Origin of the sequence: Streptomyces sp. NPDC059002, from assembly GCF_042740435.1 — a bacterium.
In the GTDB taxonomy this organism is placed as follows: Bacteria; Actinomycetota; Actinomycetes; order Streptomycetales; family Streptomycetaceae; genus Streptomyces.
On record NZ_JBHYJI010000011.1, the window covers coordinates 43,986 to 90,210 of the forward strand.

51 protein-coding genes and 1 pseudogene are annotated in these 46,225 nt (G+C 69.8%); 31 read left to right on the top strand and 21 right to left on the bottom strand.

Annotation, left to right across the window (positions count from 1 at the left end):
• The coding region (locus ACFWZ2_RS12830; protein ID WP_384545098.1) for a helix-turn-helix domain-containing protein at nucleotides 1–937 on the bottom strand (937 nt) is incomplete at its 3' end.
• A gap of 76 nt (nucleotides 938–1,013) precedes the next feature.
• Between ACFWZ2_RS12830 and ACFWZ2_RS12835 the strand changes: the two genes are divergently transcribed.
• Entirely contained in the window at nucleotides 1,014–1,886 is an 873-nt protein-coding gene (locus tag ACFWZ2_RS12835; protein ID WP_384545099.1) for an alpha/beta fold hydrolase, read from the top strand.
• An 11-nt stretch (nucleotides 1,887–1,897) separates the two neighbouring features.
• On the opposite strand, the gene ACFWZ2_RS12840 is transcribed toward ACFWZ2_RS12835, so the two are convergent.
• Nucleotides 1,898–2,476 (bottom strand): TetR/AcrR family transcriptional regulator, encoded by a 579-nt coding sequence (locus ACFWZ2_RS12840; RefSeq protein ID WP_384545100.1) that lies wholly within the window; start codon nucleotides 2,474–2,476, stop codon nucleotides 1,898–1,900.
• A gap of 91 nt (nucleotides 2,477–2,567) precedes the next feature.
• On the opposite strand from ACFWZ2_RS12840, the gene ACFWZ2_RS12845 reads away from it, so the two are divergent.
• Together ACFWZ2_RS12845 and ACFWZ2_RS12850 are read left to right on the top strand one after the other, a co-directional pair.
• Nucleotides 2,568–3,014 (top strand): anthrone oxygenase family protein, encoded by a 447-nt coding sequence (locus tag ACFWZ2_RS12845; RefSeq protein WP_384545101.1) that lies wholly within the window; start codon nucleotides 2,568–2,570, stop codon nucleotides 3,012–3,014.
• Nucleotides 3,015–3,077: 63 nt separating this feature from the next.
• On the top strand, nucleotides 3,078–3,629 hold the full coding sequence (locus ACFWZ2_RS12850) for a hypothetical protein (RefSeq protein WP_384545102.1): 552 nt from the start codon (nucleotides 3,078–3,080) through the stop codon (nucleotides 3,627–3,629).
• Here the strand turns inward: ACFWZ2_RS12850 and ACFWZ2_RS12855 are convergent.
• Nucleotides 3,617–3,982, bottom strand: coding sequence for a MerR family transcriptional regulator (locus ACFWZ2_RS12855; RefSeq protein ID WP_384545103.1), 366 nt, complete (start codon nucleotides 3,980–3,982; stop codon nucleotides 3,617–3,619). The two genes, ACFWZ2_RS12850 and ACFWZ2_RS12855, sit on opposite strands and share 13 nt — an antisense overlap.
• Nucleotides 3,983–4,104: 122 nt before the next feature.
• Here ACFWZ2_RS12855 and ACFWZ2_RS12860 point away from each other — a divergent pair, with 122 nt between their 5' ends.
• Nucleotides 4,105–5,010 carry an NADP-dependent oxidoreductase gene (locus tag ACFWZ2_RS12860; RefSeq protein ID WP_384545104.1) on the top strand — a complete coding sequence of 302 codons (906 nt, stop codon included), beginning with the start codon at nucleotides 4,105–4,107 and terminating at the stop codon, nucleotides 5,008–5,010.
• 53 nt (nucleotides 5,011–5,063) lie between these two features.
• Here the strand turns inward: ACFWZ2_RS12860 and ACFWZ2_RS12865 are convergent, their stop codons facing one another.
• Together ACFWZ2_RS12865 and ACFWZ2_RS12870 are read right to left on the bottom strand one after the other, a co-directional pair.
• Nucleotides 5,064–5,627 (bottom strand): hypothetical protein, encoded by a 564-nt coding sequence (locus ACFWZ2_RS12865; RefSeq protein WP_384545105.1) that lies wholly within the window; start codon nucleotides 5,625–5,627, stop codon nucleotides 5,064–5,066.
• 22 nt (nucleotides 5,628–5,649) lie between these two features.
• Nucleotides 5,650–6,006 carry a winged helix-turn-helix transcriptional regulator gene (locus ACFWZ2_RS12870; protein ID WP_384545106.1) on the bottom strand — a complete coding sequence of 119 codons (357 nt, stop codon included), beginning with the start codon at nucleotides 6,004–6,006 and terminating at the stop codon, nucleotides 5,650–5,652.
• Between the two features lie 159 nt (nucleotides 6,007–6,165).
• Here ACFWZ2_RS12870 and ACFWZ2_RS12875 point away from each other — a divergent pair, with 159 nt between their 5' ends.
• Together ACFWZ2_RS12875 and ACFWZ2_RS12880 are read left to right on the top strand one after the other, a co-directional pair.
• Entirely contained in the window at nucleotides 6,166–6,459 is a 294-nt protein-coding gene (locus ACFWZ2_RS12875) for a DUF1330 domain-containing protein (protein ID WP_384545107.1), read from the top strand.
• Between the two features lie 74 nt (nucleotides 6,460–6,533).
• Nucleotides 6,534–6,971 (top strand): annotated as a pseudogene (locus ACFWZ2_RS12880) (NUDIX domain-containing protein); the annotation flags it as partial.
• A gap of 45 nt (nucleotides 6,972–7,016) precedes the next feature.
• Here ACFWZ2_RS12880 and rph read toward each other — a convergent pair.
• A complete protein-coding gene (gene rph, locus ACFWZ2_RS12885; protein WP_384545246.1) occupies nucleotides 7,017–9,623 on the bottom strand; it encodes a rifamycin-inactivating phosphotransferase in 2,607 nt (868 codons plus the stop codon).
• A gap of 458 nt (nucleotides 9,624–10,081) precedes the next feature.
• On the opposite strand from rph, the gene ACFWZ2_RS12890 reads away from it, so the two are divergent.
• The 5 genes from ACFWZ2_RS12890 (at nucleotide 10,082) to ACFWZ2_RS12910 (ending at nucleotide 14,489) form a co-directional block, all read left to right on the top strand.
• Nucleotides 10,082–11,500, top strand: coding sequence for an FAD-dependent monooxygenase (locus ACFWZ2_RS12890; protein WP_384545108.1), 1,419 nt, complete (start codon nucleotides 10,082–10,084; stop codon nucleotides 11,498–11,500).
• A 171-nt stretch (nucleotides 11,501–11,671) separates the two neighbouring features.
• Nucleotides 11,672–12,319, top strand: a complete 648-nt coding sequence (locus ACFWZ2_RS12895) for a DUF6629 family protein (protein ID WP_384545109.1) — start codon at nucleotides 11,672–11,674, stop codon at nucleotides 12,317–12,319.
• A gap of 74 nt (nucleotides 12,320–12,393) precedes the next feature.
• The gene (locus ACFWZ2_RS12900; RefSeq protein ID WP_384545110.1) at nucleotides 12,394–13,089 is read left to right on the top strand and encodes a hypothetical protein; all 696 of its coding nucleotides are present in this window, start codon (nucleotides 12,394–12,396) and stop codon (nucleotides 13,087–13,089) included.
• Between the two features lie 236 nt (nucleotides 13,090–13,325).
• A complete protein-coding gene (locus tag ACFWZ2_RS12905; RefSeq protein WP_384545111.1) occupies nucleotides 13,326–13,841 on the top strand; it encodes a GNAT family N-acetyltransferase in 516 nt (171 codons plus the stop codon).
• Between the two features lie 177 nt (nucleotides 13,842–14,018).
• Nucleotides 14,019–14,489: a GNAT family N-acetyltransferase gene (locus ACFWZ2_RS12910; RefSeq protein ID WP_384545112.1), complete on the top strand. Its 471-nt coding sequence runs from the start codon at nucleotides 14,019–14,021 to the stop codon at nucleotides 14,487–14,489.
• A gap of 98 nt (nucleotides 14,490–14,587) precedes the next feature.
• Here the strand turns inward: ACFWZ2_RS12910 and ACFWZ2_RS12915 are convergent, their stop codons facing one another.
• Together ACFWZ2_RS12915 and ACFWZ2_RS12920 are read right to left on the bottom strand one after the other, a co-directional pair.
• Nucleotides 14,588–15,178 carry a dihydrofolate reductase family protein gene (locus ACFWZ2_RS12915; RefSeq protein WP_384545113.1) on the bottom strand — a complete coding sequence of 197 codons (591 nt, stop codon included), beginning with the start codon at nucleotides 15,176–15,178 and terminating at the stop codon, nucleotides 14,588–14,590.
• A 115-nt stretch (nucleotides 15,179–15,293) separates the two neighbouring features.
• The gene (locus ACFWZ2_RS12920) at nucleotides 15,294–15,779 is read right to left on the bottom strand and encodes an SRPBCC family protein (RefSeq protein ID WP_384545114.1); all 486 of its coding nucleotides are present in this window, start codon (nucleotides 15,777–15,779) and stop codon (nucleotides 15,294–15,296) included.
• A gap of 278 nt (nucleotides 15,780–16,057) precedes the next feature.
• On the opposite strand from ACFWZ2_RS12920, the gene ACFWZ2_RS12925 reads away from it, so the two are divergent.
• Nucleotides 16,058–17,107: an NAD(P)/FAD-dependent oxidoreductase gene (locus tag ACFWZ2_RS12925; protein WP_384545115.1), complete on the top strand. Its 1,050-nt coding sequence runs from the start codon at nucleotides 16,058–16,060 to the stop codon at nucleotides 17,105–17,107.
• On the opposite strand, the gene ACFWZ2_RS12930 is transcribed toward ACFWZ2_RS12925, so the two are convergent.
• Entirely contained in the window at nucleotides 17,108–18,064 is a 957-nt protein-coding gene (locus ACFWZ2_RS12930) for an NADP-dependent oxidoreductase (protein ID WP_384545116.1), read from the bottom strand.
• Nucleotides 18,065–18,143: 79 nt separating this feature from the next.
• Nucleotides 18,144–21,740 (bottom strand): DNA polymerase III subunit alpha, encoded by a 3,597-nt coding sequence (gene dnaE, locus ACFWZ2_RS12935; protein ID WP_384545117.1) that lies wholly within the window; start codon nucleotides 21,738–21,740, stop codon nucleotides 18,144–18,146.
• An 89-nt stretch (nucleotides 21,741–21,829) separates the two neighbouring features.
• On the opposite strand from dnaE, the gene ACFWZ2_RS12940 reads away from it, so the two are divergent.
• The gene (locus tag ACFWZ2_RS12940; protein WP_384545118.1) at nucleotides 21,830–22,750 is read left to right on the top strand and encodes a LysR family transcriptional regulator; all 921 of its coding nucleotides are present in this window, start codon (nucleotides 21,830–21,832) and stop codon (nucleotides 22,748–22,750) included.
• Between the two features lie 87 nt (nucleotides 22,751–22,837).
• Here ACFWZ2_RS12940 and ACFWZ2_RS12945 read toward each other — a convergent pair whose 3' ends face one another.
• The gene (locus ACFWZ2_RS12945; RefSeq protein ID WP_384545119.1) at nucleotides 22,838–23,587 is read right to left on the bottom strand and encodes an SDR family oxidoreductase; all 750 of its coding nucleotides are present in this window, start codon (nucleotides 23,585–23,587) and stop codon (nucleotides 22,838–22,840) included.
• Nucleotides 23,588–23,704: 117 nt separating this feature from the next.
• On the opposite strand from ACFWZ2_RS12945, the gene ACFWZ2_RS12950 reads away from it, so the two are divergent.
• Nucleotides 23,705–24,289, top strand: a complete 585-nt coding sequence (locus tag ACFWZ2_RS12950; protein WP_384545120.1) for a TetR/AcrR family transcriptional regulator — start codon at nucleotides 23,705–23,707, stop codon at nucleotides 24,287–24,289.
• A gap of 25 nt (nucleotides 24,290–24,314) precedes the next feature.
• Here the strand turns inward: ACFWZ2_RS12950 and ACFWZ2_RS12955 are convergent, their stop codons facing one another.
• Together ACFWZ2_RS12955 and ACFWZ2_RS12960 are read right to left on the bottom strand one after the other, a co-directional pair.
• Entirely contained in the window at nucleotides 24,315–24,902 is a 588-nt protein-coding gene (locus tag ACFWZ2_RS12955; RefSeq protein WP_384545121.1) for a dihydrofolate reductase family protein, read from the bottom strand.
• Nucleotides 24,903–25,212: 310 nt separating this feature from the next.
• Complete coding sequence (locus ACFWZ2_RS12960; protein ID WP_384545122.1) at nucleotides 25,213–25,584, bottom strand: winged helix-turn-helix transcriptional regulator; 372 nt, start codon at nucleotides 25,582–25,584, stop codon at nucleotides 25,213–25,215.
• Nucleotides 25,585–25,717: 133 nt separating this feature from the next.
• On the opposite strand from ACFWZ2_RS12960, the gene ACFWZ2_RS12965 reads away from it, so the two are divergent.
• Nucleotides 25,718–26,557 carry an SDR family oxidoreductase gene (locus ACFWZ2_RS12965; protein WP_384545123.1) on the top strand — a complete coding sequence of 280 codons (840 nt, stop codon included), beginning with the start codon at nucleotides 25,718–25,720 and terminating at the stop codon, nucleotides 26,555–26,557.
• A gap of 67 nt (nucleotides 26,558–26,624) precedes the next feature.
• Complete coding sequence (locus ACFWZ2_RS12970) at nucleotides 26,625–27,701, top strand: pentapeptide repeat-containing protein (RefSeq protein WP_384545124.1); 1,077 nt, start codon at nucleotides 26,625–26,627, stop codon at nucleotides 27,699–27,701.
• Nucleotides 27,702–27,995: 294 nt separating this feature from the next.
• On the opposite strand, the gene ACFWZ2_RS12975 is transcribed toward ACFWZ2_RS12970, so the two are convergent.
• The gene (locus tag ACFWZ2_RS12975) at nucleotides 27,996–28,310 is read right to left on the bottom strand and encodes an AzlD domain-containing protein (protein ID WP_384545125.1); all 315 of its coding nucleotides are present in this window, start codon (nucleotides 28,308–28,310) and stop codon (nucleotides 27,996–27,998) included.
• On the bottom strand, nucleotides 28,307–29,143 hold the full coding sequence (locus tag ACFWZ2_RS12980; protein WP_384545126.1) for an AzlC family ABC transporter permease: 837 nt from the start codon (nucleotides 29,141–29,143) through the stop codon (nucleotides 28,307–28,309). Before ACFWZ2_RS12980 ends, ACFWZ2_RS12975 begins: the two co-directional genes overlap by 4 nt.
• A gap of 69 nt (nucleotides 29,144–29,212) precedes the next feature.
• On the opposite strand from ACFWZ2_RS12980, the gene ACFWZ2_RS12985 reads away from it, so the two are divergent.
• Complete coding sequence (locus tag ACFWZ2_RS12985) at nucleotides 29,213–29,857, top strand: CGNR zinc finger domain-containing protein (RefSeq protein ID WP_384545127.1); 645 nt, start codon at nucleotides 29,213–29,215, stop codon at nucleotides 29,855–29,857.
• A gap of 92 nt (nucleotides 29,858–29,949) precedes the next feature.
• On the opposite strand, the gene ACFWZ2_RS12990 is transcribed toward ACFWZ2_RS12985, so the two are convergent.
• Nucleotides 29,950–30,492 carry a GNAT family N-acetyltransferase gene (locus ACFWZ2_RS12990; RefSeq protein ID WP_384545128.1) on the bottom strand — a complete coding sequence of 181 codons (543 nt, stop codon included), beginning with the start codon at nucleotides 30,490–30,492 and terminating at the stop codon, nucleotides 29,950–29,952.
• Between the two features lie 77 nt (nucleotides 30,493–30,569).
• On the opposite strand from ACFWZ2_RS12990, the gene ACFWZ2_RS12995 reads away from it, so the two are divergent.
• The 9 genes from ACFWZ2_RS12995 (at nucleotide 30,570) to ACFWZ2_RS13035 (ending at nucleotide 39,323) form a co-directional block, all read left to right on the top strand.
• Nucleotides 30,570–31,028, top strand: coding sequence for a hypothetical protein (locus ACFWZ2_RS12995; RefSeq protein ID WP_384545129.1), 459 nt, complete (start codon nucleotides 30,570–30,572; stop codon nucleotides 31,026–31,028).
• Nucleotides 31,025–34,102, top strand: coding sequence for a trypsin-like peptidase domain-containing protein (locus tag ACFWZ2_RS13000; protein WP_384545130.1), 3,078 nt, complete (start codon nucleotides 31,025–31,027; stop codon nucleotides 34,100–34,102). Before ACFWZ2_RS12995 ends, ACFWZ2_RS13000 begins: the two co-directional genes overlap by 4 nt.
• A gap of 119 nt (nucleotides 34,103–34,221) precedes the next feature.
• Complete coding sequence (locus ACFWZ2_RS13005; protein WP_384545131.1) at nucleotides 34,222–35,142, top strand: phosphotransferase; 921 nt, start codon at nucleotides 34,222–34,224, stop codon at nucleotides 35,140–35,142.
• A gap of 35 nt (nucleotides 35,143–35,177) precedes the next feature.
• Nucleotides 35,178–35,549: a VOC family protein gene (locus ACFWZ2_RS13010; protein ID WP_384545132.1), complete on the top strand. Its 372-nt coding sequence runs from the start codon at nucleotides 35,178–35,180 to the stop codon at nucleotides 35,547–35,549.
• Between the two features lie 508 nt (nucleotides 35,550–36,057).
• Nucleotides 36,058–36,519 (top strand): hypothetical protein, encoded by a 462-nt coding sequence (locus ACFWZ2_RS13015; RefSeq protein WP_384545133.1) that lies wholly within the window; start codon nucleotides 36,058–36,060, stop codon nucleotides 36,517–36,519.
• Nucleotides 36,520–36,609: 90 nt separating this feature from the next.
• Nucleotides 36,610–37,074 carry a hypothetical protein gene (locus ACFWZ2_RS13020; protein WP_384545134.1) on the top strand — a complete coding sequence of 155 codons (465 nt, stop codon included), beginning with the start codon at nucleotides 36,610–36,612 and terminating at the stop codon, nucleotides 37,072–37,074.
• Nucleotides 37,075–37,178: 104 nt separating this feature from the next.
• On the top strand, nucleotides 37,179–37,496 hold the full coding sequence (locus tag ACFWZ2_RS13025; RefSeq protein WP_384545135.1) for a hypothetical protein: 318 nt from the start codon (nucleotides 37,179–37,181) through the stop codon (nucleotides 37,494–37,496).
• Nucleotides 37,497–37,557: 61 nt separating this feature from the next.
• On the top strand, nucleotides 37,558–38,457 hold the full coding sequence (locus tag ACFWZ2_RS13030; RefSeq protein WP_384545136.1) for an ABC transporter ATP-binding protein: 900 nt from the start codon (nucleotides 37,558–37,560) through the stop codon (nucleotides 38,455–38,457).
• The gene (locus ACFWZ2_RS13035) at nucleotides 38,454–39,323 is read left to right on the top strand and encodes a hypothetical protein (RefSeq protein ID WP_384545137.1); all 870 of its coding nucleotides are present in this window, start codon (nucleotides 38,454–38,456) and stop codon (nucleotides 39,321–39,323) included. The genes ACFWZ2_RS13030 and ACFWZ2_RS13035 overlap by 4 nt, the downstream gene beginning before the upstream one ends.
• 165 nt (nucleotides 39,324–39,488) lie before the next feature.
• On the opposite strand, the gene ACFWZ2_RS13040 is transcribed toward ACFWZ2_RS13035, so the two are convergent.
• Entirely contained in the window at nucleotides 39,489–39,884 is a 396-nt protein-coding gene (locus ACFWZ2_RS13040) for a PPOX class F420-dependent oxidoreductase (RefSeq protein ID WP_384545138.1), read from the bottom strand.
• A 184-nt stretch (nucleotides 39,885–40,068) separates the two neighbouring features.
• On the opposite strand from ACFWZ2_RS13040, the gene ACFWZ2_RS13045 reads away from it, so the two are divergent.
• On the top strand, nucleotides 40,069–40,512 hold the full coding sequence (locus tag ACFWZ2_RS13045; RefSeq protein WP_384545139.1) for a nuclear transport factor 2 family protein: 444 nt from the start codon (nucleotides 40,069–40,071) through the stop codon (nucleotides 40,510–40,512).
• A 42-nt stretch (nucleotides 40,513–40,554) separates the two neighbouring features.
• Here the strand turns inward: ACFWZ2_RS13045 and ACFWZ2_RS13050 are convergent, their stop codons facing one another.
• From ACFWZ2_RS13050 to ACFWZ2_RS13060, 3 genes are read right to left on the bottom strand one after another with little or no spacing between them, the layout of a single operon-like run.
• Nucleotides 40,555–40,911: a TNT domain-containing protein gene (locus tag ACFWZ2_RS13050; protein WP_384545140.1), complete on the bottom strand. Its 357-nt coding sequence runs from the start codon at nucleotides 40,909–40,911 to the stop codon at nucleotides 40,555–40,557.
• A complete protein-coding gene (locus ACFWZ2_RS13055) occupies nucleotides 40,908–41,351 on the bottom strand; it encodes an Imm63 family immunity protein (RefSeq protein WP_384545141.1) in 444 nt (147 codons plus the stop codon). Before ACFWZ2_RS13055 ends, ACFWZ2_RS13050 begins: the two co-directional genes overlap by 4 nt.
• A 48-nt stretch (nucleotides 41,352–41,399) precedes the next feature.
• Nucleotides 41,400–42,338, bottom strand: a complete 939-nt coding sequence (locus ACFWZ2_RS13060; RefSeq protein ID WP_384545142.1) for a hypothetical protein — start codon at nucleotides 42,336–42,338, stop codon at nucleotides 41,400–41,402.
• Between the two features lie 297 nt (nucleotides 42,339–42,635).
• Here ACFWZ2_RS13060 and ACFWZ2_RS13065 point away from each other — a divergent pair, with 297 nt between their 5' ends.
• Both ACFWZ2_RS13065 and ACFWZ2_RS13070 read left to right on the top strand, forming a co-directional pair.
• Complete coding sequence (locus ACFWZ2_RS13065) at nucleotides 42,636–43,424, top strand: hypothetical protein (RefSeq protein ID WP_384545143.1); 789 nt, start codon at nucleotides 42,636–42,638, stop codon at nucleotides 43,422–43,424.
• Nucleotides 43,424–43,606, top strand: coding sequence for a hypothetical protein (locus tag ACFWZ2_RS13070; protein WP_384545144.1), 183 nt, complete (start codon nucleotides 43,424–43,426; stop codon nucleotides 43,604–43,606). Before ACFWZ2_RS13065 ends, ACFWZ2_RS13070 begins: the two co-directional genes overlap by 1 nt.
• Nucleotides 43,607–43,653: 47 nt before the next feature.
• On the opposite strand, the gene ACFWZ2_RS13075 is transcribed toward ACFWZ2_RS13070, so the two are convergent.
• Complete coding sequence (locus ACFWZ2_RS13075) at nucleotides 43,654–44,331, bottom strand: TetR/AcrR family transcriptional regulator (RefSeq protein WP_384545145.1); 678 nt, start codon at nucleotides 44,329–44,331, stop codon at nucleotides 43,654–43,656.
• 117 nt (nucleotides 44,332–44,448) lie between these two features.
• Between ACFWZ2_RS13075 and ACFWZ2_RS13080 the strand changes: the two genes are divergently transcribed.
• A complete protein-coding gene (locus tag ACFWZ2_RS13080) occupies nucleotides 44,449–45,294 on the top strand; it encodes an alpha/beta hydrolase (RefSeq protein ID WP_384545146.1) in 846 nt (281 codons plus the stop codon).
• Nucleotides 45,291–45,992, top strand: coding sequence for a VOC family protein (locus tag ACFWZ2_RS13085; protein ID WP_384545147.1), 702 nt, complete (start codon nucleotides 45,291–45,293; stop codon nucleotides 45,990–45,992). Before ACFWZ2_RS13080 ends, ACFWZ2_RS13085 begins: the two co-directional genes overlap by 4 nt.
• The last annotated feature ends 233 nt before the right edge of the window (nucleotides 45,993–46,225 follow it).

The following is a 46,225-nucleotide window of genomic DNA, read 5'->3' on the forward strand; positions in this document are numbered from 1 at the left end:
GCTCCGGGAATCGCTCCGGGAATCGCTCCGGGAATCGCTCCGGGAATCGCTCCGGGAATCGCTCCGGCGGAGCGCCGCCCTCCGTCGGCCACGCCCGGACGTCCACGGTCAGAAAGGGCTCGCTGACCACGGCCGAGGGCGTCGCCCCGGTGAACGCCAGGACGTCCCGGTGCAGATGGGACTGGTCGAAGTAGCCGCCGTCCGCGGCGACTTGTGCCACGCCGTCGCCCGCGACCAGACGATGCACCGCATGGTCGAAACGGATCAGCTTCGCTGCCTGTTTGGGCGGCATGCCGGTCTGCGCGCGGAACCGGGACCACAGGCGCTTGCGGCTCCAGCCGAGTTCGAGCGCCAGCCGGTCGATCCGGGCCCGGCCACGGCTCGCCATGATCTGGTCCCACGCCCAGGCCACTTCGGGATCCACCGGCGACCGCGCCTGACGTCGGCCCGCGAGCAGCGCGCCGGCCAGTGCGAAACGCCCCTGCCACGAAGGGACTTCACCGAGCCGCTCGCACATCCGCGCCGCCTCCCGGCCCCACAGATCGTCAAGGGGCACGGCGGAGCCGGTCAGTTCGGCGGGAGAGACGCCCAGGACCGCCCGCGCGATCAGCGGCGACAGGCGCACCTGCACGCACTCGACCTGGTCCGCCGACGCCCGGACCGTGCCGCCGAAACCGAACCCGGGCCCCGCGACGACACTTCCGCGGTGCCGCCGACCGGCACCGTCGTCCACGACGGACCGGCTCGTCCCGAACTCCAGGACCAGCATCACGGCCGGGTGCGGAACCACCCGCAGGTCACCCGCCCTTGGGCCGGTGACGCGGAACCCGGCCATGTCGACACCAGTCATGTCGGCGCCGGGCCGCTGGATGTGCCTCGGCGGGCGGGCGACATCCCACGCGGCGGATTCGTCCCGCTGATACGGGGTGGAGCGCATGGCCCCATGCTACGCAGCCCTCGAAGCGAAACATTCGTCCAATCCGCGGGCGCGAACCGGCGGCGATCGTAGGCGCATGACTCCTTCCGACGAGCAACCGCAGGCGAACGGCGATGCCGACACCACCCAGGAATCGATGCTGTCGCTGGACAACGGCGTCCTGCACGTGTGCCAGGACGGCCCTCGCGACGCCCCCGCCCTTCTGCTCATCCACGGCAGTGCCTCCTCGTCCCGGACATGGGCCCCGCTGACGCCGCTGCTGACCGACTCCCGCCACGTCATCCGGATCGACCTGCCCGGACACGGCAGTTCGTCCGAACCGACCGACCAGGTCTACGACACCTCCGCACAGGCCCGCGCGGTCGCCACGGCGATGGACCGGATCGGCATCGACCACGCCGTCGCCGTCGGCCACTCCAGCGGCGGCTACACCGCCACCGCCCTCGCCGGGCAACGCCCCGATCTGGTGACCGCTCTCGTACTCATCAACTCCGGTCCCGGCATGGACGCCTACATCGCACCGGAGCCCGCGATCGACCCCACGCAATGGCCGCCGACCGACGAGCAGCTCCGCCAGTTCGCGAGCACCGGCTTCCGCGAGGGCTACCAAGTGCCCCAGGAACTGGTCGACGAACTGCGCGGCATGTCGTTCCGTGCCCTCAGTGCGGCCATGCAGGCATCCCGCGCATACCTGCACCAGCAAGCTCTGCCGGACCGGCTCAAGCCCCTCGGCAAGCCGCTTCAGGTGATCTTCGGCGCGCAGGACCGCCGTTGGCGCCCGTCATCCGCCAACGACTACCGCGTCGTTCCCGGCGTACAGATCGACTTCCTGCCCGAGGCGGGCCACTCGCCCCTTCTCGAAGACCCGCCGGGCACCGCGGCCCTGCTGCTGGCCTTCATCGCGCACCACGCGGCGCGGGCACCGAAACCCATCCCTGCCGCGGACTAGGTGACGGTGTGTCAGACAACGGCGAGCCGGTCCACCAGTAGCTCCACCCTGTGCTCGGCGTCCTCCGGGGGCAGCCGTCCCGCCCGGGTGAGGGTGGCGAGGCCGTGCAGGGACGCCCAGAACACCTCGGTGAACAGTTCAGGGACGACGCCGTCCCCGGCGACCTCGCCGAGGCTCTCAAGGAGGGCGGCGAAGGCGTCCTTGAGCTGCCCCGGGGTGTCCTCGTGCGCGAACGCCAGGCCGCCGTCGAGCTGGAAGATGGCGTCGTAGACCGCGGGGTTGCGCGCGGCGAAGTCCAGATAGGCGTGGGCGAGGGCGGTGACGCGGGCGCGCGGTCCTTTCGCCGCACCGGTCGCGGCCCGCACCGCCGCGGCCAACTCGGTGGACCCTTCGAGGGCGACGGCGCCGATGATCTCGCGCTTGCCGCGGAAGTGGCTGTAGAGGACGGGCTGGCTGTACTCGATGCGCTCGGCGAGCCGGCGGGTGGTGACCGCGTCCCAGCCCTGCTGCTCGGCGAGTTCGCGGGCCGTCGCCACGATGAGGCGCTCGCGGCTGGCCCGTTCGCGCTGCTTGCGTTCCTGAACCGACATGATCCGATCCTAGCACTGCTAGACAAGCGAGCGGCAGTAGCGCTAGCGTTGCTTTATCAGCTAGCGACGCTAGATTCCAGGAGGGGGCATCATGCTCAACGCACTCGAGGTCGTGACCACCGTGGTCGTCGGCGTGATGGTGGGGGTGGAGTTCTCCGTCCCCTTCTTCATCAACCCGATCCTCAACGCACTCCCCGGCGACAACGCCCTGCGCGGCCGCACCCACGGGGCCCGGGTGGGTGGCGCCGTGATGCCGTTCTGGTACATCACCTCGCTCGTCCTCGTCGCCGTCTGGGCCGTCGCGGGACGGGACGAACAGGGCACCGGCCTCATCGTCACCGCCGGTGCGCTGCTGATCGTCAGCGTGCTCATGTCGGTTCTGGTGCTCGTCCCGATCAACAACCGGGTCAAGACGTGGGCCGCCGACAACCGGCCGGCCGACTGGAAGGAGCAGCTGCGGCGCTGGGACCGCTGGCACTACGCCCGCGTCGCCGTCATCATCGCCGCCTTCACCCTGCTGGTCGCCGCCCTCGCCTGAGTCCGCGGACCAGGGGAAGATGTCCGCGATGTGGAGTCCGACCCCGCGAGAAGAGACGAAGCGATGACATTGCGTTCCGATACGGCCGAGTTGCTCGCGGGGGCGGGCATTCTCGACGTGGACGTCGACGATGCCGTCGCGGACGAGCACGTGCGGTCGTCCGCGTACCAACGCGTCGTCTCGGTGACCGCTGCCTCGCAGAGCCGCGACCGGGACCGCGCGATCGTGGCCACGATCCTGCGGGACCCCATCGAGATCGTGTCCAAGACGGCGGTGGTCGACCTCGTGGACAGGATCGCGATGAAGGCGACCGGTCCTGTCGAGTTCCAGCAGTGGTCGGCCGGACTGCTGCCGGAGACCGACCGGCTCGAGGCGGAAGGGAACCGCGCGTTCATCCGCCGCCGCATCCACGACTGGCTGTTCTACCTGTCCGTCAAGGACGGCCACGTGCCGACATCCGCCGAGTTGGCGAAGGCCACGGACTGGATGCAGCGCGTCCTCGCCGAGGAGTCGACGTCACCTGCGGTACTCGACCTGCTCGGCGAGTCGGCCCGCACGAAGAAGACACGAAACATCGCGAAGACCCGAGCAGGAAGCCGTCGTCACCGCATGTGAGAGCAGTCGGCATCGGGATCCCGGGTCACGGCGATCACGTCGTCGAGACGGTCGCGCACAGCGTGCAGGTCGGTGATCCGCTGGTCGATGCGGGCACGCTCGGCTTCCAGCTGGTCCAGGAGCGCCGGATGCGGTTCACCCGAGTCCACGCACGGCAGCACCTGGCGGACCACTCGGCTCGGGAGGCCCGCGGCGTACAGCTGTTGGATGAGCTGGACCCGGCGGACGGCCGTGTCGGGGTAGTGCCGCTGGCCGCCGGGGCTGCGGCGCGCCGGGAGCAGATCCTGTTCCTCGTAGTAGCGCAGCGCACGGACGCTGACTCCCGCCTTGTCCGCGACCTCACCGATGCGCACGAGTCCTCCTCCGTCCGGGCGGCCCGCCCGACTTGCACCTGACGCCGACGTCAGCTTTTAGCGTAGTGGGCGTCGGCACTCGCCGACCATGCACCCCACTGATCCCACGAAGGCAGAACGTCATGCGCGCAGTCAGATTTCACGAGTACGGCGGTGTGGAGACCCTCGTGGTCGAGCAGGCGCCGGACCCGCACCCCGGGCCCGGCGAGATCCGCATCCGCGTCGCGGCGGCGGGCGTCAACCCCGTTGACTGGAAGGTGCGTTCAGGGGCGGTGCGTGAGGTGCTCCCCGTGGACCTGCCCGCGATTCCTGGACGTGACGCCGTCGGCGTGGTCGACGAGACCGGTGCGGGCGTGCAGGGAGTGAGCATCGGCGACCGTGTCTTCGGCCTCGGCGGCGTCACCGGCGCGACGGCGGAGCTGGCCGTGCTCTCGGCCTGGGCCCACGCGCCCGCCACGTGGACCGACGAGGAGGCCGCCGGTGCCGGTCTGGCATCCGTGACCGCGCTGGGCGGGCTGGAGGCGCTCGGTCCGCTGCGGGGGCGCACCCTGCTCATCGAAGGCGCCGCCGGAGGCGTGGGCAGTGCCGCGGTCGAGATCGCGGAGGCTCGGGGCGCCACCGTGATCGGGACGGCAAGCGAGCGCAACCACGCCTTCCTCACCTCCCTCGGAGCCGTTCCCACCACCTACGGCCCCGGCCTCGCGGAGCGCGTCGCCGCCCTGGCTCCGGACGGTGTCGGCATCGCGCTCGACACCGCGGCCTCGGGGTCCCTCGCCGACCTCATCGCGATCGTGGGCGACCCTGCTCGCGTGGCGACGATCGCCGACCACGCCAACGCGCAGCGCCTGGGCGTACATCTGGCCAACGCGGAGAACGACTCCGCACTCCTCGCCGAAGCGGGCGAACTCGGCCGCCAAGGCCGCTACACACCACGCGTCGAGCGGACCTACCCGCTCGAACAGATCGCGGAAGCACACGCGGACGCCGAGCGCGGACACACGCGGGGAAAGATCGTGGTCACCCTCTGAACCTGTCCCGCCGTTCGGGGCCCCGCGGCTTCGGCCGCGGGAAGCCCGTCCGGTCAGCCGCGGCGCCGCCGGTGTCCCAGCAGGGCCGCCTGCTCCTGCTTGAGCCCGTCGAATCCCTCGCGGACGTACCGCCGTATCTCCGTCATGGGGAAGGGCTGCGGGGGCTGTTCGAGGGTGAGGTCGCCCTGTTCCCACCTGGTCACGACGATCTCGTGCCAGGAGGCGTGCGCGTACACCTCCAGCAGGATCGGCGGCATCTGCGACTCCGACAGCAGGTCTGCCTTGTTGACCAGGATGTCCCGCATGGCACGGTGGTTGGGCAGGAACACCTTGGTGATCCACAGCCGCCACTCCGCCAGTTCCTCCTCGGTCAGCGGCATCTCCTCCGGACCATGCTGGAGGGGCGATCTGCCGTCCGGGCGGGGATGCCGCTCGGAGAAGGCGTGATACACCCGGCTGTTGATCTCGGTCAGCGCGAGGAGGGGACCGTAGAACTCGCTCAACTGCCGGTTCACCCGCGCCAGTTGCTCCTGCCGCTGCGTCAGCCGGAGATTGTTCAGATAGGTCACGAGATACCCGGCGAACGCCAGACCGACGGTGATGATCGCTGCATTCATGAGCCGTCAGCCTAAGGCTCGATCATTCCGGCCCTGCTGCCGTCGCGGGCCCCATTTCCTCGGCCCAGCGTCGACTCCAGGCAGCCAGCGGGCTCAGGGACTCGACAAGATCCTGGCCGAGCTGGGTGAGGCGGTAGCCGTCGCCGTCCAGGGCGAGCAGGCGGGCGTCGGACAGCTCCTCGATCCGGGTGCTGAGCACGCTGGAGGACATGCGCTCGCATCGGCGCTGCAATTCACGGAAGCCGACCGGAGCTTGACTCAGTTCCCACAGGATCCGCATCGTCCATCGCCGTCCGAGCAGGTCGAGTGCGGCCATCACTGGACGGCCCGATTCGGACCCCCGCACCGGCACACCGGGACGGGGCGCTCTGGCTTCCATGCTCACTCCTTGCGCTTCGGTTCTCGAAGCATCATAGTGATTCGGAAATCGAAGCGGGAGGTGCCGAGATGCCACGCATCGAACTCGCTCTCGCCCGCCGACGCTCGTCCGAAACCAACCCGTAAGTCAGTTGCACTCATCCCGAACACTGGAGGTTCCATGCCCAAGGGCTACTGGGTCAGCGCCTACCGCACCATTTCAGACCCTGAGAAGCTGGCTGCGTACAACGAGCTGGCCCGCCTGGCCGTCGAACCCGGGGGCGGTCGGACCTTCGTCCTTGGCGGTCGGGTCGTGGCGCGTGACGCCGGAATCGCCGAGCGCACCGTCCTGGTCGAGTTCGACAGCTTCGAGCAGGCCGTCGCGACGTACGAGAGCGCGGCCTACCAGGAGGCGCTGGCCGCCCTCTCCGACGGCGTCGAGCGCGACTTCCGCATCGTCGAAGGCATCGACTGACCGAGGTCCAGTCGGATTCTCACCGAGGATCCACCCTCTTGGTGCCCTGAGCCCCGAGGCCGGACAATGCCCGGATGACCCGACCCAGAATCCGCGTCGCCGCCTACGTGATCCGGCACGGCGCCGTCCCCGAGCTGCTGGTGTTCGACCACGTCGGCATGCCGGGAGCCGGTACCCAAGTCCCCGCCGGGGGAGTCGAGTCGGGCGAAGGGCTGGAAGGAGCGGTTCTACGAGAGGTCGCCGAGGAGACCGGTCTGGTGACCGCGGAGCTGGTCCGGCACGTCGCTGCGGAGGACAAGCCGCACCCCGACACGGGACAGCCTCGACGGACCAGCTTCTTCCACCTCCGCGTACCGGCAGACACCCCCGACGCGTGGGAGCACCACGTCCACGGCTCGGGGGCGGACGTCGGCCTCACCTTCGCCTGCCGTTTCCTTCAACTGCCCCTGACACGACCACTGGCCGACGACCAGGACGCATGGCTGGGCCGCGTCGACCCGCGCTGGACCACCCGCAGCACGGCCGATCACGACCAGCCCTCGGACCGCTGTGGCCGGTCAGGGCAGGATCTCGACGTACCCGTCGGTTCCGTGCACGCGGATCCGCTGTCCGTCCCGGATCAGCCGGGTGGCCTGCTCCACGCCCACGACGGTCGGCAGGCCGTACTCCCGGGCGATCACGGCGCCATGGGTCATGAGGCCGCCGACTTCCGTCACCAGGCCCGCGATGCCGACGAACAGCGGTGACCAGCTGGGGTCCGTGAAGGCCGTGACCAGGATGTCGCCCGCTTCGAGATCGGCGTCCGCCATGTCGAGGACGACGCGGGCCCGGCCCTCGACGGTCCCCGTGGAGACCGGCAGGCCGACCAGGGCACCGGCCGGCACGTCGTCGCGCCGGTACGCCCCGGTGACCGCCTCACCGTCCGAGGTGAGTACCCGGGGCGGTGTGAGCGCCTGGTAGGACCGGAACGCTTCCTTGCGCCGCTGGATGAGCCGGTCGTCCACCTCGTCCGAGCGCACGACGTCGTGGAATTCCTGGAACGTGAGGTAGAAGACGTCCTCCTGCTCCGCAAGCACACCGGCCCGCACGAGGCGATCGGCCTCCTTCAACAGGGCCTGCTTGTAGACGAAGTAGCGGCTGATGATGCCGTACTTCGGGTACTCCCGGTATCCGATGAAGGCGCGGACCTGGTCGATCATCCGCTGGGCCGCGTCGGCCTTCTGGTCCCCGTCCGGCAGGGCCCGCAAGCGGGACAGCACCTCCTGTTCCTTCTTCTGCGCCGTCTGGCGGCCCTCCTCGAAGCGCCGTCCGGCCGCGCCAGGACCGAAGTTCCTGACGTTGTCGAGGATCACGGGCACGAGCGTGGTCGGGCGCTCGCGCCACCGCGGCCTCGTGATGTCGATCTCGCCGACGCAGCGCATGCCGTACCGGTCGAGGTAGGCCTCGACGGCGTCGCGCGCGTCGGATCCGCCCGGGAGCTTCGCCAGCTGGTCCAGGAAGGCGTCGTCCTCGACGTACGCGACGTCCTGGAGGAACGCCACCACCTCCGGACGCGGGCGGATCACGTCCGCGACGTCGAGCAGCGCAAGACCCATCTCCGACGTGATGTTGTCGGGGGCGGACAGCGTGAGGGTGTCGGCGGCGTTCTTCTCGCCCAGCCACTCCTGCAGCTGGTCGTTGAGCCACCACGTGGCCTCCATCCCCGCCATGATCGCCCGCATGCTCAAGGGGTCGCTGAGGACCCGCTTGTGCTCCTCGAAGGCCTCCAGCAGGAAGTCGAACAGAGCCGGTCCGGTCTGCGACCGGATGTCGCGTTCCAGGGCGGAGACGGACACCTGGCTGCGTTCGATCAGCTCGGCCACGATGGCAGGATCGGCCTCGGTCGGTGCGGCCGCACCGCCGGCCGGCGGCCCGCCGGAACCCGCGTCCGGGAGCGAGGGGACGAAGCCGTCGCGGTCGATGACCGTCTCCAGCGCGTCCCTGACCAGCGGGTCACCTCTCCCCATCAGGTCCAGGAGACCGGCGCGGCTCGCGGGCGACGCCAGCCGCCGGGTGACGTCGACGAACAGCCGCCCGCCTGCCTCGTGCATCGGCGCCATGGCCGTCAGCTGCCACATGGAGTACCCGAGGGGCTTCATGGGGTCGGTCATCATCTGCTGATGGCCGACGGAGACGTACACGTGATTCTCCCGGTCGTCGGCCTTAGGGATGGGGAACAGCGTCGTGATGGGGCGGCTCTGGACGATCCGGAACTCGTCGTCGACCAGGCACCATTCGATGTCCTGCGGGCGGCCGAAGTGCGCCTCGATCCGCCGCCCGAGCCGTACGAGACGCACGGCCTGCGCATCCGTCAACGCGGGCAGCTCCTGCCGCTCCGGGGCGATCGCCACCTCCTGCGTACCGCCGACGGGCAGGGCCTGAACGGCACGTTCCTTGGCGGCGATCGCCTTGGCGACGACCTCGCCGTCCCGCACCGTGAAGACGTCCGGGTTCACCAGGCCGGAGACGAGCGCCTCGCCGAGCCCGAAGCCCGCGTCGACGGTGGCGACCTTCCGGTTGCCCGTGACGGGGTCGGCCGTGAAGAGGATGCCGGACGCCTGCGGGAAGACCATCTGCTGCACGACCACGGCCATGTGGACCGTTCGGTGGTCGATGCCGTTGCGCTGACGGTAGGTCACGGCCCGCTCGGTGAACAGCGAGGCCCAGCACCGGCTGATGTGCTGGAGGACCGCCGTCGGCCCCACGACGTTCAGGTACGTGTCCTGCTGACCGGCGAAGGACGCCGTCGGCAGGTCCTCCGCCGTCGCGCTGGACCGGACGGCATAAGCGGCCTGCTCGCCGTGCCGGGCGAGCGCGCGGGTGACCTCCGCCGCGAGATCGCCCGGGACGGCGATCGCTTCGACGGTCCCGCGGATCCGCGCGCTGAGCGTGCGGATCGTCTCCCGGTCGTCCGGGTCGAGGCGCGACAGCTGATCGACCTGATCGCCGAGCGACGGCGCTGCGGCCAGGACCCGCCGGAAGGCGTCCGTCGTCACGCAGAAGCCCGCGGGCACGCGGATGCCCTCGATCCGTGAAAGCCCGCCCAGGTGCGCGCCCTTGCCGCCGACGACCGCGACCTGTGTCTCGTCGACCTCCTGAAGATCCCACACGTACTGCTCGGTCATCGCGACACCTCCGGGGCGGCCGTGCTCCGTCGTACCGCGGTGGCGGCCGGTCGCCCCACCGGCGCCTGCGGCCCTGCCGAACTTCTTGTCGAGCACGTCCTCATCCCTGGTTGCCTTCCCTCTGGTGAGTCGACCGGCGTGCGCCCCTGCCACCGCATGGCCGGTCCCACCGCTGATTCGACGTCACCGCGTCCCCCGTACGTCGACACCACACGCACGTCCTGCCCTCTTTTCCGCAATGTCCGCAGGCTGCGGCCTCGGCCGATGATTCTGCGCGCTGACCGGGGCCTTGCCGCAAGCCCCCCGTCGCGCTATAAGTTGAAAGTGGCGAGGAGAGCGAGTTCTCCTTGCCTTTTGTTTTTCCCTTCGCCTGTTATTGCCGCTCCGTCCGGTTCACCGCTTGTGCCGCGGCACATGGAGCCCGCAGGTTGGCCTAGGCCGACGGGAGGGGTGTGGTCATGACGTCACATGACGGGGTGCCGGGGCGCGGCAGCCGTGCGGTGGTCCTGGGCGCGGGGATGGCCGGGATGCTCACCGCGAGCGTGCTGTCGGGCCGGGTGGACGAAGTGGTGGTCGTCGACCGGGACCGCATGCCGCAAGGGGCCGGGCCACGCCAGGGACTGCCGCAGGCCCGGCACGCGCACATGCTGATGTCCGGCGGTGTACGCGCCATCGAGGCGCTGCTGCCGGGCACGGTCGATGCATGGCTGGCCGCGGGCGCGCGACGCCTTGCGGTGACGGGGGACATGGTCCTGCTGGGCCCCCAGGGCTGGTTCCCGCGCAGGCCGGGACCGCACTTCCTGATCTCCTGCACCAGGGACCTGCTCGACGCGGTGGTGCGCGAGCGCGTCCTGGCCCTGCCGCAGGTGGTCCTGCGGGACGGCACCGAGGCGGTGGAACTGCTCGGTGACCTGCGCAGGGTCGCCGGAGTGAGCGTACGAGACACGGACACGGGCACGGTCGAGGACCTGGAGGCGGATCTGGTCGTCGACGCCTCGGGCCGCGGTTCCCAGTCCATGCGCCACCTCACCCGCCTGGGGCTGCCCGCCGTGCGGGAGGAAACCGTGGACGCCGGGCAGGTCTATGCCACCCGGCTCTTCCGGGCGCCGCCGGGCACCGAGCACTTTCCCCTCGTGAGCCTCCAGCCCGACGCGCGTTCCGGTGGTCCCGGCCGGATCGGTGTCCTGCTGCCGGTCGAGAACGGCGGCTGGCTGGTGACCGTCGCGGGCACCCGCGGGGCCGAACCCAGCCGGGACCACGGGGAGTTCGAGCCCTTCGCCCGCAGCCTGCGCGACCCCCTGCTGGCCGATCTGATCGCGTGCGCCGAGCCGTTGACCGACGTCCACCTGACCCGCAGCACCGCCAACCGGCGCCGCCGCTTCGAGCGGCTCCCCGCCACACCGGACGGGTTCATCGTGCTCGGCGACGCGTTCGCCACCTTCAACCCCGTCTACGGGCAGGGCCTTTCGGTGGTCGCGCACGGCGCGGTCGCACTGGACCGGGCGCTGCGCGAGCGCCGGGCCCACGCGGCGGGCTTCGCCCGGCACGTCCAGCGGTCGGTGGCCCGCGCCACCGGAAGCCCCTGGGACCTGGCCACCGGCGAGGACCTCAACTACCCGGCCACCATCGGCAAGAGCCCACCGCCGACGGCCCGCCTGCTGCGCGGCTACACCCAGCGGATGATGCGGGCCGCGACCGGCAACCAAGCGGTCCTGCGGGCCCTGACCGAGGTCATGACCCTGTCCGCACCCATGACCCGTCTGGCCAGGCCCGAGGTACTCCTGGGCGTTGCCCGCGGCCCCGGACGGGACGCGCAGCAGGGCTCGACGATCACGGCGGAGGAGCTTGCGGTGTGCGGGCTCGACGGTCGGCGCTGAGAAGGGCGGCTTGAGAGCGGAGCGTCCCGTTGGGGGAGCGGGCGTGCGATGCGTACGACCTGGTGATGCTGATGCCGATGGTGTGTGTGGGCCAGCAGCGGGGTGGCCGGATGCCGTTCCGGAGGTGTGCCTGGCGCGCTCCCGTGCCGGGGTGGCCGTAGCGTTGCTGCCATGTGCTGGAGTGCGACGGCCGACCTCGTGGCGGGAGCGGGCATCGCGGCCGTGGGGGTCGCCGCGGTGACCCTGGCGGCCCGACACCCGCGCGACCTGCCGCTGGCCACGCTGCCCCTCCTCCTGGGCGTCCACCAGATCATCGAGGCCGCGGTCTGGCACAACGACGGAGGGACCGGGCCCGCCACCCTCGCCTGGGCCGTCATCGCGCTCCCGCTGCTGGCGTGGTGGGTGCCGGTGGCCGTGCTGTGCGCCGCGCCGCCGAGCGCCCGGCGCCGGCTGCTCGTCCCGCTGGCGGCGGGGGTCGCCACGGCGGCGGCGCTCGCGTATGCGCTGGCGACCCGCACGGTGACGGCCGAGATCCGCGGGCACACCGTCGGATACTCCCTGGGGCTGCCGCACGCGGGGCTGATCGTCGTCGGCTACCTCATCGCGACCATCGGCTCCCTGCTCCTGTCCGGCGACCGGGGCCTCGTCCTGTTCGGAGTCCTGATCGCCGTCGGGGCCGCGGTGTCCGTCGTGCTGTGGCGCCAGGAGTACGTCTCGACGTGGTGCGCGTTCGCCGCGGTGTGCTCGGTGGTCCTGCTGATCCGGGTCAGCAGCCGCCGTCCACCGGCTTCGCGGTCGCCGGCCCGTCCCGGATCCTGACGCCCAGTGCTGTGACCAGCGAGGTTCACCGGGGCGCCGACGCCGGTCCCGGCCCGGGCCCGTAGCCTGGCCGGATGCCCGATGACATCCTCGCCCTGTGGCCCCTCGCGCCCGCCTCCGAGACCGACTGGCTCGCCGACCTCACCCAGGGCGACGGCCTCACCGGCTTCGTGGCGCCCGCGCGGCCCGACGCCGCCTGGGTGCTCGGCGGCATGTACGAGCGCGGGCCTGCCGCGGGCGATTCCGTCAACGACGGCCAGGGCCGCGACGAGCACCCCGGCCCGGGCTGGGAGCGGCTGCGCTGGTCGGAGCTGGCCGCCCGCATCGGTGATCCGGTCGTGCCGCAGGGCATGTACCCCTGCTTCCGCTGCTTTCCCTCATCGGAAGAGGCAGGCATCCCACGCGACTCCATCGAATGGCCCGCCGAGGGCAGTCTCGACCGGCCGACATGGGACCAGTTGATCCGCTTCCTCGCCGCGCACAGTGCCCAGGGAGCGGACACCCCTTGCCTGGCGTACTACAACCCGATCCTGACGCAGGACTTCGAGAAGAAGCATGTCCGCTCCGGCCGCCTGGGCGACGCCCACTCCCTCTTCGACGACCCGGACATCCTGTACACCCCCTCCAACCTGTGGGCCACAGACCGCTCCTGGGTCGTCTGCACCGACTACGACCTCTGGGGCACCAAGGTCTGCGGCCCCCGCCCACTCATCGAGGCACTGCTCACGGACCTCGAGATCGAGGCCGTCCGGCTGCCCTGGACCAACTAGGCGCCGTCCCTCGGAGGGATACGACCTCGACCAGGGAAAGCCGCCGGTCAGCGGCCCAGAAATGGGTTGCCCCGGCTCAGGGGGAGCCACTACCGTCACGTCAGCGCGACAGACGCGTGGTCTTGGGAGAGGGAGGTTGATGAATATGGCTGCCGTCGGCCTTCATCAGCATGCCCTCATCCGGCCCGTGCGATAACAGAGCGCGGGCCGGTCGTTCCAACGACCAGGAGAGACACATGTCTTCCTCTTCTTCACCCGCCCACGCCGACGTGATCACCAAGCGCCTCGTCCTGCGGTCCTGGACCACGAGCGAGGCCACCGCGGTCCTCGACGGCAACCGGTCCCCGCACTGGGCGGAGGACTTTCCCGCCGAAGGCGATCGCGTGGTCGCGGGCCTCTTCGACCAGTACCCCGCCTGGCTCGGCAGCTACGGCCACCGACTGATCATCGAACGCGACAGCTACTTGGTAGTGGGCTCCATCGGCCTGTTCTGGCCGCCCAGCGAGGGCGTCCTTGAGATCGGATACGGCATCGTGGCTTCACGCCGTGGCCGGGGCTACGCCCCCGAAGCCACCCAGGCCCTGGCCGAGTTCGCCCTCACCGCGCCCGATGTCCACACCGTGTCCGCCGACGTGGAACTGTCGAACCCGGCCTCGGTCCGCGTACTGGAGAAGGCCGGCTTCCATCAGTGGGCCGCCGAGGACAACCTGGCCAAGTTCAGGATCATGAGTCCGGACCACGATCGGAGCTGACTCCCCGGGGCCCTGGAGGCGATGCTTCCAGGGCCCCGTCGTGGTGGCGGAGCCACGGCACGACCAGCGTGATCGGAGAGACAGAAATCGGAGGGACAGCACCTGAGCGCACAGCCACGAACCCGCCGTCCTCAAAAGCGGTGGAGTGTCACCAGGTCACCGTGGGAGGCTGGTCCGATGCCCGTAACTCTCCGTCACTTGGACGTCCAGCTCTTTCCTGCCTGGCTCGAGCGCAGTCGAGACGAGTACGCCAAAGATCTCGTCACCATGGGGCAGACCCCCGAAGACGCCCACCGGGCTGCGAGCGAGAGCATGGCCCGCTGTTTTCCCTCCGGTGCGCCGCGCCCGGGGCACGCGGTCTTCGACGTGGTCGACGACGCCGGGGAAGCCGTCGGCTACCTCTGGATCGGACCGGACACGAGCGACGACGACGGCGCCTGGTGGGTCTGGGATGTCACGATCGACGCCGACAAGCGGGGGCGGGGCTTCGGGCGTGCGGCCATGGTCCTCGGTGAGGAATACGCCCGGACGCAGGGCGCTCATACGCTCGGTCTCAATGTCTTCGGGTTCAACACGGGTGCGCGCGGCCTCTACGAGTCGCTCGGCTACGAGACGACCACCATCAAGATGCGCAAGGCACTCGCCTGACGCGGCACCAGTGACCTGCCGGGTGCCGCGACACGGTGAACCTCGCCGGACTCCACCTCGCCGCCATCTTCATCTGGTCAGCGAGGTGATCCGAGACGTCAACCTTCAGCACGGCGCCGGTAGGTGTTGATCAATACGCCGGACGGTGTCGGCTGCGTGGCGGTAAGGGTCAGGCGGCGAGGGCTCTTGCCATCAGCGAAGAGCTGCTTCCCGCTACCCAGGATGAGGGGAAAGACCAGCAGCCGGAACTCGTCGACCAGGTCGTACTCGATCAGGGTTCCGAGCAGCCCTCCGCTGCCCAGCACCACCGTCTCGCTCTCGGATGCGGCCTTGATACGGCTGACCTCTTCCGCCAGATCAGCGCCGAGAAGAAGGGAGTTCGCCCAACGCAGATCCCTGACCGAGTGGGAAGCCACGTACTTGGGCACCGCGTTCATCGCGGCCACCGCGGGGTCGTTCATATCGGCGTGCGGCCACGTGGCGGCGAAGATCTCGTACGTTCTGCGGCCCAGGAGCAGGGCTCCGGCACCAGCCGTGGCCTCGCTCATGAATCGCTCCACCGCCTCGTCGACATAGGGCAGCACCCAGCCGCCCTGATCGAACCCACCGTCCCGGTCTTCGTCGGCCGAGAGGACCGACTGCATGACGCCGTCCAACGAGACGAAGTTGACCACGGCCAGCTGTCCCATGTGCTGCTCCCATCTGTGTGCTTGCATCATCGAGATTGACTCCGCACAGGAGCAGGACTCATCGGTCGCGGCGGCAACCGCATCATGGGCAAGGCGTTGATCCTGAAGAGACGGCCTAGCCACCGGGCGTCGAGGCGGCGAGCTGGGCGAGGTGCTGCAGGGAGTTGGCGAGATGCTCCGGGCCGAAGGGCGGGAACTGAAGGTACTCGCGGATGAACTGCGGAACCGCCGACCAGTCGTAGGTGAGTGTGACCACGGTCTCGGACGGGCCGTGCGGCGCGAGGTCGTAGCGCCAGAGCCAGCCGCCGAACTCCAGGCGGCCGTCGTCCTTCTCCTCGCCGGTCATCCAGCCGATGGTGTGCGGTGGGTCGAGGGCGATGACCTTGTTGGCCACCTGGTAGCTGCCGTGCGGGTGGTTGGCGTGATACATGGCCATCCGGAAGACCTGCCCCACTGCGCTGAGCGGCGCCCGGTCGACGGGTTCCTGCACCCAGCCGGTGCCGTCGATCGCCGCGTGGGTCGTCGGATCCGCCAGCACTGAGAACACCCCTTCCGCGGGTGCCGCGATGGTCAGAGTGGCGCTCACGTTCTCCTGACCCATGGTGTGCACGCTCCTTGTCGTCTTGTCGGGCCCTCCCGAGGGCGGGGGGAGGGGAGGGGATGTGCGTGACATACAGACGACGCGGCGATGCGGAATTCATCGGTTGCCGCTCCGTGCCTCGATCGTCGTCACCCCGAGGCCAGTTGGACAAGGCGAGTTGCCGCACAACCCGTTGCGCCCTCTCGGCAGCGACCCGACTGTGTCGGTGGAGGCTGCAGCCACAGCTGGGGCCGCCGCAGTCACAGCCTGTTCTGTCGTCGACCTTCGAAAAGGACCTCATGTCAGCCGTTGTTGTCGTGGGTGCGGGAATCGTCGGTGCCTCGGTGGCCTACCACTTGGCGAGTCGGGGAGTCGAGGTCACCCTGCTCGAACAGGGGCCCGCGCCGGCCACCGGCGTAACGGGAGGCTCCTTCGCCTGGGTCGGCGAGGCGGGACGCGATTGGCCTGGCGGAGCGCAAGACCTGCGCGAGTACGTCCTGGGTGACTACCGGCGCCTGGAGGCCGAACTGCCTCAGGTCTCCGTCCGCCGGACCGGCTCGCTGCATTGGGGAGGCGACCCGATGCATGCGTCACGGCTGGGCCCGGGCCGGTTCCACGTCGGACGAAGCGACATCGCCGCCCTGGAACCCCACCTCCGCAACCCACCCGACCAGGCCGTCCACATTCCCAGCGACACCGGTGTCGACGCACCGGCAGTGACCCGCGCGCTCGTGGCCGGTGCCGTTGCCCAGGGAGCAACCGTCCTCTACGAATCCGCCGTCGCCTCATTGCACATGTCCGGTGCACACGTCGGGGGAGTGGTGACCTCAACCGGGCTCCACACCGCCACCACCGTCGTGCTCACCGCCGGAACCGACATCCCCCAGCTCGGCGCGCCACTGCCGGTCGACCTGCCCATCGGGGCCTCACCGGCCACCCTCGCCTGGGTCACGGCACCGCCCGGCCTGGTCAAGACCATCGTGGCGGTCCCTGACCTCGAGGTCCGCGAAGTCCGCGACGGGGACCTGCTGTTGACCCTGCCGTACGACGAAGACCGGCCGGCACCCGTCGAGCAGGTCGCGGACGACGGACTCCGGCGCTTGCGGCGGGCCTTCCGCGGCAGCGACGAGTGCCGCTTGCAGGGCTGCCGCACCAGCAGCCGACCGATGCCCGCGCACGGCCCTCTCATCGGATACGCGACACCGGACCGATCCGTGTACGTCGCGGTCATGCACCCCGGCGTCACCCTGGCGCCCACCGTCGGGCGACTCGTCGCGGACGAACTCGTGACCGGCAGACCGGCGCCCGAGTTGCGGCGTTGCCGTCCGCGCACCCCCGGTGGGACGTGATCAGCCCGCGGCAGTGGGGAGGGCAAGGACGATCTTGCCGGTGGTGCGGCCGGTCTCACCCCATGCGTGGGCCAGGGCGGCGTCTTCGAAGGCGAAGACCTCGTCGGCGATCACGCGCAGGCTGCCGTCCTCGACCAGGGAAGTGATCCCGCGCAATCCGGCGTGGTCGGGTTCGACGAGCATGAACACCGCCCGCACTCCGGCCGTTTGGGCCTCTTCGACGGGGAAGGTGTCGTCCAGCGGCAGGAGTGAGACCAGCGTGCCTCCCGGCCGGAGCGTTCGCAGGGACCGGGCCGGGGTGGGGCCACCGACTGCGTCCAGGACGACATCGACGCCGACGTCGCGGAGTGCCTCGGCGAAGTCCTGTGTGCGGTAGTCGATCAGTTCATCGGCGCCCAGCGAGCGCACCAGCTCGTGCTTGGCGGCGCTGGCGGTGCCGATGACGTACGCGCCACGGGCCTTGGCGATCTGCACGGCCAGGTGGCCGACGCCTCCGGCAGCCGCGTGGATCAGGACGCGCTGGCCGGGCCGGACGTCCGCGGTGTCCACCAGAGCCTGCCAGGCGGTCAGCGAGGCCAGCGGCAAGGCACCGGCCTGGATGTGGGTGAGGCCCTTGGGGCGCGGGGCGAAGTGCCGGGCCGGGGCGGCGACGTACTCGGCATAGGCGCCCGCCGGATGCGGGAAGCGCGGCATCCCGAACACCTCGTCGCCGACCTGGAAGAGCGCCACCCCTGCACCGACCGCCTCGACCACCCCGGCGACGTCGAACCCGAGCGTGAACGGCGGCGTCGCACCGTTGGCGAACACGCCCAGTTCCCGGGTCTTCCAGTCGGCGGGGTTCACGCCCGCCGCGTGCACCCGGACCAGGATCTCGCCCCAGCCCGGGTCCGGACGCTGCGTCTCGACGACCTTGAGGACGTCCGGTGGTCCGGCGGCGTCCTGGGAAATGGCGCGCATGATCGGTGTGTCCCTTCGGTCGTGTCGTGGATACGCCCATAGGACACCGGCGGCCCGGCGAGTTGTGACAGGCAGGGGTTCACGCCGTGCCCTGCCAGGCGTCGGCTCCGAAGGTGCCTTTGATCTCGGAGGCGATGGTGGTGGGGTCGACGGCCGCCTGGAGGGCGTAGACGGTGGTCTTGTGCGGGCCGCGGACGCTGAGGTGCACGGGGCTGTCGCCCGGGTGGGCGGTGAGGATGTGCCGGAGTTCCTTGACGGTCTGCTCGGTGACGCGGTGCGAGGGGAGCGCGAGCTTCACGGGGGGCAGGCCGCCGTTCGCGGCCGAGGAGATGTCGAGGACGGAGAGTTCGCGGCCGTACAGGTTCACCGTTCCGTCTCGGTCTTCGATCTTGCCCCTGACGGAGATCACGTTGTCCTCGGCCAGTGCGGGCTGGACGAGTTGGTAGGCGGCGGGAAAGAAGAGGACCTCGATGGCGGCGTCGCGATCCGCGAGGTTCACGATCGCCCAGTGCTTTCCCTGCTTGGTCATCTTGAGCTGGACGCCGGTGATCAGTCCGGAGAGCTGTACGTCGCCGGTGGTGCGGCCGGAGGTGAGCAGTTCGGCGATGGAGCAGTCCCGCGCGCGGGAGAGGATGTGCTCGGCGCCGTCAAGCGGGTGTGCCGAGACGTAGAGACCGAGCATGTCGCGCTCGGTCGCCAGGAGTTGCCGACGTGGCCACTCGGCCTCGTCGATGGGGAAGTCGAGGCCGAAGACCGGTGCGTCGCTCGCTGTGTCGGTGAGACCTGCGAAGAGGTCGTCCTGCCCGAAGCTTGCCGCCTTCTTCACGGGGATGATCGCGTCGACCGCGTCCTCGTGGACCGCGGCGAGACCTTTGCGGGAATGCTGCAAGGAGTCGAAGGCCCCGGCCTTGATCAGTGAGTCCACGGCTCGTTTGTTCAGCCCGGGCATGGCGACCTTGTCGAGGAAGTCGGGGAAGGAGGTGAACTTCCCTTTCCGGCGGCGTGCGTCGACGACGGCATCGATGACGTTGTCGCCGACGTTGCGGACGGACCGCAGCCCGAACCTGACGTCGTCGCCGACAGCGGTGAACTCGGCGACGGATTCGTTCACGTCGGGCTGGAGAACGCGGACGCGGTTCTTGCGGGCGTCGGCAAGGTAGACCGCGGCTTTGTCCTTGTCGTCGCCGACGGACGTGAGCAGGGCCGCCATGTACTCGGCGGGGTAGTTGGCCTTGAGGTAGGCGGTCCAGTACGAGACCAGTCCGTAGCCTGCGGTGTGGGACTTGTTGAATGCGTACCCGGAGAAGGGGAGCATGACGTCCCACAGGGCTTTGACGGCTTCCTCGCTGTAGCCGTTGCCACGCATGCCGTCGTGGAACTTCTCCCACTCCGCGGCCAGGACCTCCGGCTTCTTCTTTCCCATGGCACGGCGCAGCAGGTCTGCGCCGCCGAGGGTGTATCCCGCGAGTTCCCGGGCGATGGCCATGATCTGCTCCTGGTAGACGAGCAGATGGAAGGTGTTGCCGAGGATCGGTTCGAGGGCGTCCCGGAGTTCGGGGTGGATCGGGGTGATCTCCTGGCGGCCGGTCTTGCGGAACGCGTAGTTGGTGTGGGCGTTCGCCGCCATCGGTCCGGGCCGGTAGAGGGCGTTGACCGCGGCGATGTCCTCGAAGCGGGTCGGTTCCATCTGCTTGAGGAGCACCCGCATGCCGCCGCCGTCGAGTTGGAAGACGCCGAAGGTGTTGCCGTCGGCCAGGAGTCGGTAGGTCGTGGCGTCGTCCAGGGGGATGACCTGCGTGGACGCATCGCCGTCCAGCGGATCGACCGTGGCCAGGCTGATGCCGCGGTTCTCGCGGATGTTCTCGATCGCGTGGTCGATCACCCCGAGGTTGCGCAGCCCCAGGAAGTCCATCTTGATCAGGCCCATGGCTTCGCAGGACGGATAGTCGAGGCCGGTGATCTTCACGCCGTCCGCGGCCCGCATGTGCAGGGGGATCCGGTCGGTGAGCCTGGTCTTGGAAAGGATCACGGCCGCCGCGTGCACCCCGGTGCCCCGGGTGAGCCCCTCGACCCCGCGCGCGGTGTCGATGACCCTCTTCACGTCCTGGTCGCTCTCGTACATCTGGCGAATCTCGCCTGCTTCGCCGTACCTCTCGTGGGAGGGGGCGAAGATGGCGGCCAGCGGGGCGGGCTTGCCGTTCTGGTCCGGCGGGAGTGCCTTGGTGATGCGCTCGCCGTGGGCGTAGGGATAGCCGAGGATGCGTGAGGAGTCTTTGATCGCGTTCTTGGCCTTGATCCTGCCGAACGTATTCACCATGGCGGTGTACTCACCGCCGTACTTCTCGGTGACGTACTGGACCATCCGGTCGCGCTGGCGGTCGTCGAAGTCGAGGTCGACATCAGGGGGGTTGATGCGCTCGGGGTTCAGGAACCGCTCGAACAGCAGGCCGTGCTCCAGAGGGCACAACTCGGTGATGCGGGTGGCGTAGGCGACGATCGAGCCGGTGCACGAACCCCGTCCCGGACCCAGGGGGATCCTGTTGTCCCGGGCATGGCGGCAGATGTCCGCCACGACGAGGAAGTAGGAACTGAACCCCATGGGGCCGATGACCGACATCTCGGTCTCGAAGCGGTCCAGGACATGCTGGGGAATCGGGTCCCCGTAGCGCATCGCCAGACCTTCGAGTGCCTCCTTGCGCAGCCACGACTCCTGGCTCTCGCCCTCGGGCACGTCCGGGAACTGCGGCATCTCGTCGACGTAGTCGAAGACCTCGTCGTAGGACTCGATGCGTTCAGCGATCAGCAGGGTGTTGTCACAGGCTTCGGGGAGCTCCGAGAACAGCTCGCGCATCTCGGCTGCGCTCTTGAGGTAGTAGCCGGAGCCGTTGAAACGGAAGCGGTTCGGGTCGTCCTTGTTCTTGCCGACACCGATGCAGAGCAGGCTGTCGTGGGCGTCGGCCTGGTCCTCGGTGACGTAGTGGGCGTCGTTCGTGGCCAGGAGCGGGATCCGCAGGTCCCGTGCGAGTCGCAACAGGCCGTCGCGGACGTCGCGTTCGATGTCCAGGCCGTGGTCCATCAGCTCCAGGAAGTAGTTCTCGCGGCCGAAGATCTCCTGGTACGCGGCCGCCGCCCTCCTGGCCTCCTCGTACTGGTCCAGGCGCAGCCGGGTCTGGATCTCGCCGGACGGGCAGCCGGTGGTGGCGATGATTCCGCCGGGCCGCTCCGAGATGAGTTCGCGGTCCATACGGGGCTTGCCGGCCGGGAACTGGCCCTCGTAACTGGCCTGCGTACTCAACCAGAAGAGGTTGCGCAGACCTCCGGCATCCTGGGCCCACATCGTCATATGCGTGAAGCGCCCGCCGCCCGAGACGTCCTTGGACCCCTCGCCGCCCTCGTTCATGGCACGGCGTCCGCCCGGCCCCCAGAACTCCTGCTTGCGCGAGAACCGCGACGAAGGAGCCACGTACGCCTCGATGCCGATGATCGGGGTGATGCCGTCGTACGCCTTGGCGACCTGCGCGAACTCGTACGCCCCGAACATGTTGCCGTGGTCGCTCATGGCGATGGCGGGCATCCTCTGGCGGGCGACCTCGGCGAACATGGGCTGGAGTTTCTGAGCGCCGTCGAGCATCGAGTACTCGGTGTGGTTGTGCAGATGGGCGAAGGATTTCGGCATGGCGACATGAAAGCCGTGCAGAAAAGGCAGATCAAACAACCGCACACCTCGGCGTAACAACGACTGGTTGTACACGTACGCTGGTGCTCGTGGACCTCAACGCCGTACGCACCTTCGTCGCCGTGGCCGACGCGGGACAGTTCCAGAATGCCGCGACCGACCTCTCGGTCACGCAGCAAGCCGTATCCAAACGAGTCGCGGCCCTCGAACACTCCCTGGGCGTGAAGCTTTTCGTGCGCGCCCCCAGCGGAGCGCGTCTCACCATCGACGGGCAGGCGTTCCTGCCGCACGCTCGGGCACTCCTGGACGCCGCGGAGCGCGCGGCGTCCTCCGTACGCCCCGGCAGCAGGGCGCTGCGGGTGGACGTCGTGCACCGGCAGGTCGCCACGGCCGGGCTGCTGCGTGCCTTCCACCGGGCGTACCCCGACACCGCGCTCGACATCGTCACCCTGCACGGCGGTGCCGAGGCCGTCGAAGCCGTGCGCTCCGGCGCCATCGACGCGACGGTCCGCGCGGTCGCCCTCCTCGACCAGCCACTCCCCGAGGGCGTCGAGTCCGCCCCCGTGCTGGACGAGCCCCTGCACCTGTTCACCGGACCCGGCCACCCCTTCGCCAAGGCCCGCTCGGTCACCCCTGCGCAGCTCGCGGGCCACCGCATCTGGATGCCGGGCAACGCCCCCGGCACCGAGTGGACGGCCTACTACGACCGCCTCGCCGCCGAATTCGGGTTCACCATCGACGCGATCGGCCCCGACTTCGGCATCGAGGCGCTCTTCGACACCATCGCGGAGTCCACGACCGTGGCCACCTTCGTCGGCGAGGAGACGCCCCTGGTGTGGCCCGTCGGGCACGCACTGCGCCGCATCCCGCTGGTGGATCCGACCCCCGTCTACCCCGGCGAGCTGGTCTGGCGCACCGACAACGCCCACCCGGCCCTGGCCGCGCTCCGCGGCCATCTCACGGCTGCGTATCCCGGACGTCCCAACAGCGGTATCTGGACCCCGGAATAGGCCCACTCCCTGTCTGTCTGTGGTCGTCGGGCACCGGCCTGGCGGGCGCGCGCCGCCAACTGCCGCGGATGCGCGGCCGCAAGGAGCTCAGATCTGGTTCAGGCCGCCGTCGACGTACAGGCTCGAACCGGTGATGAAGCTGCTTTGGTCGGAGGCGAGGAAGGCCACGGCGGCGGCGATCTCCTCCGGGCGTCCGAGTCGGCCGAGCGGTACCTGCGTCGCCAGATGCTGCCTGAGGCCCGCGGCCTGTTCCGGGTCGGGGGCGAGTCCCGACAGGCCGGGGGTGTCGGTCGGGCCGGGTGTGACGGTGTTGACCCGGATGCCGCGCCCCTTGAGCTCGTTGGCCCAGGTGCGGGCGAAGGACCGGGTGGCCGCCTTGGTCGCGGCGTACACGCCGAACGCCTCATCGCCGACGTCCACGTTGGTGGAGCCGTTCAGGATCACCGAGGCGCCGTCGTTGAGCACGGGCAGTGCCTTCTGGACGGTGAACATCGTGCCCCGGACGTTGATGTTGAAAAGGGTGTCGAAGTGCTCTTCGGTGACCTTTTCGAGCGGCGCGAACTCGGCGACGGACGCGTTCGCGAACAGCACGTCCAGGCCCTGTCCCCGGCTGCGGATCGTCTCGTAGAGCCGGTCCAGGTCGGCCGGGTCCGCAATGTCGCCGGTCACCGCGGTGGCCGCGGGGCCGATCTCCTCGACGGCCGCGTCGAGTTCGCTCTCGCGCCGGCCCGTGATGAACACGTGTGCCCCTTCGGCCGCCAGCCGTACGGCACTGGCCAGGCCGATTCCGGCGCTGCCCCCGGTGACCAGAGCGGTCTTGCCCTCAAGTAATCCCATGTCGGTTCCTCCTCGGACATCCGCATCGATCGATGCGGAACTCGCACCGTAGCACTTCTGCATCGATCGATACGGAAGAGATAGACTCCGGGGGTGAAGACCGGACGGAGCGGCCCCATGGGACGGCCGCGAGGATTCGACGTCGACGAAGCTCTTGAACGCGCCATGCTGGCCTTCTGGGAGCACGGCTACGAGGGGACGAGCCTGGCCACCCTGACCGAGGCGATGGGCATCTCAAGTACCAGCATGTACGCGGCCTTCGGCAACAAGGAGGAGCTGTTCCGCAAGGCCTTGGAGCGTTACACCGAAGGCCCGGGCGCCTATCTGACCCGGGCCCTCGACGAGCCGACCGCCCTCGACGCCGCCACCGCGATCCTGGCCGGGACCATTCGCACCACCACCCGCCCGGCCCACCCCCACGGATGTCTGGGCGTCCAGGGCGCCCTGGCCACCAGCGACCCCGGACGTGACGTCCGCGACCTGCTCGCCGCCTGGCGCACCGACGGCTGCTGCAGCGTCCAGGAGCGGTTCCAACGAGCCGTCGACGACGGCGATCTGCCTCCTGGGACCGACGCGGGACTCCTGGCCCGCTACGTCACCACCTTGTCCTTCGGTATCGCCGTGCAGGCCGCGAGCGGTGTCGCCCGCGACGAACTCCAGGAGATGGCGGACGCCGCCCTGCGCAACTGGCCGCTCGCCTGAGCCCTCCCCAGCAGGTGTGCGGGCGTCAACTCCCGGAAGGCCGCGGCTGCTTGCGCACGCGGAAGCGGAGCATCGTGACGGCGCCCGACTGGGTGTTGCTGAACGGTTCCAGGTCGATCCTGCCGAGGCCTGGGGGCGAGAAGCGGACACCGTCGCCGAGCAGCACCGGCACGACGTACACCAGGATCTCGTCGACGAGCCCGCGCCGCAGGCACTGGGCGGCCACGTCGGCGCCGAGGATCTCCAGGTTCTTGTCGCCCGCGGCGCTGCGTGCCGTGGCGACGGCCTCCTCGATGTCGCAGGTGAGGAACGTGACGGCAGGGTCCGGCTCGACGGGGGGCTCGTGGGTGAGGACGAACTGCGCCCCGCCGTCGTAGGCGGTGTCCTGGTCGGCCATGCGCTTGCCGACCTCGTACGTGCCCCGGCCGATGAGCATGGCGCCCGTGGCCGCCATGACTTCCGGGAACGTATCCGTAGTCAGATACTCGAAGATCCAGTCCATCGCGTGGTCGGGTCCCGCGATGAACCCGTCCAGTGACATCGCCCTGTTCACGACCACTTTGCCGGTGCCGATGTGGGTGCTGGTGCCGGTGCCGGTGTTCACATCACTCATGCGTCTTCTCCAGGGATCCGCACCGGCAGCCGCGTCGCGCCGCCTCTGCCGCGGGCGATGTGTCATTGGTGTGCGGTGCCCGCTGAGCATACGGTGACGTGCGCAGGAAGCCACCGCGCGGTCGTCAGGTCCGGGGAAGCTTGTGTCGTTCGCCGTGCCGACGGTCGGTACGAAGGACTCGACCATGGACCTGGATTGGAGCAGACAGTCACGGGTGAAGGGCGGGTCGTAGCCCAGTTCGTCCCACCGGTGGCGGCACCGTTGGACAGGTGAAGGCTCTGCTCGGGGCCGCCGCATACGTGCTGCGGCGCTATCCCGCGCTGCGCTGCGGCAGCCGCTCCGTGATCCGGTCGAACAGGTCCGTGAGGGGCTCGCTGACGTACCGGCCGAACTCCGTCAGTCCGTACGTGACTTGGGGCGGCGTCGTCGGCTCGACCTTGCGCCAGACCAGGTCGTCCTTGACCAGCGCGCGCAGGGTCTGGGTGAGCATCTTCTCGCTGATGCCCTGGATGCTGTCGCGCAGCTCGTAGAACCGAAGGTCGTTGCTCCGCAAGGAGATCAGCACCCAGATGCCCCACCTGCTGGTCACGTGGTCGACCACGTCGCGCGCGGGGCAGTCGGTGTGAAACACCTCATAGCGGGGGCCTGCCTCGGCCTGCGTCAGCTGCGCGCCTTCCTTCATGTCCGGAGCTTACCTCTGGGTATGTTCTTACGAAAAGTAAGCCCCCGCTCCTAGCGTCAACTGCCGTACTGCATAACTGCGGTACTGCGGAACTGCATAACTGCCGTACCGCACAACGGACTAGGAGCTGAACATGATCGTGGTGACCGGGGCTACCGGGAATGTGGGCCGACCTCTGACGCAGGCCCTGGCCGAGGCGGGCGAGCAGGTGACGGCGGTGTCGCGGCACGCGGCGGCGGTGCCGGACGGGGTCCGGCATGTGTCGGCCGACCTGGCCGAACTGAACGGCCTCGCCCCCGCGTTGGACGGGGCGAAGGCGCTGTTCCTCCTGCTGTCCGGCGACCTGCACGCCCCCGGAGCCAGGCCGGCCGACATCATCGGCCTGGCCGCGGTCCGCGGGGTCCGCCGGATCGTCCTGCTGTCTTCGCAGGGCGTGGCGACCAGGCCGCTCGGTCCGTCGCGGGTCGCGATGCGCGCGGTGGAGGACGCGTTGCGGGAGTCCGGCCTGGACTGGGCCGTCCTGCGCCCGGGCGGTTTCGCCTCCAACGCCCTGGCCTGGGCGGAGTCCGTCCGTACGCGAGGGACGGTCGCCGCACCCTTCGGCGACGTGGGGGTGCCGGTCATCGACCCGGCGGACATCGCCGAGGTTGCGGCGGCCTGCCTGCTGGACGACCGGCACACCGGTGCGGTGTACGAGCTGACCGGGCCGAAGGTGATCACGCCGCGTCAGCAGGCGCAGGCCGTCGCCGCCGCGCTCGGCTCGCCCGTACGGTTCCACGAACTCACCCGCGAGGAGGCCAGGGCCACGATGACCCGGTTCGTACCGGCCGAACTCGCCGACGACACCCTGGACATCATCTCCGCCCCGAACCCCGCCGAACTGCGGATCAGCCCCGACGTGGAACGAGTCCTCGGCCGCGCCCCGCATCCCTTCAGCGGCTGGGTCGCCCGCAACGTCGCCGCCTTCCGCTGAGAGACGGTCCCGGTGGCGACGATTCCGGCGGACGTCTTCAGCGGACGCCTTCATAGGATCCGCACCCATGAGACATCGCAATCTCTGGGGAATCGGGCCGAGTTGGGCTCGCGCGCTTCGCCGCCACCGGGTCACTGTCTGGGTGGTCGTAGGGACGATCGTCGGGTTCGGGGCCATCCTCATCGTGGTGGGCCCGGTGTCCTGGCTGGTGGCGGGCGACACGGTCCGGGACCTTCACGGGAAAGAGCGGGCCGACGCCCTGAACGCGGTACGTCAGACGGTGCTGACCGCAGTGGGCGGGTCGTCGGTGCTGCTCGGGGTGGGATTCACCGCCCGCAGCTATCGCCTGTCGCGGCGTGGGCAGGTGACCGAACGGTTCAGCACGGCCATCGGGCAGTTGGCCTCGGACAAACGTGCAGAACGCCTGGGAGCTGTCTACGGGCTGGAGCACGTCATGGCGGAATCACCTCAAGACCACGCCACGGTGGTGGGCGTGCTCGCGGCCTTCGTGCGGGAGAACGCCGGCAGAACTCCCCTCCGCCCAGAACCTGTTGGTCCGGACGGTCAGGGCGCGCAGAGGCCCCTCGCGGAATGGGGTACCGCACCGGCCGTGGACATCACGGCGGCGGTGGAGGTTCTCGCCCGGCGGCCCGAGCGGTTCGAGGCGCGCCGCATGGACCTGCGCTCGACCGAACTGGCCGGACTGCCCCTCCGCAGCTTCGAGTTCGAGGCCCCGCCCCGGCTCTCCCGGGCGTTCTTGACCTGGGCGGATCTGTGCCGTGCCGATCTGCGGGGCGCCGATCTGAGCGGCGCGATCCTCAACAGCGCTGATCTGCGCAGTGCCAACCTCGCCCAGGCCCGTCTCGATGGCGCGGGATTGTTCAAGGCCGACCTGCGAGACGCACTCCTCGCCGACACGACGCTGCTCGGCGCGGACCTCAGCGGGGCCGATCTCAGGGATGCCGGGCAACTGACCGCTCAGCAGCTGGCGGGCGCCGTGATCGATGATCAGACCCAACTGCCTCCGGCTCTCGCGGATGACCCATGGGTGGTGGCTCGCCTCGCGGACTGCCGCGCGCGGCGTGACCCGCGCGAGGCTCCCGCGCCGACCCCGCCGCGGCCAGTGCCTCCTCCAACTCGTTGAAGGCACGGCCGAGACAGCAGACATTGGCATCGTCGGGCATGAGGCCGTAGGCCGCCCAGGGCGACCCCTGCCCTCGGTACGGCGCCGCCCTTCGCTGAAGTCCTGGCCGGAGCTGCGGCTGAAGCTCAACTCGCCGCATCACGCGGGCTCTTGGGGTGAGTGGGGGCTGTGATGCGAGGCAGTGTGGCACGGCTGCGGCTCGACAGAAACACCCTCGCTGTCCGGTGGGCCGCCCCCGCCCATACGCCCATACGTCGTACTGGCCGACCCGGAGGGCAACCGGACCGGGCCGGCTCACTGCGCCCAGCGCAGCAGCGCCGTCGCCACCGCCGCGCCCACCATCACCACCGGGAACGGGGCCTTGCACAGCCGCAGGCCGACCCCGGCGGCGACCCCGCCGACGACCGTGAGGTCGAGCGTGGACCAGCCGGGGCCCGCCAGGTCGACCATGACGAAACCGGCGAGCAGCGCCGGAGCCATCAGGGCCATCACCGACCGGGCGCGGGGCGGCAGTTCGCGCTCGCCGAAGACCGCGGGGCCGACGGCCTTGAAGGCGAAGCCGAGCAGGGCGACCGCGGCGACCGCGGCCCACACGTGGGTCGTATTCATCGGGCCGTCTCCTGGTGGGGCTGGTCGGTCTGGTCGGGTTGGTCGGCTTTATCGGTCCGGTCCGTCGGTCCGGTCCGGTCCGTCGGGTCGGTTTGGTCGGCGCGGCCCGTCGGGTCGGTCTCGTCGGTCCGGCTCGAACGCGCGAGCGCGACCAGCGCCGCCGCCCCCGCGCCCGCGACCAGGGCGGGCCCTGCGGGAACAACGGCGATCAGTGCACCTGCGACCCCCGCGCCGATACCGGCGGACAGCCACCCCTCGCGCCCCCGCTTCAGCTCGTCGAGGAGCAGGACGGCGAACAACGCCGGGGTGAGGACGTCGAGTCCGAGGGTGTGCAGGAGTTCGGGATCGGGGGCAACGGCCACGCCGATGGCCGTGCCCACCACCCAGGACGGCCATTGGATCACCGTCGCGCCGAAGAGCAGCGGCCTGTCGAAGCGGCCGCCGCCGAGGTGGGCCGCCGCCCATGAGCCGTCGATCACCGCCTGCCCCTCAAGTGCCCGGCGCAGCCGTCCGCCTCGCAGGTCACCGGCGATGGCTATGCCCATGGGGATGTAGCGGATGTTGACCAGAGCTGCGGCGATCACGGCGGCGAGCGCGTCGCCGCCCGCGCCCAGCGTCGCCACCATGGCGAACTGCGCGGAGCCGGAGAAGACGACGAGCGAACAGATGACGGGGGCGATCGGCCCCCAGCCCTGGGCCTGGGTGAGTGCGCCGAAGCTGATGGCCAGCAGGAACGAGGCGGCCGCGAGGCCGGATCCGGTGTTGAGCCCGGACCGGAAGCTCCTGGCGCTGTCGAGCGGGGCGCTGGGGTCGCGCCGCAGTAGGTTCTCCATCCCGGCACCCTAACAAGCTATTCGCGTTTTGCTCGTTAGTTTTCGTATGAGACCGGTTAAGGTGAAGGGGTGAGCGAGGAGCGGAACCCCATCCCCAAGGCCATCCCCAAGACCGCCCCCAAGGGGGCCGCCGAGGGGACGACCAAGACCACCGGGACCAGCGAAAGGACCGAGGAGATCGAGCCGTCGCACATCGCGGGCCACCCCGTCCTGGACTTCGTGAACACCGTGGCCTGGCGCACCGACGACAGCCGCAGGGCCGAGCGCGTGCCGGACGCCGCGGCCTGGACGCAGTGGGCCGCCACGGCGGGACTCGGCGCGACCTCGCTCCCCGACGAGGCGGTCCTGCACAGCTTGCGTGAGGTGCTCACGGCGGTCCTGGACGCCTTCGCCGACGGCGCCACGCCTCCGGCCCCGGCATGGACCGCCCTGCGCGAAGCCGCCCTCGGCGCCCGCGAGGACGCCGCCCTGCCGCGCGCCTTTCCGCTGCGCCCGGTCCCGGCGACCATCACCGGCGAACTCGCCCTACAGGCGGAGGAGTTGCTGGGCGACGCCCGTGCGCTCTCCCGCGTACGCCGCTGTGAGGGGCCGGGCTGCGGCTGGTTCTTCCTGGACCGCAGCCGCAACGGCGCCCGCCGCTGGTGCAGTTCGGGCGACTGCGGCAACCGCGACCGGGCGCGGCGCCATTACGCGCGTACCCGCCAGGTCACCTGAGGGGAGGGGGCGTACTCGACGATGCGTGGGCTCGGCTGACACCGTGCCTGCCGAGCAGTCCGAGCCGAGTGCCCGGCGCCGGCCGACCGCCATCAACGAGTGGTTGCGCCGTACTGCTCCGACGACAACTCGAACACCCGAACCCGCCGACCGCCGTTGGGACTGACGGTCTCGCGGACCGGCTGCATCCCCAGTTTGGTCATGATCCGTTCGGAGGCCTCGTTGCCCACTTGAGCGATGCTGACGATCCGCTCAAGACCTCGCTCTTCGAACCCGAACCGCACAGCCGCCGCAGCGGCCTCGGTGGCCAAGCCCTGCCCCCAGTGGGAACGTCCCAGCCGCCAGCCGACCTCGACCGCCGGCAGCACCTCCGGCAAGAAGGTGGGCACCGAAAGGCCGGTGAACCCGGCCAGTTCACCGGTGGCCCGGATCTCCACGGCGAACAGGCCGAAGCCCTGTGACTCCCACTCGCTCTCCCACGCCTGGATCCCGCCGCGGGTCTGCCGTTCGTCACGGACGCTGCCGTCACGGATCCACCGCATGACCTCGGGGTCGGCATTGACGGCGGCCATCGGCGCAATGTCTTCCTCGCGCCAGCGACGCAGGACCAAACGGGGAGTCTCGAGCGTGACCATCCCATGATTCTGGATCACGAACGGGCTCACCGTCATCACTCTTTCCGACCCGGCCGGACGCGCCCATTCTGTGGAACATGAGCGCTCCGTACAGGATCAGGCGGCGGTCCGTGACGCGGGTGGGGCGGACTCCCGGGGAGGACGTCAAGGAGCACCTCGACCACATGATGCGCGTCATCCCCGGCGATGTGCTGGCCCTCTATCTGATGGGGTACGCGGCCATCCCGAGAGATGAGGCCGCAGGGCGTGTCGTGTGGTTCGGGATCTGTCTCGTCGTGCTGGTGGTCGTGCGGATCTTCGGTACGGCGGATCCAGCAGCCGGACTTCCGCCGCAGCCTGTGGGGGTGATCGTGCCGGCGGTGGCGTTCGTCGTGTGGGTGTATGCGACGGGCGGGCCGTTCGAGGATCTGCACATCGCCGTGGGGTGGGTCGGCGCGCTCGCGGTGTTCCTCACGTCCTTCGCCGTTCCCTATCTCGTCCAGGGCGAGATCGAGGAGGAGGACGGGAGCGAAGAGAGGGACGGGGGCGGGGAGTGAGTACAGGGGATGGCGATGTCGGGCTGCTCGACGACCTGTTGATGTTCACGGTGCAGATCCGGCACCGGTGCACCCGGCGGGTCGTCGGTGCCGGGCTGCTCGCCGCCCGGGACTGCGTCGTCACCTGCGCGCATGTGCTGGAGGATGCCGGGATCGTGCTGGGCCCGACGCTGCGCGAGCAGGCACCGGAGCAACGGCCGACCGTCCCGGTACGCCTGCTGAACGGGAGCGGATGGTCCGGGTGGGCGCGTCCGATGCAGTGGCTCCACGGGAAGTGGCGCAGCGAGGACGGCGACGACGTGGCGGAGCTGTGGCGCGATGACATCGCCGTACTGCACATCCTCGGGGAGCCACCCGGGGATGCTTTCGGACGGCCCATGGAGCCGGGCGGAGCGGGTGGGTCCAGGGGGCACACCTTCCGCAGTGCCGGGTTTCCGTATCTGACCGGCAGCGGTGTCTTCCACATCAACGGACGCTTCATGGGACGGCGTCCGGGCACGAAGCGAACTCCCTTGATGTGTGCGGAAGTTCAGCTGAGGAGTGATCAGCTGCCGAAGAAGGGCATGAGCGGGGCGCCCGTACTCGACGAGCGGTTGAACCGTGTCGTGGGCCTCGTCCAGTCCTGCGTCCTCGTACGCAAGTGGCTCCTGTACGACTCGGGCGTGGCCTGGGCCGTGGACTGCACGGTTCTCGCCCTGCCCCCGCTGTCACTGCCGGTGCGTGGCGAGCCGCGCGCCCGGCAGCAGGTGCCGCGCTCACTGGTTTCCCCGGAAGCGGTGAGCGCCGCGATCGTGCGGCCGCTGAGTCATCTCCTTCCCGTGGGTCAGGCGGAGGAGCCGGACGAGTTCCTGCCCAGGGAGGAACCGCTGCGGGTGCTGTGCGGCGAGATGGACGACCCCGAGCGGCGGATGATCGGGCTCATCGGATTCGGCGGGGAGGGCAAGAGCTCGCTCGCCCGCGAAGTGGTGCGGCGCAGGCGGCGGTTGAGAGCCGCGCCCGTCGTGTGGTGGAGCTTCGACGCGGAGGGCGGGCCCGAACTGTTCTTCGAGACGGCGCTGGAGCACTTCACGCATGGTCGGCTGCGTCTCGGTCCACCGGATCCGTCCCCGTCCATGCGGATGGACGCCCTGTCCGTCCTGGCCGAGGTTCAGCCCTGCGTCTTCGTCCTGGACGGGGTCGAGGCTGTGCAGGAGCGGGACGCCGCAGGATTCGGCCGTGTCGCCGACGACAATCTGCGGACCTTCCTGCAGCGCTTCGCCTCGACCCCGCATCCCTCGTTCTGCCTGCTCACCAGCCGACTGCCGTTCCGCGACCTGCTCCGTGCGCCCTACAGCGCCTACCGTGAGCACACCGTCGGGCGGCTGACCGCCCAGGAGGGCCGGGCGCTGCTGCGCGACCGCGGGGTGCGGGGGCCGGCCGCCGACCTGGACGCGCTGGTGGAGGCGTGGCGCGGGCATGCGCTCTCCCTGGACCTCATCGGCCGGCTGGTGCGGCGGCGCTTCGGCGGGGACCTCGCCCGCGCCCCCTTCGGTGAAGGGCCTGACAGCGAGCTGTCCCCCGACGCGGGGACATCGGGCCTCCTCGACTTCTACGACGGCCATCTCTCCGAGGCCGAGCGCACGGCGCTGGCCGTGCTCGCGGCCTTCCGCGGCGCGGTGGGGGAGGACCGGCTGGGGGCGATCCTCGGTGATGCGGGGCCGAGGCACCTGCCTCGCCTCGATGGACGTGCCCTTGACCACCTCCTGGACGAGCTGAACGATCTCGGTGCCGTGCACCGCGACGAACGACACCGTGCCCTGACCCTGCATCCGCTCCTGCGCCACCACTACCGGGCTGTCCTGGCGAGCTGGGAAGCGCCAGACCGTGCCGAACTCCATCAGCGCATCGCGGACGCCTGCCTGCGGGACGGGCAGGACGCGGGAGACGATGCCGACCTCGTCGGCCTGGTTCCGCTGATCGAAGCCGTGCACCACTTGTGCGGGGCGGGGCACTTCGATGCGGCGCTGCGGGTGTACCGGCAGCGGCTCGAACTGGGGTCGGCCATGCGGCTTTCGTACCAGCTCAACGCGTACGAGACGGTGTCGGCGCTGCTCGACGGGTTCTGGCCGACGGGCCGCCTGACGGAGGACCCTGCCCTGCCGCCCGGCCCCGACAGCCGCTACGTCGTCAACCGCAAGGCCGTCTCCCTCATGAACACCGGCCGACTCGCCCCGGCCTCCGCACTCTTCGAACGCGCCGTGTCCATCGGCGAATCCACCGGTGACCTGCTCGGTGCCACGCACAGCGCCGAGAATCTCGCCGAAGTGAGCCTCGATCTGGGTGAGTTGGAGGCCATGGCGGCCGCGGCCCGCAGGGCGTTGGAGCTGGCCAGGGCGCTCCCTCCCGTCGAGCGTGATGAGGAAGTACGGGACAGCTCCTGTCACTTGGGTACGGCGCTCGCTCTGATGGGCCGACGCGAGTCGGCCGCGCGCTGTTTCGACGACGCCCTTCGGGTGCAGCGCACCCTGCAGCCGGACGTACCCGAACCCGTCCTGATGGACATCTGGGGCATCGCGCACGCCGAGTTCCTGCGCCGCTGCGGCGACCGCGTCGCCGCCCGCCGCATCACCGAGGCCAACCTGCGCTTCGCCGAGGACGGCGGCCTGAAGGATGACGTGAGTATCTGCCACCGGCTGCTGGGCCTGCTCGAGGCGGACGACGGGCGGCTGCGGCCCGCGTGGGACCATCTGCGCAGGGCAGTGGACCTGGCCCGTGAGATCTCCGAACGCACCGTCCTCCTGGAGGCCCTGTCCGCCCGTGCCCGCTTTGGTGCAACGTCCGGAAGCCGGGTGGACACCGCCCTGGTCGAGGCCGACCTCACGGAGGCCCTGGACTACGCCGTCGCAGGCGGTTATGCGCTCCGCCACATAGATCTCCGGATCAGCGGCGCCCACCAGCACATCTGCCAGGGCCGCTTCGCCAAGGCCTCCGACGACCTCAACTGGGCGCGGCTGGAGGCGGGCCGACGCCACTACGCCTGGGGACTCGACGACGTCACGGATGCGGAGCGCAGCCTCGCAGACGCCACGTGGTAGGCAGCCGCCGCCCGGCTTGATCTTTGTCGTGGGTGAGGCCGTGGGTCGCATGGGCCCCGAACTGGAGCGCTCGTGCCGCAACTTTCGCTGTGCTGGGCCCACATGGCACAGTCGTTGCCATGACGTTGGATGACCTGCCCGGCTGGCTGGTCGGCTGGTGCGTGGACGAATTGGGGAACGAGCCGGTCAGCGTGCTGTTCGAACGGCAGTCGCTGTCGGCGGTGTTCGGGCTGCGGCTGGCCGGTGGGCAAGAAGTCGTGGTGAAGGCGCGGGAGGACGACGGCAGGGCCGCTTCGTGTCTCGCCGCCCAGAGCCAGCTGGCGGAACGGGGGTTTCCGTGCGCCCGGCCGCTCACGCCCGTGACCGGCATCGGCGCGCTGGCCGTGCATGCCGAGGAGTCCCGGCCCGGCGGCGAACTGCTGCGCGGCGACTCGCCGGACGTCGCCGTACGCTATGCGGCGGTGTTCGCCCGGCTGATGTCCGAACTGGCCGAGGTGACCGTCGCGCCGCCACTGCCGAATCCCCGCTGGTCACGGTGGGACCACACGGATCCCGGGCTGTGGCCCGCGATCGGCTTCCTCGACGAGCGAGACCAGAGCGCCGTGCCCGCGTACGTCGTCGACACGGCCGCCCGGGCCCGCAAGCGGCTGCTGGTGGCCGACCTGCCGTGCGTACTGGGCCACGCCGACTTCGAGGCCCAGAACCTCTACTGGCACGACGGCGATATTTGGGCCGTGCACGACTGGGACAGCCTGGCGTGGCAACCGGAGGCGGCCCTGGCAGGCGCGGCGTCCGGGGCGTTCGCCAGCACCTCGCCGCCGACCCTGGCCCCGATCGAGAGTTCCGCGGCGTTCCTGGCCGCCTACCAGGACCTTCGGGGGCGCCGGTTCACCGTCGAGGAACAGGAGGTCGCATGGGCCGCCAGCCTGTGGGCGGCAGCCCACAACGCCCGCTGGGAAGCCCTGAACAGTGACCCCCCGAAGTCCGGGGAAGCCGTCCGCGCCCAGGCGGCCGAGCGCCTGAGCCGAGCAAACGCCTAGGGCTTGTCCGACCGGACACGGGGCATAGGGCGGACATGCCTCTCTCGCTGCACCACATAGTCATCGACGCCCATGACCTGCCCGCCCTCGCCCGGTTCTGGGCTGAGGTACTGGGCTGGCGGATCCTGTCCGAGCGGGAGCGCGAGGTCGTGATCGGGCCGGACGAGACCGCGCCGGTGGGCATCTGCTTCATGCCGGTGACCGACCGCAAGGTCGACAAGAACCGCCTGCACCTCGATCTGACGTCCTCCGCGGAGGACCGGGACGCCGAGATCGAGCGCATCCTCGCACTGGGCGCCCGCAGGGCGGATGTCGGGCAGAGCGGCACCGAGTCATGGACCGTGCTGGCCGATCCGGAGGGGAACGAGTTCTGCGTGGTCCGCCCGAAGCGGACTCTTATCGGTTAGGGATGGTTCGGGACATCTTGTGCCGGTTTCCGCCGAAGGGGGGCCGTCCGCCTGCGCCGCCAGGCACGCGTCCTGGATCTGGGCAAGATCAGGTCCCCCTGGAATTTCCCTGATGCTCGGTCAATTCGGCAGTTTCCGGAGGCGGTTACTTTCCGGCCGCACTTGATCAACAAAAACCGTTCGGCAATGCCAAGGCGATACCGGCGGGCAATTTCGTCGGCGGTGAGGGGGATTTCACCGCGGGGGTTCCGATGGCGACTCGTGAGCTACTTCACTTTGCCGGGCTTTGAACTTTACCGGGAGATCGGGATACCGTCACCGACGTCCGAACCGGTGGTCCAGACCAGGCTGCCGAGTTCAAGGGCGAATCGCACATTGACCATGTGCACGCACATTGACCATGTGCAGGGGGGAAGAAGCCACCGGGGGAGGCTCTGCATTGCCACGCGTTCGCCGCCTTTGGGGCCCCGTCCCCCCTTTGTGCACATAGCACCAAGGGGAAGTATAAATGAACCGCAAGCCCATCCGGTACGTGGCCGCCACGGCCATGGCCGCCGTCGCTCTCGGCGTCGCCGCTCCGATGGCCAGCGCTGTCGAAGCACAGCGGAACACGGCCACCCAGGTCTCCGTCGACCGCATCTCCGCCGACGAGCTCGCCGCACTGATCGCAGCGAGCCCGGCCGCACAGAGCAACGGCGAGGCCGAGCTGACTCCGGAGATCCTTCAGGAGCTGCAGCAGCTCCAGGAGCAGCCCCAGTACGCGAAGGGCCGGCTCGGCGCGGTCATCGAAGTACTGAAGAAGTCCGGCGGCCTGGTCAAGTCCGGCGCGAAGGCCGCCCTGAAGGGCTGGAAGAAGTACAACGAGTGGGTCAACAGCCTCTCCAACTGGAACCCGGTGAAGTGGACCCTGAAGTCCCTGCCCACCGCCGTGCAGTGGGAGGTCTACGAGTGGCTGCGCAAGCAGCTCTGATCTGACGCCTGTCGGGGTGCGGCCACAGCAGCCGCACCCCGGCAGGGCCTGCCTGTCGTACTGCTCCAACAGCCCTAAGGGAACAGAACGTTGAACCGTAAGCAGTTGCAGATCGGAGCGGCGACCGCCATGGCCGCCGTCGCTCTCGGTGTCGCCGCGCCCGCCGCCTCCGCGGTGGAGAGGGCCCGCACCGCCACCACCTCCACCGCTCCCGTCGAGCTCTCCGCGGCCCAGGCGGAGCAGATCCTGGCCTCGCCCGAGCTGCGCCCGCATCTGGGCGGCGACGCCCAGGTCCTGCTCCAGGCCGTGGCCGAGGGTGACACCCGCCCCGAGATCCAGCGGGGTGCCGTCGACTCGGCGGCCAAGGCCGCCTTCGGCCTCATCAAGAAGGCCGGCGGCAAGGTCCTGTCGGGCGCCGCCAACGCCGCGAAGAAGGGTGTCCCGGCGTTCAAGAAGTGGGCCGACGGCCTGGCGTGGTACCACCCGGTGCGCCTGGCCGTCGCCGCGCTCGGCGGCGAAGCCGTCAAGCAGCTGGTGAGCATGCTCCGCGGCTGACCGGCCGCCGCATGGTCACGGCCCGGCCCCTGCCAGGCCGCCAGGGGCCGGGCCGTCCCTTCTCCATCCCCCCCACGCACACGCATGTACTGCAGGAAGGCGCCATGAGTACTGACTCCGCCCATTCCCCGACCGACACGTCCGGCCGTGCCACTGCCCCCGAAGAGAAGCCCGCCTGGGCGGCCGCGGGCCTGTTCGCCGCGGGATTCTTCTCCGCTGTGAACTGGGGCGGCACCAGCGGCTGGTGGTATGCCCTGTGGATTCCCCTCCTGGTCATTGCCCTCCTGGGTGCGGGCCATGAATGGACGGTCCTCGTCAAGGCGCGTTTCCGTATGGGTGTGAGCGAATGGCCTGCCATGATCGGTACGCATACGGCGCTCATCGCCGGAGTTTTCATAGTGCTCGGCGTGCTTCGGCCATGACCTCGCCCGTATGCAAAATGTCGCCGCAACCCGCCAGTCCACAATTGCGCCGGAACATCTGATGACTGACGCGCTTTCAGCCCACGGAATTACGAAGAGATTTCAGGGGCGCCTTGTCGTCGACGGCGTCTCGATGACCCTGTCCGCGGGTTCCGTCACGGCCTTTCTCGGCGCCAACGGCTCGGGCAAGACCACCACCCTGCGGCTCATGCTCGGCCTCCTGCACGGCGGCGGCCAGACCCTGTTCCACGGGCGGCCGCTGGCCGACTGGCGTCAGCCCGCCCGGATCGTCGGCGCCGTCTTCGGCGGAGTCGCCGGCCACCCCAAGCACACCGTCGCCGCGCATCTGCGGATGGCGGCGGCCGGAATCGGCGTACCGGCAGGGCGAGTTGACGAGGTCCTGGAGCGCGTGGGGCTTCAGGAGGCGGCAGGCCGACGCATCGGCGCGCTCTCCCTCGGCATGGCGCAGCGCGCCGGAATCGCCCAGGCGCTGCTCGGCAACCCCTCCGTACTGCTGCTCGACGAGCCCGCCAACGGCCTCGACCCGCACTCCATCCTGTGGTTGCGGGCCCTGCTGCGGCAGCTGGCCGAGGAGGGCCGGGCCGTGCTCGTCTCCAGCCACCTGCTCGCCGAGGTCGAGCAGTCCGCGGACCGCGCGGTGGTGCTCGCCCGCGGCCGGACCGTCGCCGAGACCTCCATCGCCGAGCTCGCCTCACGGGCCGGAAAGCGGGTGACCGTGCAGAGTCCGCAGCTCGACCTGCTCCAGCCGCTCGTACGCGAGCACGGCGGCACCCTCGAGGCCACCGGCCCCGGCGCGGCACTGATCACCGGGCTCGACCGCTTCCGGATCGGCGACTATGCCGCCGAGCACCAGATCCCCCTGCACTGGATCGAGGAACGGCAGCCGTCCCTGGAGGACTTCTATCTCTCCGTCGCCCAGCAGGAGTTCGAAGTACGTTGACCGCTCCCGTCGGCCCTCCGGCCACCGTCCCTGCCCTGCCCACCGTCCTGCACCGGGCCGTGCGCTACGAACTGCACCGGCTGCGCGCTCTGAAGTCGACCTGGATCGTCCTCGGCGTACTGCTCGCAGCCAGCCTCCTCAACGGCGCCCTGCTGCTGCTCGAACTGCCCACCGCCGAGGGCGGCATCCGCCTCCCGCTCGACACGACCACGCTCGCCGACTGGCTCCAGCACAACCCGACCGCCCAGCAAGTGCCCCTGAGTGCACTGCTGTTGGTGTTCGTCTTCGGCACGGGCCCGGTCAGCAGCGAACTCCGTTTCCACACCGCCCGCACCAGCTGGCTGACCCTGGGCAGCCGCACGGTGGCGTACGCGGCGAAACTGATCGTGGGCGCCGCGAGCGTGCTGGCCGCCGCCTGCACGGGGCTGCTCCTCCAGGCCGCGACCGGCTGGGCGACCCTGACCATCGCGGACGCACCGCAGCCGGACTGGGGCGCCGCGGTGCCCGCCGTCCTGCGCTATCTGCTGATCATGGCCTGCTGGCCGGTGCTCGCCGCCGGGGTGGCCGCGCTGCTCGGCAGCCGGGTCGCCGCCGCCCTCGCGCTCACCGTCTGGCCGCTCCTCGGGGAACGCATCGCCGGATTCCTGCTCGGCCGCGTCCCCGGTCTCGACGGGGTCGGCGAGTGGCTGCCCTTCACCGCGGCCCGGGCCGCCCTGCACGTCCCGGGCGACGAGACCGATCCGTTCGTGCGTGCGCTCATCGGCAGCTCCCTGGCACCCGCGACCGGGCTCGCGGTCTTCCTCCTGTGGACCGCGGCCGCCGCCACGGCCGGCTGGCTGCGCTACACGCGCCGCGCGGCACCCTGACACACGGCCGCGTCCGGCGGCGCATGACCAAGTGAGGGCCCACCACAGGCTCTTGGCAGCATGGGACGAGGCCGTGCGGGCCTGACTCGTCATCACACCCGAGTCGACTCGCACGGCCTTCGCCATGTGCACACCTGTGACCCAGATCGATCCCGGGGGAGTCCGTCAGACGGAGAAGCCGGTGACCTTGTTCGGCGTCACGCGCACGATGAGCCGCAGTACGTCCTCCGGCTCGGCCGGCGGGTTCTCGCCGAGGTACTTCTGCGAGAGCGTGAGAGGCAGCGACTTCTCGGGGTCCTCGATCAGCTCGGCGGTGCCCCGGATGTCTATGGACTCGTACGGGTTCTCGGTATCGAAGACGGTCAGGCTGATCCGCGGGTCCCGGGCGAGATTCCTGGCCTTCAGGCGCCCCGCCGTGGTGGAGAAGAGCACCGTGTCTCCGTCCCTCGCGATCCAGACCACCGAGGTCTGCGGCCCGCCGTCCCGGTTCAGCGTCGCGACAGTGGCGAAGTTCCTCCCGTCCAGCAGCTTGCGCGTCCCCTCGTTAAACGTTGCCGACACAGCCCCACCCTTCTGTTCAACACTGCGAGTTGTTCGCTGTTGATGCAGAACAGGCACGAAGATCGAATTGTTCCCACCGCAGGGCCGAGGCTTACCTCGCAGGTAATCGTCTCGGCGTGCCTGCACGGGCAGGATGGGCGATCCCTCCGCGTCGCAGGACGCGGACCAGGACGGGAGGCCAGCCATGCCCACAGCCGCAGCTACGAACACGCGCACCGCGGTGGAGGAACTGCTGCGCAGAATCGCCGAGGGCGACCCCGAGCGCATCGCCGAGATGTATGCCGAGCAGGGGGATTGGAAGCTCGACTGGCCGGAGGCCGAGCACGGCCGTACTGCCACGCCGTGGATCCGTCACCGGTCCTCCCGGGCCGACGCGGCCGCCCACTATCGCGAGCTTGCCGAGTACCACGTGCCGGAGGACGTGGCGACCGAGGTCGAGCGCATCCTCGTCGACGGAGACGACGCGGTCGTGCTCGGCGAGATCCGTCAGACCGCCCGGCCCACCGGACGTGCGTATCAGGCGCGGTTCGCCCTGCACCTCACCATCGAGGACGGCCTCGTCACCCGGCACCACGTCTACGAGGACAGCCTCGCCGTCGCCCAGGCATTCGAGGCCGATGACCGGTGAGATGCCGAGCGGCTCCGGCTCACCCGTAGTCGGCGCCGATCGCTACACGGGTTCCTCACGGATGTAGCCCTGGTCGATGAGCCACTGCACCGAGATGCCGTCCGGGAGCATGAACTGCGTTCCGCCCCCGGGCTGTTCGAACCAGGGAGCGACCTCGCCCGCCTGGATGAAGCCGTACTTTACGGCGTCCTCCGGCGACCACAGCCGGAGCCAGGTGTACACGTGGTACCCGCATGCCACGTACATGGGAGGCAGGGAACGCTGGGCGAACGGCGTCCCCGCGGGGTGCGCGAACCTGCCCAGCGGGCTCCCGAACCGGTCCCACTGTTCCATTCCCTCCGCGGACCGGGCCTGCTCCTGCTCGCGCCCGCGACCCCGCCCCCGCCGCCACAGCCTCATGACCGTCCCCCCATCGGATAGGCGTCCACGTCTTCAAGGCGTACGCCCGGACACTGCTGCGGGATCTGCGCCCGGAACCTGTCCGCCCACTCGGGCCGGACCAGCTTCAGGAGCTGGACCTGCTTGGCCAGCCACCCCACCCGGGTGTCGTCGCAACCGGCCAGCAGACCACGGTGGGCGAGTTCCCAGCGGGAGGCGGCGTCACGGGTGGTGTGCAGCGCCGCCCAGTACAGAAACTCGTCCAGGTCCCCGGCTACGCGGCGCTGCACCACCTCGTTGCGCTCCAGCACCACCCAGTGGATGGCACCGTCGCGGATCTGGGCATGGGGGTAGCCGGCATCGGGCGGTCCGTCGCCGACGACGTCCGCGCCGTCGAGCCCTTCGATGCCCGACAGCATGCTGCGCACGGCAGCGTAGACACCCTCGAGAGTTGTCGTCATGCAGACGATTATGGCATCAGGTGCGGGCGCTCTCGTGTGGCCCTTGTCTCAGGCGCGGGAGCCGTCCAGCGGGGGAGGCTGCCAGACAGGATCGAGGATCACGGGGTCCGCCGGTTTGACCTTCTCCAGGACGTGCCAGAGGTTCTGGAACCACGCCATGTGGTACTGAGCCACCTGGCGCGTCGATTTGGTGGCGGACTGCACGTTCCAGCCGATGTACCGGGCGTCTCCGTGATGGATGCCGAATCCCGCGGTGTCCAGGATCCGGTGTTCTTCGCCGTCTCTCGCGATCGAGCTCTTCACGATGCCGTAGGCGCCGTAGATGGCCCGCTCCTCATTGAGGATGTAGAGCTTGGCCTGGGGGCAGTGCGGTGACTCCCGTACTTCGCAGCTGATGGCGATGTGGGGATGGCGGTGGTGTACGCCGTCGAGCAGTATGCGGATGCGTTTCCAGTCTTCGAGGGTGAAGTCCTCGCGCATGCGCTCGCGGTTCACCGGCGAGTCGCCGAAGGTGAGATGACCGCTGCCGTCCTCCGCCGGATTCAGGGTGCCGGGCAGGTTCATCGGGGAGCTGAGGTGCGCCACGATGATCCGCAGGGTGAGGCACCTCGGTCGCAGTGAGCCGTCAGCGACTTCCAAGAGGCGGTCCCTGATGACTTCGTGCAGCGTCTGCATGGTGAATCCGAAGAAATAGATCCGTACGTGCGTCGCCTCGAATGCTGCCTTTGTCGGAACGGTGAGGCCGTTCAAGGCGCCGTACACCTCGACATCGGACGTTTCCTTGTCCGTTGCGTCGCTGATCGCGTCGAAGAGAATGAGGGCGACGATCGCGGCGAGGGAGCCGCCGAGCAACTGGTGGTCCTCGAGTGTGTCGCCCACGGGGTCGATGAACTCCGCGGTCACGCCGAGCACGGCCACGCTCGTCAGAAGCCCTTTGACGAGAGCGGACTTCAGGCCCGAGAGACGTCGTGTCAGCTCGGCCAGCACCGACCCGCGTCCCTGTCGTCTCGGATCGCGTATGGGCAAGCCGACCCTCCCCAAGTGGTGACGCACCATCATCGCGCGGACAACTCATGGGAGCCAGGGGGCAATTGGGCGCCAGGAGCCCTGCGGTGGCCCGAACCTCGAACCCTGCCCTTCTGGTTGCCCTTTCAGCCCTCGCGGTTGCCGTCCCTAGGTCATAACCTCGGCCCTCGGGCCGAACACGGCGATCTTCGGGCCGAACATGGTGATCTGCCGAACAGGGCGATCTGTCGAACACGGCGATCCGGGGGGCTGGCGAGCGTGCGAGAGACACGGGACCGCTCGGCGTCACCGACGGCCGCGGCGGCGCCGAGACGCCCGGTGCAGGGCGTGGGCCCGGAGCGCTCCGCCGGGCCGGTGCCGCACCCCGCCGGACTCGCCGATCTGCAACGCACCGCGGGCAACGCGGCCGTGACGGGCTGGGTGCAGCGCCAGGAAGATCCCGCGGTGAGGGACGAGACGCGTCGCCATGCCGTCGATCCCACCGGGCACGGCGAGTGGGGCACGTTCTGCGACATGATGGCGAAGGCGGGATTCTCCGACGACATCACCGACGTCGCCTGGCAGCTCGTTCTCGGTGGCATCGCCGAACAGGGACAGCTCAACGACGAGGCCATGGCGAAGTATGCCGGTCGCCAGGAGCAGCGCGACCACCGTGCGTCGAACAGCTGGTACCAGGAGCTGGTGAAGCTCATCGGCGACCATCTGGCGATCGGCACACCGACGCTGGCCCTCTGGTCGGGCGGCAGGGAGGTCAGCGACTACGCCCTTGCCAAGGGGCACACGCCCCTGGAGTCCACGGCGTTCGGAGGCGTGGTCGACAAGCTGACGTTGACCTCGGACTGGATGCGCAAGACGCCGATGTGGAACGTCCTGTCCAAGGCCTTCGTGGACCGCGCCCGCGGCCCTGTCCACATCTTTCTGCGGGCGTACAACCCGGAAAGCGTCCTCATCGCGCAGGAAGTCCCCAGCTGCGCGTGGTCATGGCGCTCCACCCAGGAGTACGGCTCATCTGGCACCCGGTGTACGCCGCGGCCGACGGGAAGCTGATGGAGGTCACGGAGCGCCTCGAGCTGACCGCCGATGCCTCCTACTCCTCCCGCGACAGGTGCGTGCAGGTCCTCTACGACTACCTCCGGCTTCACCACGACCCGGCCAACTCCCACTCGCGGCGCGCCCATACGGACATGAGCGCGCGGCTCGCCGAGAACGGCAATCCGCAGGAGCGCTGAAGCGCCGTCCCCACGGGTCGGGCCGTTGTCGAAGGTCGGCGTGACTTTCATGCCTCGTCTTGGGCGGCCGGAGTGCGGTGGACGAGCCCGGCCAGGAGCAGGTCGGCGACCGCGTCGGCGTGCTCGAGGACGGCCTGGGGGGCGAGCGGATCGCCGGGGCCGATACGGCGGGCCAGGCCGAGCAGGCTGAAGGGGGCGCTCGCGCCGTGTGCGAGGAGGAAGTGCAGGGTGCGCACGGGCACCGGCGCGATCTGCCCCTGGTCGATCAGCTGGCGCAGGGGTGCGGTGAGCGTGCTGAGCATCGGCTCGACGTGATGCTCGTACAGGTAGGCCAGCCTGGGGGTTTCCGCGACTCCTTCGATGTTGACGAGCCGTAGCACCTCGGGCTGGTCGGCGTGGACGAGGACGAAGCGGCGGATGATGCGGCGGGTCTGCTCCAGCGGCCCGCCGCTGGTGTCCTTCAGCTCCGGCGCCAGCTGCGCGCCGATGCGGGTGAAGGCCCAGTCGACGGTGGCGTACCAGAGCTTCTCCTTGGAGCCGAAGCGCTGGTGGATCAGGTTGTGGCTGACCCCCAGCTCCCGGTTGAGCGCGGCGATCGAGGCCCCGTCGTAGCCCTTGTCGGCGAACATCCGCAGCGCGGCGCCATGGATCTGCTCCAGCGTGGCGGGGGAGAGCTGGGCGGCGGGGCGGCCGCGTCTGGCGGGGCGGGTCATCTCCGTACTCATGGGCCCACCCTAGCATTATGTTGACACACATCAATTTTTAATTGATAGTCATCAACATAATGCTCAGTGGCGCACCAGCACCTGGCCCACCGACGGAGCCCACCAACGGAGGCGTTCATGAGACGCGAGACCCATGTGATCGGTGAGACCTTCGCTTACCGGTTCGCCCATCCAAGGGCCGATCACGTACTCCTTGTCCAGCACGGCATCGGCGGCCACGGAGGGATCTACGACAACTTCGCCGCCGCCTACGCCGACCTCGGCGCCGAGGTCTGGTGCATGGACGCGCCCGGCCACGGCCAGTCCCGCACGACCCGTCCGGCGGGCCGGTTCACCCTCGACGAGTGGGTGACCGCGGCCGTCGAGACCGGTGAGCACATCGCGGCACAGACCGGCCTGCCGGTGTTCGTGAAGGGATCGTCGCTGGGGGCGGCGGCCGCCTACTGCGCCCACGCCGCGAGCGAGGTCTTCGCCGGGGCGGTGCTGATGGGGTACATGATCCCGTCGTCGCCGCTCATCCCCGCCGACAACCCGTTCCGCACCCCCGCCTTCGAGCGCATGGTCGAGCAGTTCGGGGGCGCCCTGCAGTTCGACATCGGCCGCTTCTACGACTTCGACACCGACTACGGATACGCCGGTGCCGACCGGCAGAAGCGCCAGGACCCGCTCAACACCTGGTCCTACGACCTGGCGTCCGTGGGTTCGCTGATGCGCTACGACCCGGCCGTCGCTCTGGCGGCCAACACCAAACCCCTCCTGTTCACCGTCGGCGAGAAGGACCCGGTCTTCACACCCGACATCGCCCGCTCCACCGTCGCCGCCACGGCCGGACCGGTGGAGCGGTACGTCCACCCCGGCGGAGTCCACCAGTTGATGCTCTTCCACACCGCCGACTATGCCCGCGTCGTCAGCACGTGGTGCCGTACGACCCTCGCCGCCCCGTCCAGGAAGGCCCAGCCATGACCGTCCACCCGCGCGGCGTCAACCATCTGGCCATCGCCACCCGCGACATCAAGGCGCAGATCGACTTCTTCACCAACGTCCTGGGCTGCAAGCTCAAGGCCCTGTACTGGATGCACGGCGCCGAGGGTGCCTGGCACGCCTTCTTGGAACTCAACCCGCACTCGTACGTCGCCTTCGTCCGGCACCCCGACAATCCCGGCACATTGACGTGGGGCCTGACCCACGCGGGCACGCCCACCGGCCCGGTTGCCGCGGGTGCCCTGCAGCACGTCGCCTTCCACCTGGACAGCGTCGAGGACCTGCTCGCCCTGCGGGACCGGATCCGCAGCCGCGGCATCATGGCGATCGGCCCCGTCGACCACGGCTTCTGCCAGTCCCTCTACTTCGGCGGCCCCGAAGGACTCGCCCTCGAACTCACCACCGGCGAGGCGATCGACGACCAGGCGTGGATCGACCCGGAAGTCGTCGAGCTGGCCGGCATCGCCCGGCACGAACTCGCCCGCTACCGCGATCCGGCACCGTACCAGCGGCCCGAAACCCCGGTGCCCCAGCCCGCCCTCGACCGCGGCAGGCCGCACCTGAACTTCTCCGACGAGATCTACGAGGTGCTCGCCACGGCCACCGACGAACAAGTCCGCGCGATGCTCAGCGACACGACACCCCCCGTCACGACACCCCCCGCCACACCGCACACATGACCGCCCGTCCGAGCCCGCGGCCTCTTGCACCGGACGGCGTGGCCGACGTGTCAGCCGCTTCGGGCGGCCGCTCCCCCCACCAGCTCGGACTCCTGCGTCCCGCGCATCGCGCAGATCTGCGACTGGCTCGCCACCGACCAACTGTCCAAGGCCCCGGCAGTGCCCCTGTCTCTGCTGGAGGCCGACGACTGCGCAACCGCTGCACCAGTACGACACCTCGCCCCCGCCGCCAC

Coding starts and splice junctions, on each gene's coding strand:
- ACFWZ2_RS12835 (WP_384545099.1), top strand. CDS start 1,014: ATGACTCCTTCCGACGAGCAACCGCAGGCGAACGGCGATGCCGACACC.
- ACFWZ2_RS12840 (WP_384545100.1), bottom strand. CDS start 2,476: ATGTCGGTTCAGGAACGCAAGCAGCGCGAACGGGCCAGCCGCGAGCGC.
- ACFWZ2_RS12845 (WP_384545101.1), top strand. CDS start 2,568: ATGCTCAACGCACTCGAGGTCGTGACCACCGTGGTCGTCGGCGTGATG.
- ACFWZ2_RS12850 (WP_384545102.1), top strand. CDS start 3,078: ATGACATTGCGTTCCGATACGGCCGAGTTGCTCGCGGGGGCGGGCATT.
- ACFWZ2_RS12860 (WP_384545104.1), top strand. CDS start 4,105: ATGCGCGCAGTCAGATTTCACGAGTACGGCGGTGTGGAGACCCTCGTG.
- ACFWZ2_RS12865 (WP_384545105.1), bottom strand. CDS start 5,627: ATGAATGCAGCGATCATCACCGTCGGTCTGGCGTTCGCCGGGTATCTC.
- ACFWZ2_RS12870 (WP_384545106.1), bottom strand. CDS start 6,006: ATGGAAGCCAGAGCGCCCCGTCCCGGTGTGCCGGTGCGGGGGTCCGAA.
- ACFWZ2_RS12875 (WP_384545107.1), top strand. CDS start 6,166: ATGCCCAAGGGCTACTGGGTCAGCGCCTACCGCACCATTTCAGACCCT.
- rph (WP_384545246.1), bottom strand. CDS start 9,623: ATGACCGAGCAGTACGTGTGGGATCTTCAGGAGGTCGACGAGACACAG.
- ACFWZ2_RS12890 (WP_384545108.1), top strand. CDS start 10,082: ATGACGTCACATGACGGGGTGCCGGGGCGCGGCAGCCGTGCGGTGGTC.
- ACFWZ2_RS12895 (WP_384545109.1), top strand. CDS start 11,672: ATGTGCTGGAGTGCGACGGCCGACCTCGTGGCGGGAGCGGGCATCGCG.
- ACFWZ2_RS12900 (WP_384545110.1), top strand. CDS start 12,394: ATGCCCGATGACATCCTCGCCCTGTGGCCCCTCGCGCCCGCCTCCGAG.
- ACFWZ2_RS12905 (WP_384545111.1), top strand. CDS start 13,326: ATGTCTTCCTCTTCTTCACCCGCCCACGCCGACGTGATCACCAAGCGC.
- ACFWZ2_RS12910 (WP_384545112.1), top strand. CDS start 14,019: ATGCCCGTAACTCTCCGTCACTTGGACGTCCAGCTCTTTCCTGCCTGG.
- ACFWZ2_RS12915 (WP_384545113.1), bottom strand. CDS start 15,178: ATGGGACAGCTGGCCGTGGTCAACTTCGTCTCGTTGGACGGCGTCATG.
- ACFWZ2_RS12920 (WP_384545114.1), bottom strand. CDS start 15,779: ATGGGTCAGGAGAACGTGAGCGCCACTCTGACCATCGCGGCACCCGCG.
- ACFWZ2_RS12925 (WP_384545115.1), top strand. CDS start 16,058: ATGTCAGCCGTTGTTGTCGTGGGTGCGGGAATCGTCGGTGCCTCGGTG.
- ACFWZ2_RS12930 (WP_384545116.1), bottom strand. CDS start 18,064: ATGCGCGCCATTTCCCAGGACGCCGCCGGACCACCGGACGTCCTCAAG.
- dnaE (WP_384545117.1), bottom strand. CDS start 21,740: ATGCCGAAATCCTTCGCCCATCTGCACAACCACACCGAGTACTCGATG.
- ACFWZ2_RS12945 (WP_384545119.1), bottom strand. CDS start 23,587: ATGGGATTACTTGAGGGCAAGACCGCTCTGGTCACCGGGGGCAGCGCC.
- ACFWZ2_RS12950 (WP_384545120.1), top strand. CDS start 23,705: ATGGGACGGCCGCGAGGATTCGACGTCGACGAAGCTCTTGAACGCGCC.
- ACFWZ2_RS12955 (WP_384545121.1), bottom strand. CDS start 24,902: ATGAGTGATGTGAACACCGGCACCGGCACCAGCACCCACATCGGCACC.
- ACFWZ2_RS12960 (WP_384545122.1), bottom strand. CDS start 25,584: ATGAAGGAAGGCGCGCAGCTGACGCAGGCCGAGGCAGGCCCCCGCTAT.
- ACFWZ2_RS12965 (WP_384545123.1), top strand. CDS start 25,718: ATGATCGTGGTGACCGGGGCTACCGGGAATGTGGGCCGACCTCTGACG.
- ACFWZ2_RS12970 (WP_384545124.1), top strand. CDS start 26,625: ATGAGACATCGCAATCTCTGGGGAATCGGGCCGAGTTGGGCTCGCGCG.
- ACFWZ2_RS12975 (WP_384545125.1), bottom strand. CDS start 28,310: ATGAATACGACCCACGTGTGGGCCGCGGTCGCCGCGGTCGCCCTGCTC.
- ACFWZ2_RS12980 (WP_384545126.1), bottom strand. CDS start 29,143: ATGGAGAACCTACTGCGGCGCGACCCCAGCGCCCCGCTCGACAGCGCC.
- ACFWZ2_RS12990 (WP_384545128.1), bottom strand. CDS start 30,492: ATGGTCACGCTCGAGACTCCCCGTTTGGTCCTGCGTCGCTGGCGCGAG.
- ACFWZ2_RS12995 (WP_384545129.1), top strand. CDS start 30,570: ATGAGCGCTCCGTACAGGATCAGGCGGCGGTCCGTGACGCGGGTGGGG.
- ACFWZ2_RS13005 (WP_384545131.1), top strand. CDS start 34,222: ATGACGTTGGATGACCTGCCCGGCTGGCTGGTCGGCTGGTGCGTGGAC.
- ACFWZ2_RS13010 (WP_384545132.1), top strand. CDS start 35,178: ATGCCTCTCTCGCTGCACCACATAGTCATCGACGCCCATGACCTGCCC.
- ACFWZ2_RS13015 (WP_384545133.1), top strand. CDS start 36,058: ATGAACCGCAAGCCCATCCGGTACGTGGCCGCCACGGCCATGGCCGCC.
- ACFWZ2_RS13025 (WP_384545135.1), top strand. CDS start 37,179: ATGAGTACTGACTCCGCCCATTCCCCGACCGACACGTCCGGCCGTGCC.
- ACFWZ2_RS13030 (WP_384545136.1), top strand. CDS start 37,558: ATGACTGACGCGCTTTCAGCCCACGGAATTACGAAGAGATTTCAGGGG.
- ACFWZ2_RS13045 (WP_384545139.1), top strand. CDS start 40,069: ATGCCCACAGCCGCAGCTACGAACACGCGCACCGCGGTGGAGGAACTG.
- ACFWZ2_RS13050 (WP_384545140.1), bottom strand. CDS start 40,911: ATGAGGCTGTGGCGGCGGGGGCGGGGTCGCGGGCGCGAGCAGGAGCAG.
- ACFWZ2_RS13055 (WP_384545141.1), bottom strand. CDS start 41,351: ATGACGACAACTCTCGAGGGTGTCTACGCTGCCGTGCGCAGCATGCTG.
- ACFWZ2_RS13070 (WP_384545144.1), top strand. CDS start 43,424: ATGGAGGTCACGGAGCGCCTCGAGCTGACCGCCGATGCCTCCTACTCC.
- ACFWZ2_RS13075 (WP_384545145.1), bottom strand. CDS start 44,331: ATGAGTACGGAGATGACCCGCCCCGCCAGACGCGGCCGCCCCGCCGCC.
- ACFWZ2_RS13080 (WP_384545146.1), top strand. CDS start 44,449: ATGAGACGCGAGACCCATGTGATCGGTGAGACCTTCGCTTACCGGTTC.
- ACFWZ2_RS13085 (WP_384545147.1), top strand. CDS start 45,291: ATGACCGTCCACCCGCGCGGCGTCAACCATCTGGCCATCGCCACCCGC.